The following is a 57,671-nucleotide window of genomic DNA, read 5'->3' on the forward strand; positions in this document are numbered from 1 at the left end:
GTTGTATTGCTGAAGGATTAACGGTAGTAGATTGTGTATATCATATTGATCGAGGATATGATCACATTGAAAAAAAATTAAAAAATATGGGAGCTCAGATTGAACGAGTCACCAGCAAATCATCTGATTACTGCAAGGTCTAATAATTTTTATTTTTTTAATTGGTTTTAGTGATATATATTAAAGATATGTTGTTGTATTAATCAGTTATATTAAACGATCATGATTAGTAATAATATATATATATTGAGATATAATGCATAATAACATTTGAAAATGTTAACTAAAATTATTTTTTTATGACCATGTGTAATAAATTTTCAATTTATTAAATATTAATTTTTTATTGAAATATTTTAATAATGTGGGTAATAAATTATTATTTTGGTAATCAGAGTTGCGCGGCTAAAATAGAACAAAAATTAACGAAGCAATAAAAATATACTTGTATCGCCCCGCATAATGTTCAGTGCTATGATGGATGGTTTTTCGTTCAAAATTTTACGTAATTGAGATAAATTGTATATTTTTGTACGATTTAGCCCGACGATTACATCGCCTTTTTGTAGACCAATAGAATAAGCGGGGGAGTCTTTTACCACGTCTTCAACTTGTACTCCCTTTGTACCGTCTTTTAAACATCCATTAATTAGAGAAGCTCCTTGTAATGCTGGAGTTAACATTTCTTCACTAGTACTTACAGAAGTACTATCATCCAGTAAAACTGATACTGTTTGTATTTTTCCATCTCGTAGTAATCCTAGTTTTATAATTTTTCCTGGCGTAGTAGTACCAATTTTAACTCTTAATTCTGCAAAATTTTTTATTGGTTTTCCTTCTATGGAAATGATAATATCTCCTGCTTTGATATTTGCTTTAGCAGCCGCAGTTCCTGGTAAAACCTCACTAACAAATGCGCCGCGTTGTGCATCTATATTTAGTGCTTTAGCGATATCAGCGGTTAATTCTGTTCCCTTGATTCCTAATTGCCCTCGTTTTACTTCTCCAAATTCGATTAATTGTTGACTTAAATTTTTGACAATATTGCTAGGAATAGCAAAACCAATACCAATATTCCCCCCCCCAGGCGCTAAAATAGCAGTGTTAATTCCAATTAATTCTCCATGTAAGTTAACCAGAGCTCCCCCGGAATTTCCTTTATTTATAGAAGCATCGGTTTGTATAAAATTTTCTAATCCTTCAAGATTGAGACCACTTCTTCCTAATGCTGATATAATACCAGAAGTTGCAGTTTGGCCTAATCCAAAGGGATTCCCAATTGCAATAGCAAAATCACCAACTTTTAAAATATCGGAGTCAGCTATTTTTATTTCAGAGAGGTTTTTGAATTTTGATAATTGAAGTAATGCCAAATCGGTTTGTTCATCGTGTCCCACTAATTTAGCGTTAAATTCTCGACCATCGTTCAGTTGCACCTTAATTTTATCCGCACCGTTGACAACATGGTTATTAGTAATAATGTAACCTTTGTTGGCGTTAATAATTACCCCTGATCCTAGCCCTTCGAATGGTCTAGATCCAAAATTACCTCCAGGAATATCTGGTCCAAAAAAATATTTAAATTCTTTAGGTAATGTAAGTCTTTTTGCAGGTTGCATACCTTCTACGTACACACTTACCACCGTTGGTAGTACTGTATCTAGCATGGGAGCTAAACTTGGCAATAATCTTGATGTCTCTGTAGAAAATGTTGCATGATTTACAGACGATTCAGAATGTGAAGCTCCTAATATAAATAATATACTTAATATGTTAAGTAAGTGTGTTATTTTCATAAATAATTAATTTAATTGGTTATATTTGTAAGCAAAAAATAATTTTTACTAAAATGTTGATGAAACCTTAACGATTCAATTATTTACATCTATATCTCTGTCTGAGCTAATTTGTAATCGCTTCAGGTTGGATAGATGAGATTCTGTAATGCATATGTTATGTATAATATGATATATTAAATAGTTAATATGAAATGGTACAATTTTTTTTGTATTATTTATTATCATGATTTTTTAGAGTTTTTTCTGTATTATTGGAATAATCTAATGGTGCTTCTATTGGTAATTGTTCATTTTTTATATTTGTTTTTTTTAGATTGAATATGTTCATATTATCTTGTATATGTATATTTGGTAAAAAAAAATTAGCACTTTTTTTAACATTATGATATAAACGGCGATAGTCATCTGCCATTTTGTTTAATAATTCTATTGTGTAGATAAAGTGATTACTTAGTTCTTTTTGGTATTCGTTTAGTTTGATTTTTTTATCTTGCAATTCGTTATATAAAGTTTTTTGATCATTTAATAAATAGCGTGCTTTGTAATACATTATAGTTGCTCCTATAATAATCCCAATTATTAAGCTTAAAAGCATAAACATCCATACCATAATAATACTCCTAAATTTGTTTTATTTGATGTATTTTTGTATGTTAATTGATTAGTGCGTAATTGCTTCCATATATTTGTGTGTTGCTGTATAAATAAGTTTAAAATGTAGATGAATATGATCATTGTTTAGTAAATATGTATATTATTTAATGCAATTTTATTCTACTTAATTTTCTTTATCAATAAGTATTCGTATGAATACTATGAAGTAAATAAATAGATGTAAGTGTAGTGATCGGTTTAAATAAATATTTGAGTGGTTTTAAGGAAAATTGAAAATAATGTTAAAAATATTTTTTTAGTTTATGAATTTGTTTTGATCAATCTGTGATATGTGGATTGAGAAATTTTATGGATCAAGTACTACAATACATCTATGTTAATTTTAAAAGATATTAGAGAAATTTTACTTTTTAAGAATAGTATGTGGTACTATCACATACCCTGATATTGTGTTTGTATTTAATCGTGTTTATTTAATTAATACAATGAATTTTTATATTGAGCTGGGTTTTATTTCTATGAAAACTTTTATGACAAAATCAAGTGTGGTTAATCGGACGTGGCATGTTATTGATGTTAAAAATAAAATACTTGGTCGTGTGTCTACTGTGATTGCTAGGCATTTAATTGGTAAACATAAAGTGGAATATACCCCTCACGTCGATATTGGAGATTATGTTGTTGTTTTAAACGCAAAAGAAGTGTCTGTAAGTGGCCATAAACGTGACTGTAAAATATATTATCATCACACTGGATATATCGGGGGTATTAAGCAATCTAATTTTAAAAGAATGATAAATAGACATCCTGAGAGGGTAATTGAGATTGCAGTAAAAGGCATGTTACCTAAAGGTCCTTTAGGTCGTATGATGTATTGTAGACTTAAAGTATATGCAGGGAATGTACATGTACATTTGGCGCAAGCGCCTCAATTTATAGATTATTAATGAAAAATGAGATGGAAACAAAGCATGAATCCTAATCAATATTATGGTACTGGTCGACGCAAAAGTGCATCTGCCCGGGTATTTATTAAGTCGGATATGAGTACTGGAAGAGTTGTGATAAATAAACGTAAATTAGATCAATATTTTCCCCAAAGCAATAAGCAATCAATCATTGTAAGGCCTTTAAAAGTTACTAATTTATTAGATAAATTAGATATATATATTACCGTAAAAGGTGGTGGTATATCTGGCCAGGCTGGCGCGATATGTCATGGAATGACACGTGCGTTGTTGCAGTATGATGAGAAATTACGTGGTGTGCTACGCTTAATGGGATTAGTTACACGAGATTCTAGAGAAGTAGAAAGAAAAAAAGTAGGCTTACGTAAGGCACGTAGGCGTCCTCAGTTTTCTAAGCGTTGATATTTATCATGCATGGTATGTGTTTGTATATTCTTTAACATTAAATATACAATTATGATCAATAATAAAGATCACGATAAGTATTAAATATCGTTCAAATAGTGTGGATGAATGAAATAATTGCAATAACACTGTTGTTGTTGTATTTTTATATAAATTTAGTGTGTTGAATAAGAATGGATTATAGCAAGTTGATATGTATTTTTTTAGGGAGAAATTGAATTTGTGTTTTTTTGAATTTTTATTTATTGTTTGTTAGATCTTAGTTTGAATTTAGAGCTGGTACAGTGTTTAAATTTATTTATTTGGATAAATTTTTAAATTTAGATGTTATTTTTAGTTTCTAACTATAGAAGAAATAATTAGTTATGGTAAAAATATTTAATTATTTGATTGATTATTTAAGAATAATTAAATGAAATTAGTAACAAACACATGCTTATTACAAAAAAATAAATTTTTTATACAATACCACATTGAATTGTTATTCAAATAATTGTTAAGCAGTTATGGTTAATTTTAACTAATTCTATGTGGTATTGTCATGTATATATAATAGATATTATGAATATTTATTAATTGGCGTACTGTGAGATGTAGTCATCATTTACAATGATATTATTGTAACGGTATATTATAGTTTTTAACTAAAATTAGAATTGGTTTAATAAAAAGCTTTCAATGTATTCTTATTAGAAATAAGATTAGAAGTGGTTTGTGAATAGTTTTGAACAATATTATTTGTAAATAGATTCTGATGTATTAAGTGTTTATATTATATAATTTTGGAAATATATGATATAATTGGTGGAATGTCCTGGTAACAAAAATTTTATAGTATTATTGATTTTTGTTTAACTAATTAGATAAATAAAATTTTATTTATGTAGATAGTTTATGTGTTAATTGTATAAGTAGATTCAATTTATAAATATGGATTACAAATTGTGTATGGATGGGAGTTATAATAATTTGGATTTATTATTTAATTATTATTATTTTATAAATTTTATAGGTGGTTAGTTTTTTCAGGAAATTATTTTAATGTATTAAGGATTTTTGTAGAATTGAGAAAGTTATTTTAAATATTGTTTATAGGTTTACTCAGAGAGTAAAATACAAAATTTGAAAAATTTGGTGATAGGTATTGATTTTTTTGTTCAAGATATATTTATAAGTGATATTTAAAATAAATATAAATTAATATATATTTATTTATCAATTCAATATATTGTGATAAATTTTTTAAATGTAGTGCGTTATATACCAACGGGATAGGGTGAAATACCCTATCCCGTTGGTATATCTGCATATAATGAATGTATTGTATTCGACAATAAAATAAAAGGTAGTTAAAAAAAATAATATTAAATTAATATTAACAATAATATGTAAGAGTAAATACTTGATATAATACTTGTAAGTGTTATCTTGATTTTAAGTGTGTAAACAAACTTCATAGAGCGATGGTATGTATTCACCGATTTGTATATATATTTATATATAAGAAAAAGCAGTGAATACATTTTTTACCCCGTCTATTGTATTTACAATTTTTTCAGCGTATTGACCTTCTTCATGTGTAACTTTTCCTAAAAGAAATACTTCTTTGTTTTCTGTAATTATTTTAATATTGGAATTGTTTATATTTTTTTTTGTAAGGAAATTTAAACGTATTTGACTGCTAATCCAAGTATCTATAAGAATAGACCGCACACATATCGGTTGACCTTGCCGAATGGCATTATAAATATTTTTTGTTCCACTTATTTTCATTACTATTTTTATAGCTTCTTCAGCGAAATAAATGGTAGGTGTTTGCCCAGTTAATAACACATCGCCTTGGTATACAGTGTTTTTTATTCTTGCGGATTTTTTAATATGTTTGCTTTTGTTAAGAGCACGAGCAATGTGAGCCTCTAAGATATTATCATCTAGCTGAGTGCCTATAGTACGAGGATCATTCCATGCAGTAGTTATAACTGCAGCAGTTCCAATAGTCAACATGCCCGAACAGCAAGATTGTAACGTTAACATAGACAATAAAATTAATAATATCTGAATTTTATGATATCTAATGTTCATTGATATGCATTCATGTGTTTGACAGCCTCAAAGATGTAAGATTAGTATTATTTTTTATTAACTTAGTGATAGTGAGTATCTCTTGAATATATTTATATATATAAATTAAATATAACATGATTATTAAGATGCAAATGAAGAGTGTAGCACATTTATAAAGAAATTGTTTCTTACTATTTAATTAGGTTCTCAATTTGTTTGAGAGCACATTGTTTTTAAATGGAAGATTGATTTTTTTGACTAGATTATTTTTTTGGTAAAAGATTTTTATTCTTTAATGTTATTTTATGAATAAAAAGTTCGCTTTTTAAGAGATATAAATTAAGAATATATTTTAATATTTTAAAAAATAATAAAGATATGTTAATTAATTTATTTACATTATTAGTTGTTGTATGTGGAGTGTAATTTGGTTACAATAAATGATGTAATTGGGTTTTATTTTCATAAGCATAATAAATTGGTGTATGGAATGTTTTGCATAAAGAATATACAATGTTTGCTGATTGTTTGACAAAAATGGTATTTATTGAAATAGAAGATGGTATCCAAATAATATAATATGCTATCGCCAATGTCCAACTGTGTTTCTGCGTTGTATATAGTTCCAACTCCTATTGGAAACTTACAAGATATTACATATCGAGCGTTATCAGTATTGCGTCAAGTAGACTGCATTGCTGTAGAGGATACACGCCGTACTCGTATATTATTAAATTTTTTTTCCATTCGTACATCTTTGTGTGTATTACATCAGTACAATGAATACAAGATAACACCAATGTTAATCTCAAAGTTACAAGCAGGATTAAATATTGCTTTAGTTTCTGATGCGGGTACTCCGTTAATTAATGATCCAGGATATTGTTTGGTGAAATCTTGCCAAGAATTAAGAATAAAAATTGTTCCGTTGCCTGGTCCATGCGCTGCTATTACCGCATTATCTGGATCTGGTCTACCGACAGATCGTTTTTGTTTTGAAGGGTTTTTACCACATAAACATAATTTACGTATAGATCGTTTACAAGCTTTATTAGAAGAATCACGTACATTAATTTTTTATGATGTAAAATATAGAGTAATAGATACTTTAAAAGATATGGCGAGTGTTTTTGGATTAGAGCGTTATGTTGTATTAGCCCGAGAATTAACTAAAATATGGGAATCTATTTATGGAGCTCCTATTGGTCATTTGTTATCTTGGTTGCAACAAGATAACTCTCGTATTCAAGGAGAAATAGTCTTAGTTGTATCAGGAAATTGCCTGAAAAAAAATGAATTGTCACCAAAAATATTTCATGTTATGAAATTATTAGCATCTGAGTTATCTGTAAAAAGAGCCGCAACTTTAGTAGCACAGATATATGGTGTGAAAAAGAATATACTTTATAAGAAGTATATAAGTGAAAAATTAAATAATATTAATGATGTGGTATTATTTGATTAAATAATATTTTATATAACAATAGTTACAATATTTCAAGGAGTTGGCTAGACAATCGCTGCTTCTTCGTATTTATAGTGATTTTAAATATAATCAGTGTAATTACAAAGGGAGGGGAGGAAAGTCCGGGCTCCATAGGGCGGGGTGCCAGGTAATACCTGGGAGATATGAATCTACGACAAGTGCAACAGAAAGAACACCGCCGATAATTATTTTCATAATAAATTATGATAATAGTATATGGGTAAGGGTGAAAAGGTGTGGTAAGAGCACACCATCCGAATTGGTAACAGTTCGTGTTATGTAAACTCCACTCGGAGCAAGGCTAAATAGAAGTTCTATAGTATGGCCCGTACTGAACTTGGGTAAGCTGCTGAAACTGATGTGTGAATGTTAGTTTAGATGAATGATTGTCCGAGACAGAACCCGGCTTAACGGCTGACTCCTTGCTAGAATAAATTAAATGATATATTTACCATATCATGAATACAATGGTTGAATGATAAAATTATTTGTAGCATTGTATGTTTGATTGAAACGATATTTCTGTATTGATTAATTATTAAAAAATTATATTAACGGTAGTGGTTAAAACTATATTGATAATTTATAAGTGGTTTAATAGGCGATGGTTTATTATAAAAATAATTGTTATCTGTTAGAATAAGTATGTTTGTGTATATTTTGGTTAATTTTTTGACATATTCCAATCGTTGGGATACATAGATTTTTGAACTAAAATTAATAATCGGTAAGATACTATTACTGTTAGCATTGAAGAGTGAATGTACGCATATGGTTATAAATGTAAATAGAAGTAATTTTTATATTATAAATAATAATATAATAAATTATAAAATTTGATGTTTTATAAAAATCTTTTAAAAAAAATTAGAACTATAATATCAAATTAGTAATTATTAATTCAACGTTGTAATTAGAGCATTATGTGAGTCTTAGAGAAATATTATATTTAAACTTTTTATAAAAAAGTGATTTAATGAAGTTGAATATATATAAATAAATTATATTTTTTGAATTAATTGCATATCTTGTGTGTTATGAACTTAATTAAAGTGATAAATATTTTGCAAGCATTGATTCAGTGTAATATGATGGTACGATTGTATATTATTTCTTAATATAGGAAGGATGTTAGTTGCTGATTCGTTAGTATTTTTTATTCTTTTTTGGGAATGCTATACTTTTAGTTATTTTTTTCTAGAGATAGTTTGTTAGTTATAATAGGAGTATTAATTGCAAAAGGTGTTTTTAATTTTACTGTTACTTTAGGAATTTTAACTATAGCTGCAGGCTTAGGGGATTGGATTAGTTTATTTGTATTGGTGTTTATATTGATTGTGTTAGGTTTTTTTTGAGACAATTGGAATGTATAATAGTTAATACAATAACTAAGGATTATTGATATGTCCTGTCCTATCTCTAAAAGATAGGAAGTGTTTTCTGGGTATTTTAGTATGTATTTTATTTATTGCACAAAAAATCTTTAGATATTTTGTTTTTCCTCACAAAAAATAAAAAAATTACTTCTTACATACATATATATATAAAGAGTAATGTGTGACCCCTGCTGGATTTGAACCAGCGACCAAGCGATTATGAGTCGCCTGCTCTAACCAATCTGAGCTAAGGGGCCGCAACCGTCTGAGCTATAACTATATAACAATCTATATCAGATTATTTTTATATATAGAATAATTTGTGTATTTTATCAAATAAAAAATATTGTATACCTCATATAAAATCTGTGTTAGTTCCATTGTATTTTGTTATATGATTTTTGTTGATTAATGTGCCTAATTATTGTAGTGTATATCATATTTCGTATTTTTTAAAAAAAATATTGTTTTTTTTTAATGTTATGTAATTTTACAATGTTTTATTAAAATTATTATGATAATCATCATATACTATATAATAAATCGGGTGATTGTGTTATTATAATTATATTCGTTTAATCGTCTAAAAAGCTTCGTAATATTTCAGATCGGCTAGGATGGCGTAATTTTCTTAAAGCTTTTGCTTCTATTTGACGAATCCGTTCACGGGTTACATCGAATTGTTTACCTACTTCTTCTAAAGTATGATCGGTATTCATATCAATACCAAATCGCATACGCAATACTTTAGCTTCTCTTGGAGTTAAGCCAGCAAGTACATCATGAGTGGCAGTACGTAAATTATCTGAAGTTGCGGAATCTAAAGGTAAGTCAAGATTAGTGTCTTCAATAAAATCTCCAAGATGAGAATCTTCGTCATCTCCTATAGGAGTTTCCATAGAAATAGGTTCTTTAGCAATTTTTAATACTTTTCTAATTTTATCTTCCGACATGAGCATACGTTCTGCTAGTTCTTCTGGTGTTGGTTCATGTCCTATTTCTTGCAACATTTGTCGAGAAACTCGGTTCAGTTTATTAATAGTTTCTATCATATGAACTGGAATTCGGATAGTGCGCGCTTGATCTGCAATTGATCTAGTAATTGCTTGACGAATCCACCAAGTAGCATAAGTGGAAAATTTATAACCACGGCGATACTCAAATTTATCTACAGCTTTCATTAAACCAATATTACCTTCTTGTATTAAATCTAAAAATTGTAATCCTCTATTTGTATATTTTTTGGCAATAGATATAACTAAACGAAGATTAGCTTCAACCATTTCTTTTTTAGCTCTTCGCGCTTTAGCCTCTCCAATAGACATGCGACGATTAATATCTTTCACTTTTTCTATTGTTAGTCCTGTTTCTTTTTCAATTTGATGTAGTTGTGATACACTATGTCGTACACCTTCATCAACTTTATGTAATTTTTCTGCCCATGATGTTTGCATAGATAAAGCTGTATCAAACCAATCTTGATTGGTTGCATTTCCTGCAAATAATTCTATGAAATTTTTTTTTGGCATTTTACTAATTTCAACACATAATTTCATAATTAAGCGTTCTTGTTTACGCACTCTGTTAATCATAGAGCGCATATTATTAACTAAATAATCAAATTGTTTTGGAACTAATCTAAATTGTTTAAATATTTCAGATAGTTTTAAAATTTCTGTTGATGTTTGAATATGATTTCGTCCATTATATTTGATTGTTTTCCGTGTTATTTCATATTGGTCACGTAGTGCTGTAAATTTTTTACGAGCTATTTCTGGATCAATGTTATTTTCATCGTTGTTTTCTTCTTCATCGTCATCAGATATTACCGCAGCAGTAATCTCAGAAGTGATGTGGGTTATGTTTGTATGTATTAATATATTTTCATCATCATCCATATCAGGATCAATAAAACCTGTAATTAAATCTGAAAGACGTGTTTCACCAGTTTCTACGCGTTTATATTGTTCTAAAAGATAAGTAATTGCTTCTGGATATTCAGCAACGGAACATTGTACTTTATTTATTCCATCTTCAATTCTTTTAGCAATATCTATTTCACCTTCTCGTGTTAATAATTCTACGGTACCCATTTCTCTCATATACATTCGTACTGGATCAGTTGTCCTACCTAATAATTCCGAATCAACGTTAGTTAATGCTTGCACAGCTGCTTCTGTTGCATCTTCTTCATCATTAGTAGAATTAGTATCTTCAATTAATAAAAACTCGTCGGAATTAGGAGCTTCTTCCATGACTTGAATGCCCATATCATTCATCATTTGGATTATATTTTCAATTTGACCAGAGTCCACAATATCTTCTGGTAAATGATCATTGACTTCAGAAAAAGTTAAATATCCTTGTTCTTTTCCGAGTGTAACGAGTAACTTAAGTTGCGATTGTGGGTTATGTTCCATAAAAAGACTCCCACGTTTTAAAGTAATGTTTATATTTAAAAATTTAATAGTGGTACAATGCCCAATCTATCGATTGATATATAAATGAAACTATTAAAAAATAATTCATTCGGGAGGTATTTTCATGATTATTTTCATTAGTAATATTAGAATCCAAAGAGTTTATATTTTATATTAATGGTTCGATAATGTTTTATTTAATAGCCATAATTCTTGACGTTCTTGAGTGGTCAGACCAGATGCGCGATCACGAGCAATAAGCATGTCCTGACGTTGTTCAAGTGTTAAATTATATAATTTGGTCAGCGCATCAATAAAAGTAGTCTTTATCATATCATTTGTAATCAAGTGGTTCCAATATGCCAGTGCTTCAAGTTTTGAAAAAAATTGATTTCCACGATAGTGTTCTAATAATTGCGCAGAAGTTAATATTGGATATTTTTTACATATTTTAATCAAATCAATAAAAATTACGATATTTTCCTGCCGAAATTGTTCTAATCCTTGTATACTTGGTACTAATTTAGCAAGTTGTGGATTTTGTATCAATAATCCTATTAATATGTGTTCTATATTATAATTGATACGATATTTTCTTACGTTGTTACTAGATATGATACTTTTCTTTGTAAGTAATTGGTTTAATTTATTATCATCTAGAATTCCTATTTTGTTGCCTAATTGTTGAAGCAAACATAGTCTTAGTGTTTGTCCTGGAATTTTGTTAAGTATAGGTAATATTAGGCTGCTTAATTTAACCCGGCCTGCTAGTGTTTGTAAATTTATCTTTTGTGATAGTGTTTCAAATAAAAAATTTGATAGATCTTGTGTTTGTGTTAACTTCTTTAAAAAATTGTCTTTTCCTATTTTGCGTATTAATGTGTCTGGGTCTTCTCCATGAGGTAAAAATACAAAATGTATTTGACGTTCATCAGTAAGGTATGGTAAAGAGGTATTTAATGTACGCCAGGCTGCTTGTTTACCAGCATAATCACCATCGTAACAACAAATAATTTGATTGGTAATACTATATAATAATCGAATATGACTAGCAGTAGTAGAAGTTCCTAAGGAAGCTACTGCGTAATTAATTCCAAATTGTGTTAATGTAATAACATCTATGTAACCTTCTACTAAAAGTATGCAAGAGAGATTTCTGTTCTGCATACGTGCTTCGTATAAGCCATATAAATGCTGGCTTTTTTTAAAAATTTCTGTATCTGGTGAATTGAGATACTTAGGTGTTTTTTTGTTTGTAATAACGCGACCCCCAAATGCTACAATTCTTCCTGCTGTATCTCGTATAGGGAACATGAGTCGATCACGAAATCGATCGTATTTATGTTTTTTGTTATTACTAATCAACATCCCTGATTGATCAAGTAATGTTTGGTCGTATAATGTAAAACTAAATTTTTGTATTATGTTATCCCATTTGGGCGGAGCAAATCCAATATTGAAGTGATCAATAGTTTTGGCGTTTAATCCCCGATTTTTTAAATATTTATAGACGTATAAATATTTTTTTTGGGTCAAAATATTTTTATAGTATGTGCACAATTTATTCATTAACTGATATAAATTATTAGTTTGATAATTATTATTTTTACAAATATCTACATTTCTTTCTATTGAGATTCCATGCATGATCGATAGTTCTTTGATTGATTCAATAAATGTTAGCCGATTATAATTCATTAAAAAATCTATTGCATTCCCATGTGATCCACAACTAAAGCAATAATAGAATTGTTTTTCGAGATTAACAGTAAATGATGGATGCTTTTCGGCATGAAATGGACAACAGGCAAAAAAATTTTTACCTTGTTTTTTTAAAGAGATGTATTGATTAATTAAATCAACAATGTTAGTGCGTGATATCAAATCATTGATTACTGAATTTGGGATGCGGGTAATTATATTTCCTCAATTTGGATTATTGAATAATAGATAACACTGAAATTATTATTATCATTTATGATCTAATATTGTGGATATAAAGATATATATATGTTCAATGCGGCTTTTTTATAATTAAAAACGAGTTTTTATCGTTTATTTTGTTATAGAAAATATATAAGGACTGTTTATATTTAATATAAGCGAATACGTTTTAAATTTTCTCGGGCTAACTTTTTTGTGTGACGTTTAATTGCTGATGCTTTAGCTCGTTTACGTTCTGTAGTTGGTTTTTCATAAAATTCTCTACGACGTACTTCAGATAAAATTCCTGATTTTTCACAAGATCTTTTAAAACGACGTAAAGCTACGTCAAATGATTCGTTTTCGCGTACTTTAATGATTGGCATATACTTGTCTCAATTGTTATTCAATCTTCTTGTTAAAGATTGTTGCGTTTAATGTGATAAAAACTATATTTTTAATGTTTTATAGTATAGCATTAAATGCTGTGACATGAAATATAAAATTAGTGTGAAGTATTTTGTAAGTATCAATCAAATATGGAGTACTATATGCGTGTTTTAGGTATTGAAACTTCATGTGATGAAACTGGTGTAGCAATTTATGATCAACATCAAGGATTATTAGTTAATAACGTATATAATCAAAATGAATTGCATGCTCATTATGGAGGAGTTGTGCCTGAATTGGCTGCTCGTGATCATATACGAAAAATAGTTCCTTTAATTTTATCTGCGTTAGATCAAGCTCATTTAAAACCAGGAGATATTGACGGAATAGCATATACTGCCGGACCTGGGTTAATTAGCGCTTTGTTGGTAGGAGCAACTGTTGCTAGGACACTTGCTTATGCTTGGAAAATACCCGCTGTTGATATCCATCATATGGAAGCTCACTTATTAGCGCCAATGTTAGAAAAAAGGGTTCCTACATTTCCATTTATAGCATTATTAGTATCCGGCGGGCATACACAACTTGTGTTTGCGAGTAATATAGGGAAATATAAAATATTGGGAGAATCTGTTGATGATGCTGTTGGGGAGGTGTTTGATAAGATTGCTATATTATTGGGATTTAAATATCCTGGAGGAGCTTTGTTATCACAAATGGCTAAACAAGGCATTTCGAATCGTTATACATTTCCGCGCCCCATGACTGATCGACCTGGATTAGATTTTAGTTTTTCTGGATTAAAGACTTTTGTGGTAAATACTATTATGTCCAGTTCTCATGATGCTCAAACTCATGCTGATATTGCGCGTGCATTTGAAGATGCAATTGTTGAAACATTAGCAATTAAGTGTCGTCGTGCATTAGATCAGACTGGATTAACATGTTTAGTAATATCCGGAGGTGTTAGTGCTAATCATGCTTTACGATCCTGTCTTTTAAAGATGATGTATATTTTAAAAGGAAGCTTATTTTATCCTAGATCAGAGTTTTGTACGGATAATGGCGCAATGGTAGCTTACATTGGATTAATTAGGTTACAGGCTGGATTGTTTAGTGATTTACCAATTTTAGTAAGACCGCGCTGGTCTTTAGAAACTCTGCCGAGAATCAAATAATCATTATAATAATATGTTCATATATTTTGATATTAATTGTGCCAAATGTGTTTCTCTTTTCGATGCCATAGTCGTTTAATATTGGCGGTATGTTTTGCTATAACTAAAGAAGATAGTATGATTGTTGTAAACAAATATTGGGATTGAAAATACCAAGCATAACAAGGTGTAATTAGTGCGGCGATAATGGATCCTAGTGAGGAATATCTAAAGGATAGTACGGTTAATATCCAAGTGCTTATCATAACAATAGAAAGATTAGAATCTATTGCTGTAAGCGATCCAAATGCAGTAGCTACACCTTTTCCTCCATAAAATTTGAAAAATATAGGATACATGTGCCCTAAGCAAGAAAAGATAGCCGTAATGCCTAAAAAGATAGGTGGAATTTTAAAATAAAATCCTAGATATACTGGGATCATGCCTTTTAGGAAATCAAATAATATTACACTGATTGCAATTTTATGACCCGCGACGCGAAAAATATTAGTAGCACCGGGATTTTTAGAGCCAAAATTTCTTGGATCTGGAAAATGTAATATTCTGCATATTAAAATAGCGCTAGATATTGATCCTAAAAAATAAGCAAATATCATCATTAGAATAGAAAAAAAAGTCATAAATTTGTTTTATTGAGATTCAATGGTAATTATTGTATATATTTTATATATATATGTGTGTATATTAAACAGTCAATATCATTTAAATAAATAATTGTTTATGTAATCGAATATAATATATGATGGACCTTTTATTTATTGAACGACTGACAGTAATGGCTCATATAGGTATATATGATTGGGAAAAAAAATGTTTGCAAAAATTAATTTTTGATTTGCAATTGTCATATGATGCCGAACTTTTTTCAGATAATAAAAGTATAGCGTCTTATATAGATTATACTCATGTAAGTCATACCATATTTAATTTAGTGAACCAGCAACATTTTTATTTAATAGAGGATGTCGCTAATTTAACAGCAAATACGTTACTAGGAAAGTTTTATATTTATTGGATTCGTGTAAAAGTGGGTAAACCTGGTGCAATTCATAATGCTTCTAATGTTGGTGTATGTATTGAAAGAAAAAATGAAACACTTTTTAAATCTTTAAAAAAGGGGTTAGTTTATTGAGTGATATGCGAACGTATTTATATATAAAAAAGACTTTTAAGCAAATGCAATTGCCCTTTATATTTTATAAGTGATGTTGTAGTGTATATGTTAATAATTTATGTTAGGTTAAGTATTATGATAATGTTATTTATTTTGGATCATTAATGTTAGATGTACATAGATTAATTATTTTATTGATTTTAGGGGTAGTAGAGGGTTTAACGGAATTTCTTCCTATTTCTTCAACAGGGCACATGATATTGGTAGAGCATATCCTAAGCTGCATGGATGATTCGGTTAAAGCTTGTACTGTAATTATTCAGTTGGGCGCTATCTTATCTATAACTAAAATTTTTTGGACCCGATTGTGTAGTATGAGTCTATTTTTTATAAAAAAAATATTACTTAAACAACGCGTTGATGACAGTTATTTATGTATTCGACACATATTGTTAGGAACATTACCTGGGATAGTGTTAGGTATGATTTTTTATGAAAAAATTGGATTGTTTTTTGATTTAACATATATCATGTATGGATTAATAATTGGAGGGTTATTTTTATTAGTTGGAGAATTATTTTTACCTAAATTATCGCGTGTATCAAATATTAATAATATAACTTATTTACAAGCTTTTTTAATCGGATGTTTCCAATGTTTAGCTTTTTGGCCAGGATTTTCTCGTGCTGGTGCTACTATTGGGGGTGGTCTATTAGTTGGATTAAATCGACGTATTTCATCAGAATTTTCATTTTTTTTAGCGATTCCTATTATATCTGGATCTGCAGTATTAACTTTTTATCATCATGGCTCCTTTATCAGCGCGACGGATGCTTTATTATTGATTGGGAGTAGTGTTTTAGCATTTATTGTAGCGTTATTTACTGTGAGATATTTTTTGAAAGTAGTGCAAAATATTTCTTTAATTCCTTTTATAATATATCGGTTTTTGTTGGCTGGAGGTATTTATTGGGGATTAATAGTATGAATAAAGTGGATGTTTTTAAATAAGATTTAATTTATTATATATATGTATGTATTGATTGATATATTTTTATCTTAAGTATTTAATAACAGGATTATTATTATGTGTACGGAACGACATAACTCTGGTTTATTCAGGAAATATTGTTTTTTCAAGTAAGTTTAATATCATTAAAAATAGCATATAAAGTATGTGCTGTATTATTTATTTCTGGTTTAGCATATTTATTCCAAATTATTTAATTATTTATAGTATGTTTTTTATATAAATATCTTCATATATTTATATTTCCATGCATTTAAAACATATAAACGTCTAGTATATAATTCTTTACTTATATTTACTCCAGTGAATCCGTCTTTAATGATATCTGAAATAGAAATTTTCTTAGTAATGGAAAAGGCTGTACGTAGAAAATTTTCCTGATTAAATGCATAATTTTTATAATTTACACATCTTAATATATCGGATTGACTGACTAAAGTAATTTGCTCTATTCTTTTTGGACGCCTCCAGCAATCAAAAACATGGAATAAGATCATTAACATTTCGGGTGTTAATATTTTAGCATTGTATAAATAGTCGTGATATTCTGAAATAATTTTTGCAAAATTACGAATGTCATGGGGTATTTTAAATCTATTACATAAACTATTAATTAAAGTAATTCCTGATTTTTTGTAACTGGGAAATTTGGAGGATTTTTTGTTCTTATTAAGGGTCATTCCTTTTCCTAAATCACGACATAAAATAGAAAAACGTACATTAAGATCATCTGTTAATCTGGCAGATCTGGCCAGTGTCATCATAGTATGATAGCCAGTATTAATTTTTGTATAACACTGTATTGGATCAGGGTTTTCAAATAATACATCTAATTCTGGAAATAAAATTTTTAAGGCCCCGCAATGGCGTAAGACTATAAAATATACTTGGGGGCTATCTGTGATTAAAGCTTTTTTTGTTTCTATCCATATACGTTCTGGAGACAGTAATAGTAATTCGTGAGTCATTTGTTTCATTAATATTAATGTTTCTGGGGCTATAGTAAAATTCATACGCGCGAATCGAGCAGCGAATCGAGCAACTCTTAATACTCGTAGGGGGTCTTCGTTAAATGCATAAGAAACGTGCCGTAATAGTCGTAATTGTATATCTCGTTGTCCATGATATGGATCTATGAGATTGCCATGTAAGTCATAAGCCATAGCATTAATAGTTAAATCTCTGCGATACAGATCTTCTTCAATAGTAACCGAGGGGGCTGTATGACATTCAAATCCAGTATATCCTTGACCAGATTTGCGCTCGGTACGTGCTAATGCATATTCTTCGTGACTTTCTGGGTGTAAGAATACTGGAAAATCTTTTCCGACTTGTTCATAACCTATATTTAACATTTCTTGAGGACTAGATCCTACTACTACCCAGTCTTTTTCTTGAATTGGTAGTTTTAATAATATATCTCGTACAGCACCACCTACTAAATATTTTTCCATTGTGTAATTCTCAGATAAATAATTTTTAATATCAAAATGATATTGATTTACCAAAAATCAAATTATTTAATATGAAATATAATTCTTTAAAGAAAATATAGTGATTTTTTTTAATTAATTAATTATATTAAATAGAAATTGTTGAATAGTTGTTTTAGTGATGATGAAAAGATCAATATATCAGGATATAGAAATGTATATATGGTATACATGTTTTTTCATGTGGTAATTTTAATGTAGGTCTCTTAATTTCATAGAAAATATTATTTCTTAATTTCAAAGCAATGTATAATTATAACTATATTGACAGCATAATATTATTAATCTATCAAGAGTTATTTGTATTATAGATTTTAGTTACTTACTAAATAATTTAATGTGTTATAATTGTTATTATTTTAATGTAGAATTAACTGTTTTTTATTTGTTTAGGATGTGTATCAGGTAAATTATGACTGTTATTTTTCCAAATTTTTCAAAATCTAGAGTATTAATTGTAGGAGATGTTATGTTAGACCGATATTGGTATGGGTCTGCCGATAAAATTTCTCCAGAGGCACCTGTGCCAATTGTTAAGATCAATAAAATTATAGATCGACCAGGTGGAGCAGCTAATGTTGCAATGAATATTGCTGCTTTAGGTGCTCAATCAAGATTGTTAGGATTAACTGGAGTTGATGAAACAGCTAAAATTTTAAAAAAAAAACTCAATGAAGCAAATATAAAATGGAATTTTATCCCGATTAAAACATGCCCTACTATACTTAAATTACGAGTTATGTCACACAATCAACAACTTATTAGATTAGATTTTGAGCAATATTTTAATAATGTTGATTCTACAAAGTTGCTTAAACAGGTTGAATTATATTTATCTAAATATAAGGTTCTAGTATTATCTGATTATGCTAAGGGTTCTTTAAATTGTATAGAAGAAATTATTAAATTAGCACGCTATGTTAATATACCAATTATAATAGATCCTAAAGGTATACGATTTTATCGTTATAAAGGAGCTACTTTGTTAACTCCTAATATATCAGAATTTGAATCGATAGTAGGACGTTGTCGTAATGAAAAGATTTTAATAAATCGTGCTCAAGAAATCATAATTGATTATGATTTATCAGCTTTATTGATTACGCGCTCTGAAAGGGGAATGACTTTATGCACACGCGATTCAGATCCTGTATATTTTACAACTCAGACAAAAGAAGTGCACGATGTAACCGGCGCTGGCGATACAGTAATTGGTGTACTGGCAGCAGCATTGTCTTCTGGTAAAAGTTTAGAGCAATCATGTTTTTTAGCAAATTTAGCCGCCAGCGCGGTAATAAGAAAACTTGGGACTTCTACTACTAATGTAACTGAAATTAAAAATATCATGAATAGGTATGTATATACTAATGTACCCTTCGGTATATTAGATGAAAAAAAATTGAAGCAGATAATATCTTTAGTTCGTAATAGAGGAGAAAAAATAGTAATGACCAATGGTGTGTTTGATATATTGCATGCTGGTCATGTGAGTTATTTAACTAATGCTAAAAAACTTGGAGATAGATTAGTTGTGGCTGTAAACAGTGATAGTTCAACGAGACGTTTAAAAGGGAAAGCGAGACCTATTAATACTTTAGAAAAACGTATGCTTATATTGGCTTCTTTAACAGTAGTGGATTGGGTAGTGCCTTTTCATGAGGATACACCTGCAAGATTAATTGCGGATTTATCTCCAGATTTTTTAGTAAAAGGTGGTGATTATCATATTTGCGATATTGAGGGGAGTCAGGAAGTATTTAATAATGGCGGGACAGTGCATGTATTAAATTTTCAAACTGGTTGCTCTAGCAGCAATATCATTGATGCTATTAAATATAAAAATTTGAAATAATCTGAGTTTCATTGGATATGTATTTTGATGTGATGTGAACACAAAATCAAGTGTTTAATTCATGAGATATTGTGTGTGATCATGATCAAATATAAATAAAAGGTAAATGTATTTCTTACTGCGGTAAGAATGTGATTATTTTATGTATTATAAAAATAGTTATATTTTATTTTGTCAAGTTTATGTGTATATTTTTTTTTACATTTTTAGTTTTTATAATTGTATTATTTTATTACGTTTTCAATAAAATTTATAGTTATATATAAACTATGTTTTGATTATTTATAATTTGCTTATTTATTTAATATTACGGTTTTTATTAAATGTTTCTGTCTAAATTATATATGAAATTTTGAATGATTTTAGAAATGAATTCATATACACAATGATCAAATTTTTATATTTTTTTAAGATTTGATATAATAAATGTTATTATCATTTTTCAATCATTGTAGTGTGTGACGTATACTGTATCAGTATAAATTTGTATCCTGATGTAATATGTATTTTTAGAGCGGTATAATATTTAATGTATCTTTAAAGTTAAATATATCATTGATATTAAGGATGGTTTAAATGTGTGTATAAATTACATTTTTTGTTATAAGAGCATGTAAAATACAGCATTGTTGGTTCGGCTGTATGAATGATAGATATTAGATACGATTAGGTATTGATGGCGATAGTTAGAATGAATGCAAAGCGTAAGATTTGCATTCATATGTATTTTTTTTAAATTATGTTTTTATTTGTAGTTAATTTTGATTTTATTTCGGTGAAATATGGTATTTAGTGGGGATTAAATTATCATGTATCGGCGGAGTTTTTTATCTAAATTTGGTACACCTATAGAGCGAGTCCAAAATGCGTTGGAAACGTTACGTAATGGTCGTGGTATTTTAGTAATGGATGATGAAAATCGAGAGAATGAAGGTGACATGATATTTGCTGCAGAAAATATGACAGTTGAGCAAATGGCATTAGCTATCCGTTATGGGAGCGGAATCGTTTGTTTATGTTTGACGGAAGATCGATGTAAGCAGTTAAATTTAACAATGATGGTAGAGAATAATAGCAATCGTTATAGAACTGCTTTTACTGTGACCATAGAAGCAGCAAAAGGTGTAACTACTGGAGTTTCGGCTGCAGATAGACTCACTACAATTAAAGCTTCTATAGAAGATAATGCAAAACCTTCTGACCTAAATCGTCCTGGACATGTTTTTCCTTTACGTGCTCAAAATGGTGGGGTATTAGCCCGTGTTGGTCATACAGAAGCAGCTGTTGATTTAACTTCATTAGCTGGGCTCAGACCATTTGGAGTATTGTGTGAGGTAATAAATGAAGATGGCAGCATGGCGCGTATATTAGAAATAATCGAATTTGCGCATAGACACGGAATGCCAGTTTTAACTATTTCAGACTTAATAACTTATCGTATTCATAGAACTTAACAACAATAACTGGCTATTAATTATAGTAATAGAATTTAATGATATTTTTAATATTTTTCATAAACAGAGTTTATGTTATTAGATATTATAAATAGTAATGTGTTTTATTCCAAAATTTTTCATATGTTTAATGATGTTATTTATGCGATAATATTTTATATCAATAAAACTTATATATTATGAATACGGGTAATTTTTTTGTAGAAACTGTCGTAGTTAATAATTATTGTGAGTAATATTAATTATGAGAAATGATGTAGTCTAATTAAATAAAAAATGCGATGATTACATAACTTTTTAATAAAAAGTGTTTAATGATACTTCTCAAGGAGAAGATATGCTTGCAATTATACGTGTTATTTTAGTGTTGATATTGTCAGTTAGCATTTGTATATTTGGTATTATTTATTGTTTATTAAGACCTCATCAATCATATCATACTGCTTTTTTTAGTCGTTTGTTTGGGAGCATGGCTCCTATTTTTGGTGTTCAAGTTAAAGTACGAAATTCTTCAAGTAATCAATTACTGAAGCATTGTATATATATTTCTAACCATCAAAATAATTATGATATGATCACAGTGTCTTGTGCTGTGCAACCGCGTACAATAATAGTAGGTAAAAAAAATTTATTATGGATTCCATTGTTTGGCCAACTGTTTTGGTTATGCGGAAATGTATTGGTCAATCGTAGTCAAACTACTCGATCTCATAATATCTTAATGAAGATGGTTAAATCTATTAAAACACATGATATATCTATCTGGATATTTCCAGAAGGCACACGTAGTGCTGGCAGAGGATTGTTACCGTTTAAAATTGGCGCTTTTCATGCTGCAATTTATGCTAAGGTTCCAATTATACCTGTTTGTGTATCTAATATTGCTAATCAAAAAATAAAATTAAATCGTTGGTCTAATGGTTTAGTAATTATTGAAATTATGCCTCCTATAGAAACTCAACAATATGAACCCAATAAAATACGTGATATGACTAAACATTGTTATGAAGTTATGAGAGTAAAAATTGATTCATTAAATCAAGAAGTAATAGAATATGAAGCACGGATAAATCGATCATTAAAAACACATTATACAAAATAATTTTAGAATATATTGAGTGAGAGCGCAGTATTTCTTGTTTAAGTATACATAAAAAGAATAAATACTTATTGTAGTTAATATACGTACAAACCATTAATTCTACATGATCAATATTGTTATTGCGGAATTAGAAATTAAAATATTTTGAGTGTAAAGTATATTGTTGTTCATCTATGATATTATCATACTATAGATTTATGCGGTTCAACCCATCTGATAAGTCATGAATCAGATCGTTAGGGTGTTCTAATCCTATGTGAACTCTGACTAACGTTCCTGTGAAGTCTAATGTACCTATAGGACGTATAGGGCGTAGCTCTTCTACTTGATTAACTAAAATTAAAGATTCAAATCCACCCCAGGAATATGCAATTTTAAAGTATTTTAAATGATCGATAAAATTAGACAATTGTAAGTTATTTAAACGTTTTTTAAGAATAAACGAAAATAATCCACTAGATCCACTAAAATCTCTTATAAAGTATTTATGTCCTTTGCAAGTAGTTAAAGCAGGATGATTTACTCGTTCTATTGCTGGATGTTGCGCTAACCAATGAGCGACATGTAGTCCATTTTCTTCATGTTGTTTTAATCTAACATGTAAAGTACGTAATCCACGTGATGCCATATAAGCAGTGTCAGCATCAATCATTTGACCCATTAAAGAAGATTGTTCTTGTAGTTGATCCCAACACCGCGCATTGGAGACCGCAGTTCCTATCATACCATCAGAATGACCTATGATATATTTAGTTCCTGATTGTAAAGAAATATCTACTCCCATGTCTAGTGCTTTAAAAAAAACCCCTGCTGACCAAGTATTATCTAGTAATATGACAATATCTGATTTTTTTTCACGTACTGTTTTAACAATATTAGGAATATTTTGTACTTCCATAGTTATTGATCCTGGTGATTCTAATATAACTAAGCGAGTGTTATGTTGAATTAAATGAGATAGATCATTTCCTATTAATGGATCGAAGCAGGTAGTGTGTATGTTCATTTTTTTTAACATATTACGGCAGAATTTTTGGGTTGGTTCATATGCTGATCCTGTCATTAATATATGGTCACCCGGCCGAACAAAAGAAAGTATTGTGTGAGTAATTGCTGCTGTACCACATGGGTATAGCGCACAACCCACACCATTTTCTAATTCAATCATTGATTGGCGCAGGGAAAAATGAGTAATAGTTCCATATCGACCATAGAATAATTTATCGGTTGTGTTTCTATTTTTAATAGCTTGTTTTTTTTGATTAATAGAATTAAATACTACCGAGGACGTTCGTTGGATAATAGGATTGATCCCGCCATATGTATATTTTTTTTCTCTGCCAGAGGCGATAAGTTCAGTTTCAAATTTCTTCATAATTATTGTGTTAAATAGATGAATTATAAAAATTATAATTAGATTTAACTATATAGTAATGTGATTTCACCTACAATCGTGATTGTAGGTGAAATCACATTGTGCTATGTTTTATTTACTATATGTATATATATTTTTTAATTAAAATTTAACGTAATAATAATTTCATATTCTTAATTTTAATAAATACATACAGCAATGTCTAGTACGCATATACTTTATAGTATGCTAATTTCAATTTTTATTTTTTATAATGAAAATTTTAAGATTAAGATTTATGTAACAGGTATTTTAATATTTAATACTGTATAGAATCAAATACAATCGATTTGTATTACAAGAAAAAATTCTGATTTTTTTGAAATTAAATTATTTGAGTGACGATCACTGATCATCAGGTGATTGTAATTGTGTTTATATGAGTATATATTTTTAAATTGAATTACATTATATTTATATGACATATAGAATTTAATAAAATAGAGAGTGTATTATTGCACAATAGTAGTTGTTGTGTTTTAAAAATGATTTATGTTTAATAGACTGTAATAATTGATAATTGATTAGTTATTTTGGCAAAATAAAGATAATTTGCATCAATATTTATACAGAGTAAATTTATTCATAAAAAATAATATTTTGAATGTCTTTGCGGTAATTATTAAGTGTTGAGTAGCATCAATTAAGTTATATTTGATAAAATTTAGAGCATTGATTTATATTTGTTATTTAATCATTATTAAGTGTAGTTACAAATTTAATTTTTTTAATGTGTTATTTTTAGGTTAAATTTTAGTTATTATTTTTTCATATATGTTACAAGTAGACATGATTCATATTAATCGTTTTAGTTAATTTATATGATAATGATATTGATATCATAATTTGAGTATTTAATGTTACTTTATAAATAGTTTTTGAGTAGTTATATAAAGACTATCTGTTGAAAATTATTTATTTGTTGGTTTTAAAATTGTTAATCATTGGATGAAAAGTATGGCTTGTGTTACTTAGTTTGGATATGAGTTTATATGTCTAAGGTGACAGGATAACGTAGAGCTATTTGATTTTTAAATTAGATACAAGTATTGTATATTAAGGACAGATTATTTATTTTTCATCTTATTATAAAGCGATAGTTTTATTTGTATTGTTGATGATTTTTTTATTTTTTTATTCATTAATGTGTTCTATATGTTTTTATTAATATTTGCTGAGTGAGTGCTAAGTCTTTATGCATTTTTTATGGAAGCATCTTATACAACGGGAAAGTCAGTAGTTGTAGATGACTGTATTGAAAATCTATTTGATATGCGATTGAATATTATTCTTCATGTCTAAGCTTAAAACCATAATTGATTTGTAATTTTAAGATATGCCCGGACTTGGAATTGAACCAAGGACACGAGGATCTTCAGTCCTCTGCTCTACCAACTGAGCTATCCGGGCTTGTTTGTATTTGTATAAGTCAAACTTAATCGTATTATCTTTATTCTTTTGATTTCGTCAATATATTTTATGTGTTAATAAAAATTTTTTCATTGTGTTGAGATAGAAAGTAGCTTTAGATAAGATACTCATTGTCATAACAATGTTTATGTTGTTATTTCTTCGAACCAGATTGAGTTGTGACTTTACATAAAAAATGTTATTTTTTTTGCTAATTTTTTTAAACATAATGATTGCGATAAAATTTAAAACATTAAGTTTGGCTTATATAATGTAAGTAATCGTAAGTACATTATTTATGTTACGATTATTACGATCGTATAACGCATCGTGCTATATCAATCATAATATTAATGTTTTTTTAATACAGATTGCATCCATGATAAATAATTTGGCTCCCCATCTATGATAGGGAGAACTAATAATTCTGGAACTTTATAAGGATGTAAGTGTTTTATGGCGTTCCACACTGGTTCTTTTAAAACACTGTGTGTTTTAATTAATAATTGTAGTTCAGTATGATCTTGAAGAGTGTTATGCCAATAATAAAACGAGCGTACTTCATGTAATAAAGTGATGCATGATGCTAGTTTATGATGTAATAGAGTTTTTGTTAAATTTAAAACAATAGACATGTCATTAGGTATAGTGCATATAATTATTATCATTGTTTTCTCTTTAAATAATTGAGTTAAATATCTATCGGTTTTATCTTCTATGGGAAGATGTTTATACTCTTTTTCTAGAATATTTTATCAATTATTTTATAATGTATGTTGATTTTTGATGACATTAGTCCTTATTATTTTTTACGTTCATTATACTAAACGATAATTATATGTGCAGTGCTGAATAAATAAATATTAATTTCTGTTGATGACAAAATAGCGTGATTATGAAGATTTAGATACATACATATATGTAAAAAATTTTTTATTCCCCCTTGAAGCAATCTTGAATGCCCCCATTTTAGATATTATCCTGAAGCGGTGAATATTGATGAAATTGCATCGAATGTCCAATGTAAGAACTTATTAATGTAGAATGCAAAAAGTTAGATAATATAATTTTAGGGAGCATTAAATGAAAATTCGTCCATTGCATGATCGTGTAATTGTTAAACGTAAAGAGGTTGAATCAAAATCTGCGGGAGGTATCGTGTTGACTGGATCAGCAGCAGGAAAATCTACACGTGGAGAAGTGTTGGCTGTGGGTCATGGTCGCGTTTTGGAAAACGGGGGGGTTAAAGCTTTAGATGTGCGTGTTGGTGATACTGTGATTTTTAATGACGGGTATGGTGTAAAAGTGGAGAAAATTGATAATGAAGAAGTTTTAATTATGTCAGAAAGCGATATCCTCGCTATCGTTGAGAAATAATTCACGACTAATTTATTAATTGAACTAAAAATTTTTAAGGAAAATGAAATGGCAGCTAAAGATGTGAAGTTTGGTAATGATGCTCGTGTTAAAATGTTACGCGGCGTGAATGTGTTGGCTGACGCGGTGAAAGTTACCCTTGGGCCTAAAGGTAGAAATGTGGTGTTAGATAAATCTTTTGGAGCTCCAGTTATAACTAAAGATGGAGTGTCTGTAGCAAGAGAAATTGAATTGGAAGATAAGTTTGAAAATATGGGAGCTCAAATGGTGAAGGAGGTTGCTTCTAAGGCAAATGATTCTGCGGGTGACGGAACTACTACTGCTACTGTGTTGGCTCAATCTATAGTTAATGAAGGACTGAAGGCTGTGGCTGCTGGAATGAATCCTATGGATTTAAAACGTGGGATTGATAAGGCAGTAGTTGCAGCAGTAGAAGAATTAAAAAAATTGTCTGTACCTTGTTCAGATCCTAAAGCTATTGCTCAGGTAGGTACTATTTCTGCCAATTCTGATGAAACTGTTGGCAAACTTATTGCTCAAGCAATGGATAAGGTAGGAAAAGAAGGGGTGATCACTGTAGAAGAGGGATCTGGATTGCAAGATGAATTAGATGTGGTAGAAGGAATGCAATTTGATCGTGGTTATCTTTCTCCTTATTTTGTCAATAAACCTGAAAGTGGTACGGTAGAATTGGAACATCCTTTTATTTTGTTGGCAGATAAAAAAATTTCTAATATTAGGGAAATGTTGCCTATACTAGAATCTGTAGCAAAAGCAGGCAAACCGTTACTTATTATTGCTGAAGATGTTGAAGGAGAAGCTTTGGCTACTTTGGTGGTAAATAATATGCGCGGCATAGTAAAAGTAACTGCTGTAAAGGCACCAGGTTTTGGTGATCGACGTAAAGCTATGTTACAGGATATAGCCATATTGACTGCGGGGACTGTGATTTCTGAAGAAATTGGATTGGAATTGGAAAAAGCAACATTAGAAGATATGGGACAAGCTAAACGTATAGTGATTACTAAAGATGCTACTACTATTATTGATGGGGTAGGTAATAAGTTTTCTATAAATAGTCGTGTAGCACAAATTAATCAACAGCGTGATGAAGCTACTTCTGATTATGATCGCGAGAAGCTGCAAGAACGTGTTGCTAAATTAGCTGGGGGAGTTGCAGTAATTAAAGTTGGAGCAGCTACTGAAGTAGAAATGAAGGAAAAGAAAGCACGTGTAGAAGATGCATTACATGCAACTCGCGCTGCTGTAGAAGAAGGTGTAGTTGCTGGTGGTGGTGTAGCTTTAATTCGTGTAGCTAATGCTATTAGAAATCTGTGTGGTGACAATGAGGACCAAAATGTTGGTATTAAGGTAGCTCGACGTGCAATGGAAGCTCCGTTACGCCAAATTATGGCCAATGCTGGAGAAGAGCCATCAGTCATTGCTAACAATGTCAGATCAGGAGAGGGAAATACTGGTTATAATGCTGCTACTGAAAAGTATGGTAATATGATCGAGTTAGGCATTTTAGATCCTACTAAAGTAACTCGTTCTGCTTTGCAATATGCGGCATCTATTGCAGGTTTAATGATTACTACTGAATGCATGGTTACTGAATCACCTAAAGAAGATAAACCAGATTTAGGAAATGCAGGAGCCGGTGGTAATATGGGCGGCATGATGTAGTTTGAGGTTTAACAAACAATTATACCGAAATAAACAACCCTAATCTATAAAAAAATAGATTAGGGTTGTTTATTTCGGTTGGTGTTGTGTTTTTAAAAATCGTTGATTAATCGGGTTTTATAGATTTTATTCAAAATAATTTGTTATGGTATTATACAATATTAATGAATTTAAAGTTGGATTGAAGATTATCCAAAATGGGGAACCGTGTATTATCATTGGTACTGAATCTATAAAACCTGGGAAAGGACAAGCTTTTAGTCGTGTAAGATTTAGACAAATAATATCTGGAAAAATTTTAGAAAAAACTTTTAAGTCTGGAGATTTTTTAGAATCTGCTAATATTGTAGATATGAGATTAGCTTATGTGTATCGTGATAGTGAATTTTGGTATTTCATGGATGAAAAAAATTTTGAGGAAATTGCTGTTTCTGAAAAAATAATAGGAGAGAACATCAGATGGATTACAACTCAATTAAATTATGTAGTAACATTGTGGAATGCAGTGCCAATTCTTATAACCCCTCCTGATTGTATAGAGTTAAAAATTATTAAGATTACTCCGATAAAAAAAAATAGTACTGGATCGCCTGGAATTAAATTAGCTACTGTAAGTACTGGTGCTGTAGTTAAAGTGCCATTTTTTATTAAATTAGGAGAATTAATTAAAATTAATACTCGTTTAGGAGTATATATATCTCGATCAAAGTAAGTTATGATCATACTTATTTTGTTGTATGATAATTTGTATTAGGATAATGAGAATCGAAATTATTAGTAAATAGTTGATTATTATAAGGATATATAGGTATATATGGTAGTGATAGATTATTATTTTGATAATATTCCACAATCAGCATATGTATTTGATGACATAAAGGCATGCGAAGTTTTAAGTCTGATATATGTATTCGTATTTCAAACATAGGTAATCCTTGTTGTAGATCTACTAAATACACTTCTGGGGGTGGGGTGTTTAATGCAAAAGAAGAATTCTGTACTATTTGTAATAAAACTTGCACTATCTTTTTCATATCTGTTTTAAATGGAGCAGGTACGTGTAGTACTACACGTGTCAATGTATCTGATAAGGACCAATTGATGAATTTTTTTGTAATAAATTCCTTATTTGGAATAATAATTTCTTTATGATTCCAATCAGTAATAATAGTTGCACGAGTATTGATTCGAGTAATATTGCCAGTGAGTTTGTTAATGGTTACAGTATCACCAATACGAATTGGTTTTTCAAAAAGTATCATTAATCCAGAAATGAGATTAGCAAATATTTCTTGTAGTCCGAAACCTAACCCCACACCTAATGCTGCAATTAACCATTGTATTTTGGTCCATTCTATCCCGATTAAAGAGCATCCTATTATTCCACCAAGGAACATCAATATGTATTTGGTTAGCGTGGTGATAGCGTATCCTGTTCCTGGTGCAAGATTTAAATGCTGTAAGAAAGTAAGCTCTAAAAATGCTGGTAAGTTTTTTACTATTTTTGTAGTGATGATAATCACGAATATAGCAATAAGAAATGAATTTAATGTTATGGGTTGAATATTATCTACCCCCTTTATAGTAGATGTAACATCCCATAATGTAATGTTTTCTAAAAAAGAAAATGCAAAACGCAATTCAGACCATAATAAAGTCATTAATAATAATGCAATAATAGTAACAATAGATCGTATTAATTGCAATGATTGCGTGCTAATAGTATCTAAATCTAAAATTTTTTTATTGTTTTCATTATTAGATGTTAATTTATTGGTGTGTAATTGAGAAGAATTTATTTCATTGTGTGCTCGTAGAGCTAATCGTGTAACTCGTTTTTGTTTTGCGCGTTCGAAAGCAATACGACGTCGTTGAATAGATGTCCATCTGCGAATCATATGGTATATTATTAATAATATAATCCAAATAAATAATGATTTTTCTAGTCGTGCTAATAATTCCTGAGAAGAAAATAAATAACCTAAAATACAAGAAATCGCCGCTATTGTTGGTGCGCATATCATTATATTCCATAAAAAATGATTGATGATATTGTTGGAAGAATCATATTTATTTAAATATAAAGGTAATCCAGAGCGTTTTAGATTGTTAGTAATAAAAGTTAAATAAATGCATAATAAAATAAAACATAAACGCCCTAAAGTATTAGAAAATTCTCTATCGTTGTAATTATTAAATATAGTTAGCATCATTATTAAAAAAACAATCGTGCCAACAGACCATTTGTAATGATCTGAAAAAACTTGTTGAATTCTTTTTTTTTGCCAACCGAAATGGGCAATAAATAATCCTTTTGAAGACGCGAAATAATGGCTGACTACACATATCCATAATATAAAAGTTGTAGCATTGATTCCGTCGCTAATTGCGACAGAAATAGGGTATAGCCAAGCGGCGTGACTTAAACTATAACCTATAACAGCCCATAACATCGGGATAGGTACAGCTATTAACATTGAGTACCATATATTATGGAAAGTGAGAAAAAAATTGTCTTGATTTACTTTGTTTATTTTTTTACTAGATCGTTCTAAAAATTCTTGATAATGACGACGTGTAATAAAATATAACCCAATTGATATAATAGTACATAAGATTATTAGTATCAGTGTTTTATGATTAGTAAAAATTATTTTGAATGAAGATATGATTTGGTAGCGAAATTCATTCATGGTGAATAGTTTGTATAAATCTTGATACATGTCTAACGGATAGGATACGGTAATTGGAGGAATATCAGCAACCCAAAATAAATGGCGATGTATAGCTTTTTGTATATCTTGTGATACCTCTTTGAGTTGCTCATAGGCAACTTTTAATTTTGTTAACTCAAGGATTTGAGTATCAAAACTATTTAATAATGAAGTAATAAGATCACGTTGCGTAATGAGCTGTGTTTCAAGAATATGTTTTTGGGATAATGTCAGAGGAGTGCCATCGTCTTGTTGTTGGCTACATGATAATAGCGAGGGTGTTGTTAGTTTATTCAATTGATGTTCGTATTGCAGACGTTTAGTTCTTAGTTGCTTCATATCGTGGTCTAGTTGTTGAAATTTAGGTATTTCTGGTAATTTAGCAACTTGAGAACGCAGTGTTTCTCCAAGAACTGGTGATTTATCTAGCCACTGTGCTTGTTCGAGTAAGTTATCGAAAGTTTGGCGTAATTGTGATATACATGATGTAACTTCTTGTTTCTTTAAAGCAATATTGTTCATGTAGTATTTTTGTTGATTTAGAATAATTGCAAGATCAATATTGGTTTGTAATTGTTTTTTAATAGATTTTGGTAATGTATTATGCTGTTCTGATGATATTTTTTTAGTGTATTCAATGGGTTGATTGGTTTCTTTTTTATATAGATGGTTCAACTGGTGTTTTAGTATGTATAGTTCATTATCTATGTAATTATATTTTTTTTTAATAAATGCCATGTGAAGTTGAGATAATTCCTTATGATTGCTGGTACTTAGTTGATCAAGTTTAAGTTTGATCATTTTCAATTGATTAATAATTTGTTTTGATTGTAGTCCAATAAATTTGGATTGTTCTATTGGAGTATTTATATTTGTATATAATATTTGTTGTTGTTTTAAATTATTTAATGTGTTGTTAGTTGCATCGTGTTGTTGTAGTAACAATGGCAACGATGCATTAATAGGTTTTTTATGATAATATTCTGGTTTTAATTGTTTTAATAAATCTGTTAATTGGTGATTAATTTGAAATAATTTTTGTTTTAGTGCATGATCTGAAAGATTTTTATAAAAATAAATATTTTGATAAGGTATATTGGTATTTTTATCAAGTAATTGAAGTGTCATATATAAAATATCATCCATAATTTTTTGATATTCCTTAATTTTAATATTAGAAAATTTTGTTTCTGAAATTAAATATAATACAGATTGCAGACTATCTATAATGATTTTTTGATGATCATCAATATATTCTTGTTGTTGTGCATATTGTAAAGATTTTGTGATTTGTTTTTTATCTGAAAAATTATAAGCAATTGTTGTTAGTGGAAATATAAATTCTACTATACATACTAATAAAAAAAAATATTTGAAAAATATAGTTTTCTTTTGGATAGTAATCATATATATATACAATATATGTATTGTATGGGTTTGTAAAATGTACAGTATGCGTGCGGTTATTTTTGTTGATTATGTCCTTGTGCTAGAGGCATTCCAATGCGAGCGATATCGTGCGGTTGTAGTAGATTATTTAAAGTAACTTTTTTGCCATCAAATAAATTAATAACAGTAGATCCTAGTTTAAATACTCCCATTTCATCTCCTTTTTGTAATACAATTGAATTATCATCAGTATGTGTATGGTTTTTTGATGATGGATAACGCCAATGTCTGACAACGCCTTCTCGTGGCGGAGTAACTGTGCCTAACCATGTGGTTTCAATACTCCCTACTACTATAGCCCCAATTAAAATTTGAGCCATATAACCAAAATCTGTTTCAAATACACAAATTACCCTTTCATTACGGGAAAGGATATTAGGTATGTTTTTAGTGATTTTTGGGTGTACTGAAAATAAATCACCAGGTATATATAAGACTTCCCGAAGCGTCCCCGTACAAGGCATGTAGATGCGATGACAATTTTGTGGGGGTATATAAATCACAACGCAACTTCCATTACTAAAATAGTCAATGATTTTGTCATGACCTGCTAATAATCCATCTAAATGGTAAGGAACGTTTTTTACGTGAAAGATATTTGTTTGGTTTATTTTACCTATTTGAGTGATGATCCCATCAGCTGGAATAATTAATGTAGATGAGTTGGTATCAATAGGTCGAGCATTTTTATGTAATTTTCGGGTAAAAAATGCATTAAATGTTGCATAATCGGTTAAATTAGGTTTATCGGATTCTTTCATGTTTACTTCATAGATACGAATGAATAACAGAATAGCATAACGTGTTATCCATCCACCTTTCCATGAGGCTACCAATCCTATCAAATAAGTAATCCAGTATTTTGGTAGTAAGTACTGTAGTAAAATCTGTATTTTTTCTAACATAATGCGTGCCTAATTTAGATTATTAATTTTAACTAATGATTATAGTGATTAAATTATGTATTTTATTATTAGTTTTTGTTGGAAATGCATATTTCTTTGGATATTAATATAACATATAATATGTTATTAATCGTGTAAAAGTATGTAAAAGTTATTTTGGTTCCACTTAGAAACACAGTTAAGTTTATTGTCGCAAAGAAATTATGAACAATAATGTTTGTTAATTATATATTTTTTTTGATTTTAAGGATATACGAAGTTTAATTGTTTATAACTGTGATTGTGTACTGAATTATTTGTAATTTATGAATTTATGTTAAATTGGAGACAAGAAGCAACTATTAGTAATTAAATACTATATGTTATAAACTATAGTTACAATTAGTTTGTGGTTGATTGATAATCAATTTTGTTGGTTTTTGTAAAATTATAGAAATGAAATTTGTAAGTAATAAATTGTGCAATTTTATTAAAATAATGCGTTGATTTGTTTATAATATTTGATGCGTGTTTATAGAATGTGCTAGCATCAGTCATACAATTTAAAAATTGTATGACTGATGCCTGTTGGTGATGTGTGCAAACGATGTGTGATAGGTTTTACTAAAATTTAGTTTAGAATTAGAACAATATCAATAAAAATGCAGGCATTATGATCATGTTGTTTGTTACAGTGAGATTCAATCATGTAGAGTAAGTGGGGTTGTATGCGTGATAATAATCTGATATGGGTGGATTTAGAGATGACTGGATTAAATCCAGAGAAAGATCGTATTTTAGAAATAGCTACTTTAGTTACCGATAACATATTGAATATCTTATCGGAGGGCCCTGTTATAGCAATACATCAATCTGAACATCAGTTATTATTAATGGATGATTGGAACATACGTGTTCATAGCGCTACTGGTTTATTAAATAAGGTAAGATCTAGTAAATTAGATGAGATTAGCGCATCTAATTTAACAATAAAATTTTTAAGAAATTGGGTTGATTTTAAAAAATCACCGATATGTGGAAATAGTATAGCTCAGGATCGTCGATTTCTATTTCGGTATATGCCAGAATTAGAGTCATATTTTAACCATCATTATTTAGATGTCAGTACTCTTAAAGAATTAATGATTCGTTGGAGACCGGATTTGATATCCGGGTTACGACTACATAAAACTCATTGTGCATTGGAGGATATTCGTGAATCTGTTGCAGAATTAATGTATTATCGTAAAAATTTTATACAGTTATAATATAGTATAATGTCTTAATATATATATTATTTTAAAATATAAAGGGATATTATTACAAATAAGGATGTTAGTATAAGTTTTAATTATTGAATATTGATGGAATAATATCTAGAACTACTCAGGATCGATGATGTTTCATTTTTATTTTTAGTAAGCGGGAATAGCTCAGTTGGGAGAGCACAACCTTGCCAAGGTTGGGGTCGCGAGTTCGAGTCTCGTTTCCCGCTCCATTTTAGTATTTAAGTTTTGATATTGTTGATGATTATATCATATATTTATTTTAATTTAGTTTAAAAGAGGCATGGCATTAATATGTTTAAGTGCGGTAAATTATATATAAATCATGAGTTGTGATATCATCAAATATGTAAATCGTGTTTATTAGTATGGAGATAAAATGAGTTGAGTAATTGATATAAATATAAATTATGAGTTATTGTCTGTTGATTTCATAAAAATACTGATAATATGTGTTTTTTTAATAAATTTGATTTGATATTTATTATTTTGTATAGATGTATTATATATCGATCTAAAAAAAAATCGATGCTTTGATGATATGGTTTATAGTAGTAAAAATTGATTTTTGAATATGTGCGTATTGTTATTGTTAATCTAATAGTAATTTGATTTAGTTTATATAGGTGTGTTGGTGTGTGTTGAATTGTTATATGAAATATAAAATTTATGTATATATAAAAATAATTCAATAATAAGCGATTATATTAAAAGTTTTTATTTTTTATTTATCAAATAAAATATTTATATCGTCTATAAGACGCTTTAATTATATTAATGATGAAGAAATATGTATTAGTATTATCTGATGAATCTCAAACCCTATTATTAGGCGCTAAATTCGCTTCTGTTTGCGTTCAAGGTTGTGTAATTTATTTAAATGGTTGTATCGGGTCAGGAAAAACCATTTTTTGTAAAGGATTTTTGCGTGAATTAGGACATGTTGACCATGTAAATAGCCCAACTTATACCTTAGTTGAATCTTATATTTTGGCACATTGGCGTGTGTGTCATTTCGATTTTTATCGATTAATTTATTCAGAAGAACTTGAGTGTATGGGTATCAGAGATTATTTTGACGGTCGTACTATATGCTTAATAGAGTGGCCGAAACGAGGAATGGGCATTTTACCAAAAGAAGATATTTCAGTGACGATAAATTATCATAAGCGTCAAGAATCCAGGCAAGTAATTATAGAATCTTTTAGTAATTTAGGTCACAAGATGCGAGATGCTTTATTAGCATATTGGAAAATAGATACATGAAGTTGAAATACGAAATAATTTTCGTAATAATATTTTTAAAATATTTGTGTGTTGAATCAGTTATAGCGTCAGCTCTTAGTTCAATTTCTATTACCAATGGTCTAAATCAAGCTACAGTGATATTAGACAGCACTGTTGTTCCTGTGTATATGGTGTTTTATTTACATAGCCCGGAAAGGATTGTAATAGATCTGCTAAATACATCTAAAGTTCAAAAAAATGTATTTCCAATAAATTTTAATGGCACTAATTTAGTGAGATGTATTCGTTCGAATACATCTGTTAATCATCATAGCGTACGTATAGTATTAGATTTAACTTGTCCTTCAAATATAGGAACAGTAACTCAAAAGAAAATAAAAGAAAATTATCGTATTATATTAGTAGTTTTGAAAAAAAAATCATTTGCTGCAACTGATGTAAATACTAGTAAGGTGCCGTCTATTACACATCATAAAATTCATGTTCATTCAAACCAAGTAATGAATAATCCAAAGAAAATAATAGATGCACAATTTATAAAAAATCAGAATCGCAGAAAGACATTATCTCCTATTATTGTAGCTATCGATGCCGGACATGGAGGACAAGACCCGGGGGCTACAGGGCGCCGAGGAATATACGAAAAAAATGTTACTATTAATATAGCTAAGAAATTGAAAATATTATTGGATTCAGATCCAAGATTTAATGCTATTATGATCCGTGATGGAGATTATTTTTTATCGGTTATGGAACGTTCTAATTTAGCTCGAAAAAGAGGGGCAAATGTATTAATTTCTATTCATGCAGATTCTGCTTTAAACACTAATGTTAGAGGGGCGTCAGTTTGGGTGTTATCGAATCGTCGCGCTAAAATTGAAATGATACATTGGTTGCAATGCAGTGAAAAACATTCAGAGTTATTGGGTGGATTAGGAGATATATTAACTAATTATCGTAGCGATCCGTATTTTAATCATTTAGTTTTAGATTTGCAATTTGGTTACGCTCAACGGGTTGGGTATGATATTGCAGCGCATGTATTATATCAATTAAAAAATATTACTTCTTTGCATAAGGAAGTGCCTGAGTATTCTAGTTTTGGGATATTACGATCTCCTGATATTCCGTCTATTTTAGTAGAAACTGGATTTATTAGTAATGCAAAGGAAGAGTTTCTGCTTGCTAGCAATGGATATCAAGAAAAAATCGCTAATGCTTTATACAAAGGTTTGCGTTCTTATTTTATAATAGCCCAAAAAAATTGTTAGATTATTGATGAGATCAAAAACCATGTGTTATTGAGAATTAATGAATCAGAAGAATACTATTCTTTCAAATAAATGATCACATTATACGAGGTTTTCATGCAATTATTTTAATATCAATTAAATGCATTTATATATAAGAGTTAACGTATTTCTTGAAATAATCGAAGTTTTTGATAAATTCTAGAAATGATTAAAATAATGATATTTTAATTTTTTTAAATCAGTTGAGAAAGAATAGTATTGAACATCGGCCATTAGCTATATTTTTAATGGGCCCTACGGCTTCTGGAAAAACAAGTTTAGCTATAGCTTTAAAAAAAATGAAATTAAAAATAGATATTGTTAGTGCTGATTCAGCTTTGGTGTATCGTGGTATGAATATCGGTACAGCTAAGCCTGTTGCTGAAGAATTAAAGCTAGCCCCACATAAATTGATAGATATTCGTGATCCAGTTGAATATTATTCAGTAGCAGATTTTTATTTAGATGCAAATAATGAGATGGAAAAAATTACAAAATCTGGATACACACCTTTGTTGGTTGGTGGAACAATGTTGTATTTTAAAACTTTATTAGAAGGATTGCTTTTTTTACCAGCAACTAATCAAAAAATTCGTGATGATTTAGAATATAAAGCACAAAAAATAGGATGGATCAATATGTACGATTTATTAAAACGTATCGATCCTATTTCGGCAAGTAAAATTCATGCAAATGATCACAGGAGAATAATTCGAGCATTAGAGATTTTTTTTATTTCTGGTAAAACACGGGCAGAATTAAAATTAATCACTACTCAAAAATTGAAATATCGATTTCATCAATTTGCTATTGTTCCTGCAAACCGTGATCTATTGAATAATCGAATTGAACAACGTTTCCATAGAATGTTAGATATTGGATTTGAAAATGAAGTTATCAAGTTATTTAATCGAGCTGATTTGCATACAAAAAAAGTAAAATCATCGATTTCCTGTGTTGGTTATCGTCAGATGTGGGAATATTTATCTGGTAATATCAATTATAATCAGATGATAACAAAAGGAGTTTGTGCTACGCGACAACTTGCGAAACGTCAATTAACTTGGTTACGTAAATGGCCGAATTTAAATTGGTTAGATAGTGATAGTTTATCTATGGCAATCGATAATATATCGAAGATATTAACTAAAAATGTATCTGATATATGAAATTGAAAAAATTAAATTGTAATTTATCTAATATTTTATATTATTGAAATAATAAAAAATTAATTTTTTTTAAGGAGGTTTAAAAATAAATATAGTTTAATTGTAGATAAGATCTATTGCGGCGCATTACACTGATGGGTGTGCTTGGTTTTTGTTTATTTAAAAAATGATATTAAATTTTGTAAGAAGGGATTGAGTCTATTGATAAATTTGTGGTGTTGCTTAAAAATACAGTGAATCAAATGATTTATATATATAACAATATCTATTATTGTACCGTCTCGTATTGTCACATATTATGTGAGTCACACTAGTAATAAAACTGAGTTCTGATCGTTTGTTTCATAAATTTTCATTTTTTACGTATGATTAGGTATTAAATTTAATCTTATCAAATATTATTAAGTATAGTATATTATAAAGTGTTTGATAATTTTATTATAGATAATTTGCGTATATGTATAATTTATTTGTGGAGTACTTTTAATTGTGTGATTTAGATGATTCTAGCGATCTATCTATTTTAGTTGATACTTTTTTTTCTAAAAAAAAAGAGGATAAAAATTTTAATTTACAGGAATTTTTATCTTTGGCATCTGCAGCAGGAATGCGGATTTTGGATAGACTGACCAGTCATTGTAAGACTTGTAATGTTAAATATTTCATTGGAAATGGAAAGGTATTAGAATTAAAACAAATGATTCAAAATCATTCTGTATCTGTTGTGTTGTTCAATTGTATTTTATCTCCTCGTCAAGAACGGAATCTTACGTGTTTATTGCAATGTAAGATAATTGACAGAAATCAGCTCATTCTAAATATTTTTGCACGACGTGCGCGTACATATGCGGGTAAATTACAAGTTAAATTAGCTCAATTACGGTATTTAAGTTCTCGTTTAGTGCATGAATGGAGTCATCTTGAACGTCAAAAAGGAGGCATTGGTTTACGGGGGGGGTCAGGAGAGATGCAATTAGAAAGCGATCGTCGTTTATTGCGTAAAGAGATGACCCAAATTTTATTGCGTTTAAAAAAAATAGAAAATCAGCGAAATCAGAGCAGGCGTCATCGTTTTAGAATTGGAGTGCCTACTGTTTCTTTAGTAGGATATACTAATGCTGGAAAATCTACTTTGTTTAACACAATGACCGCGTCACATGTTTATACAGCCAAAAAATTGTTTGCTACTCTTGACCCTACATGCAGACGTATTGTATATGAAGGGGCGCATAATATTTTATTAGTAGATACAGTTGGTTTTATTCAAAATTTACCGAAAAGTTTAATATCTTCTTTTCAGGCAACTTTACAAGAAACAATCCAAGCAACGTTATTATTACATGTTGTTGATGTTGCCGATGAAAGACTTGAAAAGAATATTAATACAGTACATTATATTTTGAGTAATATAAACGTTCATAAAATTCCAATGCTTTTGGTAATGAATAAAATAGATCAATTAAAGAAGTTAATACCACGTATTGATCGAGATGATGATGGATATCCAATACGAGTATGGATATCAGCTCAAAACAATTTAGGTATTTCTTTATTAATGAAATCTATTAATGAATTACTATCAAATGATATGGTTACTTATGAATTACGAATGCGTATAAATGACGATTTATGTCAGAAATTGTATAGATTACAAGTTGTGACACAATATTGGGTTGAAGATCATAATTATATTAGATTAAAAATACATTTATCTTCTGCAGATTGGTGTCGTTTATTAAAAAATAATAAATTATTGATAGATTATGTGGTTTAATTTTTTTAGAATGAGAAGAATAGTGTAGATGATTCATGTAATGTGCGAGGAAAATATGGTTTGTAATTATTTCAATAACTATAAGTATATCTATGATCCATGGGGGCATCATGATAAGAATGATGTAGATCGTTTTTCTTCTACAGATAAGAATAAATCTGAATTGAATATGTTAGATTCAAATAAATATTTAGATAAAATAACTGATAAGTTAAATATATTTAGCCATCAAAATAAAGATTCAAAAAAATTTAATAAAAATAAAAACTTATATATAATGTTAGCATTAATTGTTGTTGTTTTTACGTGGGTTATTAGCGGCTTATATACGATTAAAGAGGCAGAGCGTGGGGTGGTTTTGAGATTTGGAAAATATCATCATTTAGTGCAACCAGGATTAAATTGGAAACCTACTTTTTTTGATGTTGTTATTCCAGTAAATGTAGAATCAGTACGTGAATTAGCGGCTTCTGGGATGATGTTAACTTCAGATGAAAATGTAGTTCGAGTAGAAATGAATGTACAGTATCGTGTCACTGAACCAAAAAATTATTTGTTTAACGTCATTGATGCTGATGATAGCTTGCGGCAAGCTACTGATAGTGCTTTGCGTGGGGTTATTGGAAAATATAATATGGATCGTATTTTAACAGAAGGACGTACGGTGGTACGTAGTGATACCCGCAGAGTTTTAGAGAAAACGATATACCCTTATAATATGGGCATTACTTTATTAGATGTAAATTTTCAAACAGCTCGTCCTCCAGAAGAGGTAAAAGCGGCATTTGATGATGCTATTGCTGCTCGGGAAAATGAACAGCAATATATTCGTGAGGCTGAAGCTTATGCCAATGAGGTACAACCACGCGCTAATGGGCATGCTCAACGTATTTTAGAAGAAGGTCGTGCGTACAAAGCACGCACTATTTTGGAAGCACAAGGAGAGGTACAAAGATTTTCTAAAATTTTGCCAGAATATAAAGCAGCTCCTGAAATTACTCGTGAGCGACTATATATAAATTCTATGGAGCGTGTATTAAGTAATACTAGAAAAATATTTGTAAATTCAAAAAATACACAGAACGTATTGTTGTTGCCTTCGAATCAAATAAAACAGATTAAAGATAATAACAATAAAGTTGGCTATACTGATGATAACATTGACAATACTGATGATATTTTTAATATCAATCAAATATGTGATACTAATGATGCTAATGTTAATAACTCACAGTTAATATCGAAAAGTAGTCAACTGGCTCGCCGTAAAAATACTATGCCTAAAGAGAAAGTATTAGATCAAAGACAGGCCAATATACAACGTGTTGATATTGCGCGTAAAGGGAGAGAGTCGTAGATGATACGAAATGTTTTTTCATTTGTTATATGTATAGCAATAATGTTATTTTTTTCTTTATTTACTATAGAAGAGGGACATAAAGGTATTATATTGCGTTTTGGTAAAGTATTGCGTGACCCAGATAATAATCCATTAATTTATAATCCTGGATTGCATATAAAAATTCCATTTATTGAGACAATAAAAATTTTAGATTCACGTATTCAAACCATGGATAATCAAGCAGATCGATTTGTTACTATGGAAAAAAAGGATTTAATTATTGATTCTTATGTTAAATGGCGTATTAGCGATTTGAGTCGATATTACTTAGCAACAGGGGGGGGTGATATTGCTCAAGCAGAAGTATTGATAAAACGAAAATTTTCCGATCGTTTGCGTTCAGAATTAGGAAGATTAAATGTGCAAGGTATTGTGACAGATTCAAGAAATAAATTAATGACTGATGTACGTGCATCATTAAACAATGGTACCTCGGGGGAGGAAGTGCCGGAAGAATTGCGTTTCAATAACATTAAAAAATTTAATTTTTATTTAAAAAATAATGATATGTCAACACAAAAAAGACATTGTGTTTCTGATATAGTCCATCCGAATAGTATGGCCGCATTGGGTATTGAGATAGTAGATGTGCGAATTAAACAAATTAATTTGCCGACAGAAGTATCTGATGCAATTTATCAGCGTATGCGTGCGGAGCGTGATGCTGTCGCTAGGCGTCATAGATCTCAAGGACGAGAGGAGGCAGAGAAATTACGTGCCACAGCAGATTATGAGGTAACACGTACTCTAGCTGAGGCAAAACGTCAATCTTTAATTGTTCGAGGCGAAGCTGATGCAGAAACTGCTAAATTATACGCCACGACTTTTAATGAAGACCCATCATTTTATGCATTAGTACGTACTTTACGTGCATATGAAAATAGTTTTAAGAAAAACAATAATGATCTTATGGTGTTAAGCGAAGAAACCGACTTTTTACGTTTTATGAAATCATCGAAAAGTACCACCAGTATTCATCATTGATTATGTATTAAAGTTGTTTATATATTCTAAGTGGCTATCATTTACTGTGTTTGATGCAGTGGAATATATATCATTATATGATATTCGGAATAGAAAATATGTATTTAATCTATATTGAAATAGTTATTCAGATTAATAGGTGATATAAGAAATGGCTAGAAATGTTGTGGTGTTAGGAGCTCAATGGGGTGATGAAGGTAAAGGGAAAATAATTGATTGGTTAACTCCCCAAGCTCAATATGTAGTGAGATATCAGGGGGGGCACAACGCTGGCCATACTATAGTGGTAGATCAAAAAAAAGTTACTTTACATTTAATTCCATCTGGAATTTTGCACGATCATGTTACTACTATTATAGCTAACGGCGTTGTATTATCGCCAATGTCTTTAATAAAAGAAATCGAAATGTTACAATTGTCGGGTGTGTCTACACGTAAACGTATATTTATTTCCGCATCTTGTCCTTTGGTACTGTCTTATCATGTAGCAATGGATTTGGTGAGAGAGAGTAATCAGGTTTCTAAAGCTATTGGTACTACAGGGTGTGGTATTGGACCAGTTCATGAGGATAAAGTTGCGAGACGTGCGTTACGAGTGAGTGATTTATATGACTTAAAAAATTTTGAAAATAAACTAAAAGATGTAGTAAATTACTATAATTTTCAATTAGTTCATTATTATAAGACTCAGCCTATTAATTATCAGATGATTTTAGATGAGGTGATGTCAGTTTCTGATATATTACTAGATATGGTTGTTGATGTGCCTGAATTATTATATGATGCTTTAAAACGAGGCGATTCAGTTATATTTGAAGGCGCGCAGGGTAGTTTGTTGGATGTTGATCATGGAACATATCCTTATGTGACATCTGCTCATACTATTGCTGGAAGTGTAAGTATTGGCGTAGGGATTGGATTGAGTTATATTGATTGTGTTTTAGGTATTGTAAAAGCGTATTCTACTCGTGTTGGATTTGGCCCTTTTCCCACAGAATTGTCAAACGATATAGGTAAGCAGTTATGTATTAATGGAAATGAATATGGTTCTACTACTGGACGCCGTCGTCGCACTGGTTGGTTTGATGCGGTAGCAGTACGGTATTCTGTAAAGATTAACTCTTTCCTTTCATGTTGTTTAACAAAGATTGATGTTTTAGATGGTTTAGAAGAGGTAAAAATTTGTATCGCATATCGCAGGAGAAACGGACAAGTAATACATAATTTTCCATGTTTTTTGGAAGAATTAGAAAATTTAGAGCCTGTATATGAAACATTATCTGGATGGATGAAAAGCACTGCAGGTATCACGGTGTTTCAGAAACTTCCCAAGGAAGCACAGTATTATGTTAAGCGCATAGAAGAAATTATTGGAGTGCCTATAAATATTATCTCTACTGGTTCAGAGCGCTCCGCAATAATAGTATTGCATAATCCTTTTGATTCCTGATTAATATAAGGAAATTGATACCTTTTTATAAAAAAATACTATTTGTGCAATGATAAATTAAAAATATTAAAATTCATAGTTTTTGTAATGATTTTTTTGTAAATTACTGTTAAAATTAGTTCAATATTATATGAATAAATAATCATTTAATAAATGAGATGAGCGAATTAGCATATGGTATACATGCCGTACAATCTATTTTAGATCATTATTCAAATAGAATTTTATCTGTTCATATTGTTTGTAAATCTAAAGATTTGCGTTTAAAATTGCTAATTGATCAGATAAAACGATGTAACATTAGCATTAAAAAATGTAGTCGTAGACAGTTAGATATCCAATCTCAAGGTGCGCTACATCAAGGTATTGTAGCTAAAATAACTTCAAAATGTTGTCTGAAAGAAAATGATTTGCCGAATTTTTTAATGGAATGTAAAACTACACCATTATTATTGATATTAGATGGAGTTACTGATCCTCATAATTTAGGAGCATGTTTACGATCTGCAGATGCAGCTGGGGTGGATATAGTTATTGTGCCGTGCAATCGTTCGGCACGGTTAAATGGCACAGTTAGAAAAGTAGCTAGTGGATCCGTGGATAATATACCTTTTATGCAGGTAACTAATTTAACTAGGACATTGCGATTACTTCAAAAATATAATATTTGGATTATTGGTACTGTGATGCAATCAAAACGTCTTATTTTCAATAGTGAATTAATTAGGCCATTAGCTTTTGTAATGGGTTCTGAAGGAAATGGTATTCGTTACTTGACTAAGAAAAATTGTGATGAATTAGTTACTATCCCAATGTTAGGCAGTGCTACATCGCTTAATGTCTCAGTTGCTGCGGGGATATGTTTATTTGAAGCATTAAGACAACGTGAGAAATATAAATAGTGATAATCAATATTATATGATATGGTATTAATTATTTATCGTAGAAGGTTGATATTTTCAGAATTTACTTCAAATAAAGTTTATATAGAGGTAGAACGTATAAATAATATAAATATCTTATCATTTTTCAGAATGTTGTTAGTTTCAATAAAGTGAAAGATTTTAGTAATAAAAGGAATATAGTATGCGTTATTACGAAATAGTTTTTATGGTGCATCCTGATTTTAGTGAGCAAATATCTAGTGTAATTAATCATTATACAGAAATTGTGATGAGTGCTTGTGGTAAGGTTCATCGTGTAGAAAATTGGGGACGTCGTCAATTAGCATATCCGATTAAAAAATTATATAAAGCTTATTATGTCTTATTGAATATAGAAGTATCTCAAAGTACTATTAAAGAATTGAGTGATGATTTTCGTTTTAATAATACTATTATCCGCAGTATGATTATACGTACTAAATATGCAGAAACTAATCCATCTCCTATGATGCAAAAGAAAGAAGAGAACTAAGGGTGTTATGTAAGAAAAGGAGTACATAGTAGAAAACATATATGATATATATATGTGTGCTTAAGTAGAAAATGTATTGGTGGTTGATTTAAGTATATGTTCATAATGTGTTTGTTTAATTGAGTTATTTATGATTTTTTAGTTATGCGCGATGATTGAAAGTATAGGAATGTGTTGCTTTGCGTTTGACGGAAAAACGGCACATAGTAATTGTGATAAGTTAGTGAATTTTATATGCATATGTATAATAAATATGGAGTTAGCTATGGGTCGATTTGTACGTCAGCGTAAATTTTGTAGGTTTACAGCGGAAAAATGTATTTATATTGATTATAAGGATCTTGTTACAATACAGCATTCTATTATAGAAAGTGGAAAAATTATTCCAAGTAGAATTACTGGAACGAGAGCAAGATATCAAAGACAGTTAGCGCGTGCTATTAAGAGAGCGCGTTATTTATCTTTACTCCCGTATACTGATCATCATAAGTAATTATTTAAATTTTGTGGATTCATGTGTTTTTGCATATTATAACGGAAATCAAAAAATGAAGATTATTTTGCTGAATAATATTAATAAGCTTGGAAATATAGGATCAGAAGTTGCTGTACGGTCGGGTTATGCTCGTAATTTTTTAATACCAAAATCTAAAGCAATGTCCGCTACAAAAGAAAATATTAAAATATTTAAAGAACAACAACTTGAGTTGCATACTAAAGTTATAGAGGCTCAAACCAGGGCTAAATTTTGTGCTGATAAAATTAATAAATTAGGTAGTGTTACTATTAAGGCTAAATCAGGTGTTGAAGGAAAATTATTTGGGTCTATTGGTTCTCGTGATATAGCTACTGCTATTACAACAGCTTCTGGGTTAAAGATTTCTAAATCTCAGATTAGATTACCTAATCATGATGTATTGAAAACTATTGGTACATATAACATAAATATTCATATTTATAATGAGATTTTTGCTAATATAAACGTTATTATCCTTGGCGATATGCCTAATAATAAATAGTTATGAGTAATATAGTAAATAGTTTTATATATTTGTTGAAAAAAAATTTTATGGATCTTTATTGATTATAATTTAAAAGTGTGAGGCATATATATATTCGTGTATAGAGATACAAATAAAAATTTATGTCATTTATTTCAATTAATCATCATAGTATACATGACTGTTTAAAATCCAGTGTATCTTTTATCAATATATTACTTACGTGTTGTGTGTATGAATTTGTGTTATGTATCGCATAAAAATTTAGTAGGATATATATTATGATATTCCAGTATGGAATGATTAGAAAAATAAGTTGTATTGCTCGTAAAGCTGGATCAGAAATTATGAGGTTTTATAATGGGAGCGTGAGGTTAGATGCATACCAAAAGTTAGATAAGTCTCCTGTAACTAATGCTGATTTATATTCACACAGGATTATCGTGCATTCGTTGAAAAATTTGACACCTGATATTCCAATTTTATCCGAAGAGGATATTACTAAATGGCAGGAATGTAGAGATAGAATTTGTTTTTGGTTAATAGATCCCTTAGATGGAACTAGGGATTTTTTGTTGCACAATGGTGAATTTACTGTTAACATTGCTTTTATTGAATATGGCCAACCTATTATGGGGGTGGTGTATGTTCCTGCATATGATCTTTTATATGCGGCAGATAATGGACAAGTATGGAAAATTAATACTAAAGGAGAACGTATAAATATTGCAGTAAGTACATCTAGTTATCCAATCGTAGTAATGAGTCGTAGTAATATTTGTTGCAATCAACAAAACTTGTGCAGTTATTTAAAAAAATTACAGAACTATAAGCTTGTTAATATTGGATCATCATTTAAGTTTTGTTTAATAGCAGAAGGTATGGCTCAGTTTTATCCGAGATTTTCTTGTACTAAAATATGGGATACAGCTGCCGGGCATGTGATAGCTAGAACAGCCGGTGCTATTGTTAATGATTGGTATGGCAATCCTTTGCATTATAAAAATATCAATAAATCTTTTTTAAATCCAGGTTTTCAAGTCGCATCATATTGATGATCATATATATTATATTGTAATTATATATGTGATTCATATGAAATAATGATTTCAGTGTTTAAATTTTAATCTGTAGTATTATTTATACAAGTTATTACTAATATATCAATAATTTATATGAGAATATAGCGCAAAGCGTTTGATGTGTCATTTTGTAAAAGTATGGGTCGGTATAGATTTTATGTCATATATTATTCACATAATTATTAGTTATAAATTATTAACGTGGTATGGCCAGAAAGGTTGTATGTTATAAAAGTTAATAAATATGTATATTACATTAATAGATCTTAAAAAAAATGAAAGATTCTTGTGTAGGTTATTTCGATAAACATATTATATGAATGAATGATATATTGATATTGTTTTTATTAACACTTTAATATAGTCAAGGATTCGATATATGTTTAAGGATCTGCGAAAGTATATAGTAATGAGATTGTGTTTGGTTGTTTATTTCTGTGTGCCGCTAATATGTAATAGTGATATTAGTTTAAGAATAGAAGGATTAAATAATGAATTAGATTATAATGTACGTAAAAAATTGTTTGATACATGCTCTAATATAAGAGTTGTAGATTCAGATTTGAAAAAAAAAATAGATAACGCAGTTAGAGCTGGATTGCGCCCTTTAGGTTATTATGATCCTACGTTGATTTTTTTTCCTGTTAAGTTTTTAAACAAAGAATCTGATTTACTAGTTATTAAAGTTGAACCTGGAGCTCCAATTATAGTTACTGAGGTAAATGTTATCATACGGGGAGATGGTGGAAAAGACGTTGATTATCAACAAATAATAAAAGATAGCAAATCTTTTATCGGAAAAAGATTAAATCATAATGATTATGAACAGTTTAAAAATAAACTGTATAATTTGGCATTATTTAAAGGATATTTTGATGCTAAACTCCAAAGTAGTCAACTTATTGTTATACCTTCTCGTTGCCAAAGTATTTGGAATATAGATTTTTATAGCGGCCAACGCTACTTTTTTGAAAGCATTAAATTCCATGGTAGTCAAATTACGGAAAACTATTTAAAAAATATATCTAATATACGTTCAGGAGAGCGTTATAGTGCCACATCTGTTATAGAATTAAATCGTCGGCTTTCTTCTACTAATTGGTTTGAATCAATATCGATTTCTTCAGATTATATACGTTGTCAACAAAAAAAAAATTAACATTAGATGTTTTGCTGTATCCTTGTGCAAAAAATAATTTTGCAACAGGATCTGGTTATACTATTGACACAGGTCTAAGAACTAAAATAATTTGGAAAAAACCGTGGATTAACGCGCATGGGCATAGTTTAGAAAGTAATTTTAGTTTATCTACGTTAGAACAAATTATAGATTTAAGTTATAAAATTCCAATTTTTAATAATCCATTAGAACAATATTATTTATTACAAGGAGGGTTAATACATGAAGATATACATAATATTCAGTCTAGTGTTATGAGTATAAACATAGCTCGTTATTGGAATTGTTCCCGTAAGTGGCAACGTTCAATTAATCTGCACTGGCACTTTAATCATTATGATAATAATCATACTACTAAAAATATAATGTTAATTTATCCAGGAATAAGTATATATCGTATTCGTAAACGTGGTGAAATAATGCCATATTGGGGAGACAGTCAGCGTTATTCAATCAATGTATCTAATGATTACTGGAAATCAGATATCAATTTTATTGCTGTGCAAGCGCAAAATATTTGGATTCGAACATTATTAAAAAACCATCGTGTTTTAGTGCGTGGGAATGTAAGTTGGATAGGTATTAATAATTTTTCATCTATTGGTTTAATGTCACGATTTTTTTCCAGTGTAGATAATGGTATTCGTGGATATAAATATAAATCTTTATATCCTTATGATAATTTTGAATGTTTTACAGATATTGCCACTAAACTAATCACTACTACGTTTGAATATCAATATAATATGGTTAGTAAATGGTGGGGAGTTATTTTTTTAGACGCAGGAGAAGTTACTAATGATATTAGATGGAATAATTTTAAATCCGGTATAGGTATTGGAGTGCGTTGGCAATTACCAATAGGTCCGATCAAATTAGATGTAGCAACTCCGTTAATGCATAGAGGAAGGATAAATTGTCATTCTTTGTATCTGTATGTTAATTTAGGACCAGATTTATGATTTTTATAAAGAAAATCTGTGCTGTTTTATTGTTGTTGACATCAATGATATGTGGAGTTTTGATGTTTTTGTTAGGTACTAATATGGGAACATATTTAATTTTTACGGGAATTAGATATTGTATTCCTGGATTAACATTTGATTCTGTTTCTGGTAATTGGGGAAATTTTAATATAACTCATGTAGTATATGAAACGTCGATCGGTATAATTGATGTTGATGAATGTAATATTTTTTTAAATCTAAAATATATATGGAGTAAACAAATATATATTAATCATCTTTTTTTAGAAAATGTTTGCATAAAAATTAAAAAAAATGATACGACAAATAAAAGACATAAAAAATACAAAAGGATAAATATAGATAATATTTTTTTCCTTATGTTTCCTGTAACATTGAAAAATGTGGTATTACAGAATGTTCGTATTAATTTAAATAATAACGTGTTTAAATTAAAGGAATTGGATACTGGATTAACATTTCAAGATAATTTATTGACATTTTTACCCACAAATATTAAAGGAGCGGTTTTAAAGTTTTTCGATATTAATATATCAAATATCGAACCTAATATGATAGGCATGTATAGATATATTGATCAATGGAATATGAAGAATTTGTTAAAATTATTCTCCAATGAATTATCAATAACATTACCTACTTTCAATATTCCTATAAATATAAATTTAGAGAATGTCAAAGGAAATAATTTTTATATTTTTGATAATAATAATAATTATATTATCGATGATTTTTGCTTACAAGCATATTTATGTAATCAGTCCGCAAGTATAAAACTAAATGTTAAATTATCGGATGGTTATTTTAATGTAAGAGCTAATATAATGCTTAAAGAGTATTACCCAATCAATATAGTAGTTAATTATATTTGGTGTAATATTACTAATATTATCAGAAATTCTGTCAATATAGACAATAAGGATACAAGAAAGATACAATTAGTTATTTCAGGAGAATTATATAATGAGATATGTCTTTCTTTTGATTTTTTAGGTGTCATTTCTACAGTACATGTATTATTAAAAACTAAGATAATGAAATTTGGTACGCCCATAAATATGTCTGTGGTTGGTAGAAAAATACCACTTTATTTTTTAGGAAAGAATGACTATTTAGTGGAAGAAATTGATTTATGCTTAAATGGTGAAATAAGAAGTTATTGTATCCAAGTAACATCTCGATTGAGTAGTGCTAAATTTCCATTAGCGCGCGTAGTTATGAACGTTAATGGAGATATTGATGGTTGTTCTATTTCTAAATTAAGAGTAACTGTGTTAGATGAATATCTAGATATTCAGGGAGTTATTAATTGGAGGGACATGATTAGTTGGAATAGTATATGTGTATTAAATAAAATTAATTTTTCTCAAAAATGGTTAAAGCGTCCTATCAAATTATCGGGAAATATCACAATGCAGGGGCATGTATGTTCTAAGACTTGGGATATAACAGTGTCTGATTTAAATCTCAATGGGATTATAGGAGATCAGAATATCTCATGTATAGGAGCATTATATAGCAATTCAACTGGTACATGGAAAATACCCACGTTATTAATTAAATGGGGATCTAATATATTAGAAATAAAAGAAGAATTAAAAAAAGATTCTATTTTTAATATTACGCTGGTAGCGCCAGATTGCAACGTAATCGCATCTGGATTAACCGGTAGTGTATATGGAAAATTTAAATTATACGGACCTGTTAGATATCCTATTAGACCTAGGCTGCAGTTGAGTATTAATGCATGTTCTTTGTGCTGGCGCGATAGGAACTTGAATATTGATAAGATTATTGTAAATGGCGACATTTTTGGTGATTCTATTACACAAAGCAAAATTTTTATTCAAGCAGACAAGATAAGGTATGGAATTTTATCGTTTCATCAGTTGATTATGCAAGGACAAGGTAATATTAAAAAACATTATTTAAAATTCATGGCATACGGAGATATGTTATCCGGACAAGTAAAATTGTGTGGTAATTTGGATTTTTTTCATAAAACTTGGCATAGTAGGATTGATAAAACGAGTATTATTACTTCAACAGGAACGTGGAAATTAATGCAAGATATTGTTCTTACTTATCAATATTTGACACGAAAAATTATTGTAGATACACATTGTTGGGAAATCATTGATTGTGTTATTCCTGTTCCTAATATTTTAAAAAAAAATATTTTGAATAAAGTGAATGATTTGTTTAAGAGTTGTAATGTGGTTTCTTTAGGAATTTTATTGCCAGAATCAATAAATATACACAGTGCTCGTATATATTGTATGAATTGTCATTGGATATTAGGAACGTTATTACCAAGAGGTACAATTTCATTTATAGGAAAACAGATCAACATCAAGTCTGCTATTGCAGAATCAGGAGTTGCTCCTATTAATATAAATAATATAACTACGAAAATTATATTCACTCAAACTACTACATATTGTAAGTGGCTCATGAATATTGGAAATGATGATCACAATCATGGACTATTCAGAATAACTACATTACATAATACATCTAAAATAACAGGACATGTACAGATTCAAAATGTTCCGTTAGTGTCTTTTTGTAATTCATTGATTTCATTAAAAGAACCTTTAAATGGATTGTTAAATTTAAATATCCACTTTTATGCGCATAAACATCGTTTAAAAATTTATGGTATAGCTCAATTACAAAATTTTAATTGTAATAAACCTGATACACCATTTTTTTTTAAAAATGGTCAAGTATTTATGAGATTCTTTGGAGATCATGCTGTATTAAATGGAGCAATAGATACAGATAATGGATGTAAGTTATATTTAAATGGTAAAATTATTAATTTTGATTCTGTTAGTAGTATGCGTGCATTTTTTAAAATACGAGGGAATCAAGTTAATTTTTGTATATCTCCAGAGATAAAAATGAAAATATCTCCTGATATTACTTGTACGATTACTTCAGAAAAAATTCATATACACGGGAACGTAGTAATCCCTTGGGCTTACATTAAAGTGAAGGAACATTTAAAAAATATAGTAGGAATTTCCTCTGAGGAAATTCTGTTAGATGATAATTTTAAACCTATTTTAGATAGTTCTAAAAATTTATCTATTTCTGTTTCTTCTAATGTTAATGTATATCTTGGTAATGATGTGAATTTTAATGGATTGGGTTTATGTGCGAAATTAAGGGGTAATTTAGAAATTGGATATGATAAAAATCATTTGGTATTAACAGGGCATATTGGTATGCTCTCTGGGCATTTTCAAGTATATGGTCAAAATTTAATAGTAAAAAAAGGACAATTACTATTTTCTGGAGCAATAAATCAACCATATATTGATATTGAGGCTATTTGTGATCCGTCTGATATTAAAAATAGAGGCATGGCTGGCATGCGTATCACGGGTATTTTTGGTCAACTCAAAATAGAAACTTTTTCTAACTCGTCATCTCTTTCTCAGAACAAAGTAATATCATATGCATTGGGTGGAATTAGAAATATAATATTTTTTAATACAGATACGAACATAGTAACTTCTTTATTAATTGGAGCAAGCGTTAGGAATAGTGAAAAATTTATTAATAAAATAGGAAAGATATTCGGTGTTCAAGATTTGACATTAAATACTCAAGATATTATTGTTGCGCCGTTAGTTGCGTTAAGCGGATATATTGCCCCTGGTGTACAAATCAAATATGGAGTTAGTATTTTTGATTTATTGACAACAATAACTATACGTTGTTCTTTGTGTTCACAATTTTATTTAGAAGTGACATCTGGAAATAATCAAGCGATTGATGTGTTATATAAGTTTGATTTTTAATTGGTATAAAAACTAAATATTTTATAAATATGTGAAATTAATAAAAAATATAAACTACATATTTTTTTTAAAACGTTCAAAAGAGTTTAAAATTTCTGTTTTAGCAGCATCAACATTGCCCCAGTTTTTTATTTTTACCCATTTTTTAGCATCTAAATCTTTATAATTTTTAAAAAAATGATTGATTTGAGCGCGTATTAAACTTGGAAAATCACTTATATTTTTTATTAGAGCGTATTGTTCTGAAATTTTATTATGAGGTACCGCAATGATTTTAGCATCTTCTCCAGATTCATCGATCATATTCAGTATGCCTACAGGGCGGCAACTTATTACGCAACCTGAATTTAAAGGATATGGAGTAGGTACTAACACATCCACTGGATCTCCATCTAGTGCTAAGGTATTATTAATATAGCCATAATTGCAAGGGTAAAACATAGGTGTTAATAAGAAACGATCAACAAATATTATTCCGGTTTTTTTATCAATTTCATATTTAATTGGATCAGAGTTCGCTGAAATTTCAATAATAACATATATATCTTCTGGAATATTTTTTCCTGCCGGTACTTGGTTAAAAAGCATTTATATTTCCTGGTATGTGTTTATGATCATCTCTAAAACATGATTATATATCTTTTATGTTTTATTATCAATTCGTTCGTTAATATGGTGTATTATGTTTTTTATAATTATAAGAAAACATTTATATATTTTATGAGGATAAAGAGCATGATTTGTGTGTAATCATAATTACAATTTTCTATGTTTTATTTGTAAATGTTGGTGCTAAATATATTTACGTTTATAAGTACTAAAACTAATGGGTTCTTTGAATTATATAGGTTGCTAAACTTGCTAATGCTTTCCGGTAAGGAGAAGGGGGTAAAATATTGAGACAAGAAATAGCTTTGTTAATTTCTATCTCTGCGCATTGTCGAGTGTATTCTAATGATCCGTATTGATGCATGGTATCTAAAATTGTATTCAACAAATGACGACTGTAACCTTGTTTAATAGCGTGACGTATAAGTGAAGCTTGTTTTGGAGTGCTATGTTGAATAGCGTGTAATAAAGGAAGAGTAAGTTTTCCTTCATTTAAATCATTTCCAATATTTTTTCCAAATATTGTTTCTGATGCATTGTAGTCTAATAAATCATCAACTAATTGAAAAGCCATTCCTACATATCGTCCATAATTACGTAACGCTTTTTCTTGATAAACATTAGCATCGGCTAAAATAGCCGATGCTTGAGAGGCTACTTCAAATAAACAAGCGGTTTTACTATAAATAATCTTCATATAACTGTCGATAGTAATGGTTGGGTCATTGCAATTTGTTAATTGCAATATCTCTCCTTTTGCAATTATATTAACGGCATCTGCCATTAAAGATAATATTCGTAAGGATTCTAATTCGGTCATCATTTGAAAAGCTCGTGTATATATAAAATCTCCTACTAAAACACTGGCGGCGTTACCAAAAATTACATTAGTAGTTACTTTACCGCGTCTCATATGTGATTTATCCACTACGTCATCATGTAATAAAGTAGCAGTATGAATAAATTCTATTAATGTAGCAATAGTAACGTGTTGTGTTTTCTTGTAATGCAATGCTCTTGCAGTTAGCAACGTAATCATAGGTCTAATTCGTTTTCCTCCACTATTAACAATATATTGAACAAGTTTGTCGATTAAATTAATTTCAGATGCTAATCGTGTATAAATTTCTAAATTCACATCTTCCATATCTTGTTCAGTTAGTTTGGATATTTGATTAATGTTCATTGATATTATTACAATTATTAAATGTTAGATATAATTTATATAATTATTTATGTATGTGTAACGATTTGTGTATAGTGTATTTATATTTGTGAGTAATACATGTTAATTTTATTATTGTGTTGAGAAACATTTTTTTTTAATGTATAAGAATATCTATAGAAATAATATCAGATTATAAATGAGAGATGGATTATTATTTATGTACGCAGTTTTTCAAACTGGTGGCAAACAGTATCGTGTTGTCGCAGGACAAGTGATTCATGTGGAGCGGCTTGATATTAATGTTGGTAATCAAGTTGTATTTAATCAAATATTACTTATTAAATATGATGAAGACCTTCAGATAGGTAGTCCTTTTATAAAAGATGGACAGGTTATAGCAGAAATTGTAGCTCATAGTCTTGATCGAAAAATAGAGGTTATTAAATTTCGTCGTCGTAAACATTTTCGTAAATTTCAAGGACACCGTCAATGTTTTACAACAATAAAGATAACAAGTATTAGTAGTAGTCGCGATTCGAATAATTGAAAAATAGGAAATCAAAATGGCACATAAAAAAGCTGGAGGTTCTACTCGTAATGGTCGAGATTCACATAGTAAACGCTTGGGAGTTAAATGCTTTGGAGGCGCATTTGTATCTTCAGGTGCTATTATTGTGCGCCAACGTGGTAATACTTTTCATCCAGGAAAGCATGTAGGTTGCGGAAGGGACTATACTCTTTTTGCTTTAAAATCTGGAAGAGTTTTATTTGAAAAAAAGGGTGCATTTCACCGTAGATTTATTAGTATCATTTCTAATGGATAGTAAATCTAATGTGTTAATGTTACCGAGTCATTAGTTTTGCGTTTGTATAAGTAGGCAATAATTATACCAGAGTGTTTCAGTTACACTGAATGATGATCGGGAATGATTGTATTGGTATTTTTAACTACAAAATATATGCATATATTTTGTAGTTCTAAGAATTATTGCAAAAATAATTTTAATCATTTATGTAGTTTTTAGGGTAATGCAATTACCTATCTAGACATGATAACTGTGGATGTAGAAATAAAATGTTACTACATCATCATGTTGTGATATGAAATTAAAATTTATTTTTGAATAAATTTATACTAGATCGTTAAATGATAAGTTGTATATAACATAAAATGCAGACGATATATTAGAGATATATCATGAAATTTGTCGATATAACTAACATCACGGTTATTGCTGGTAATGGGGGAAATGGATATGTTAGTTTTAAAAAAACTGGAAGAAGAGCTGCTTTTCTACAAAAACCTAATAGTAGCAATGGAGGAAATGGGGGGGATGTTTGGTTGTTGGCGGATCCTAATATTAATACTTTAAGTTATTTTAATTCTAATCGTGTTTTTAAGGCTGGTCACGGACAATGTGGGCGTAGCCGCGGGTGTACTGGTAAACGAGGTAAAGATCTTATCATAAAAGTCCCTTGGGGAACTAGAGTGAGTTACCAAAAGACAAATAAATTATTGGGGGATATGGGTGATAATAGAAAGTGGTTAATGGTAGCGAAAGGAGGGCGGCGTGGCTTCGGCAATGGGCATTTAAAATCTTTTTTACGACGTCGTAAAGAATTTTGTGATACTCATGGGTTAGCGGGAGAATTCAGACATTTATCATTGGAATTGCTTCTAATAGCAAATGTTGGAATATTTGGATTGCCTAATTCTGGAAAATCTAGTTTTATTCGTGTAATATCATCAGCTAGACCAAAAGTAGCAGATTATCCATTTACTACATTAGTACCATATTTGGGTGTAGTCCAAATTAATGATCATGATAGGTTTGTTATTGCTGATATTCCTGGTATTATTAGAGGAGCTTCTAATGGTTTAGGTTTAGGAATGCGTTTTTTAAAACACCTAGAACATTGTCAAATATTATTACATTTTATTGACATTGCGCCTTTGGATAACTCTAATCCGTTAGAAAATATCATTACTATTAAACATGAGTTGAGTAACTACAATAAAAACTTAGTTTGTAAGCCTTGTTGGCTAATATTTAACAAAATAGATTTGTTGGACAGGCATGTGGCGGAAAAAAGAATTGAGCATATTATTAGTTCCTTGAAATGGAGAGGGCGTTATTACTCAATATCATCTAAATATAATACAAATGTATTATCGTTGTGTAATAGTATTATGGAGTTTATTGTTCA

The 57,671-nt window shown here is 29.5% G+C and carries 46 protein-coding genes, 3 tRNA genes, 1 other RNA gene and 2 pseudogenes (2 of these 52 cut by a window edge); 36 read left to right on the top strand and 16 right to left on the bottom strand.

From position 1 onward, the window contains the following. Positions 1 to 143, top strand: the final stretch of a protein-coding gene (murA, locus tag Bamer462_RS00235) for a UDP-N-acetylglucosamine 1-carboxyvinyltransferase (RefSeq protein WP_500838014.1). The gene continues 1,144 nt to the left of window position 1, outside the view; 143 of the gene's 1,287 nt are visible here — the last part of the coding sequence; its start codon lies off the left edge, out of view; its stop codon occupies positions 141 to 143. A gap of 279 nt (positions 144 to 422) precedes the next feature. Here murA and Bamer462_RS00240 read toward each other — a convergent pair whose 3' ends face one another. Together Bamer462_RS00240 and Bamer462_RS00245 are read right to left on the bottom strand one after the other, a co-directional pair. Beyond that, positions 423 to 1,796 carry a Do family serine endopeptidase gene (locus tag Bamer462_RS00240; RefSeq protein ID WP_500837720.1) on the bottom strand — a complete coding sequence of 458 codons (1,374 nt, stop codon included), beginning with the start codon at positions 1,794 to 1,796 and terminating at the stop codon, positions 423 to 425. A 214-nt stretch (positions 1,797 to 2,010) separates the two neighbouring features. Further along, the gene (locus Bamer462_RS00245; protein ID WP_500837721.1) at positions 2,011 to 2,409 is read right to left on the bottom strand and encodes a Z-ring associated ZapG family protein; all 399 of its coding nucleotides are present in this window, start codon (positions 2,407 to 2,409) and stop codon (positions 2,011 to 2,013) included. Between the two features lie 523 nt (positions 2,410 to 2,932). On the opposite strand from Bamer462_RS00245, the gene rplM reads away from it, so the two are divergent. Together rplM and rpsI are read left to right on the top strand one after the other, a co-directional pair. Beyond that, on the top strand, positions 2,933 to 3,361 hold the full coding sequence (gene rplM / locus Bamer462_RS00250) for a 50S ribosomal protein L13 (protein ID WP_500837722.1): 429 nt from the start codon (positions 2,933 to 2,935) through the stop codon (positions 3,359 to 3,361). Between the two features lie 24 nt (positions 3,362 to 3,385). After that, a complete protein-coding gene (rpsI, locus tag Bamer462_RS00255) occupies positions 3,386 to 3,784 on the top strand; it encodes a 30S ribosomal protein S9 (RefSeq protein ID WP_500838015.1) in 399 nt (132 codons plus the stop codon). A gap of 1,497 nt (positions 3,785 to 5,281) precedes the next feature. On the opposite strand, the gene dolP is transcribed toward rpsI, so the two are convergent. Next, on the bottom strand, positions 5,282 to 5,869 hold the full coding sequence (dolP, locus tag Bamer462_RS00260) for a division/outer membrane stress-associated lipid-binding lipoprotein (protein ID WP_500837723.1): 588 nt from the start codon (positions 5,867 to 5,869) through the stop codon (positions 5,282 to 5,284). A gap of 574 nt (positions 5,870 to 6,443) precedes the next feature. Between dolP and rsmI the strand changes: the two genes are divergently transcribed. The 3 genes and pseudogenes from rsmI to Bamer462_RS00275 all read left to right on the top strand — a co-directional run. Then, complete coding sequence (gene rsmI / locus Bamer462_RS00265; protein ID WP_500837724.1) at positions 6,444 to 7,316, top strand: 16S rRNA (cytidine(1402)-2'-O)-methyltransferase; 873 nt, start codon at positions 6,444 to 6,446, stop codon at positions 7,314 to 7,316. 36 nt (positions 7,317 to 7,352) lie between these two features. Beyond that, positions 7,353 to 7,763: RNase P RNA component class A (gene rnpB / locus Bamer462_RS00270), an RNA gene on the top strand. A 764-nt stretch (positions 7,764 to 8,527) separates the two neighbouring features. After that, a pseudogene (locus tag Bamer462_RS00275) lies at positions 8,528 to 8,647 on the top strand (DedA family protein); the annotation flags it as partial. Between the two features lie 248 nt (positions 8,648 to 8,895). On the opposite strand, the gene Bamer462_RS00280 reads toward Bamer462_RS00275, so the two are convergent. From Bamer462_RS00280 to rpsU, 4 genes are all read right to left on the bottom strand, one after another. Beyond that, positions 8,896 to 8,970 (bottom strand) — tRNA-Ile (locus Bamer462_RS00280). 318 nt (positions 8,971 to 9,288) lie between these two features. Then, the gene (rpoD, locus tag Bamer462_RS00285; protein WP_500837725.1) at positions 9,289 to 11,133 is read right to left on the bottom strand and encodes an RNA polymerase sigma factor RpoD; all 1,845 of its coding nucleotides are present in this window, start codon (positions 11,131 to 11,133) and stop codon (positions 9,289 to 9,291) included. A 174-nt stretch (positions 11,134 to 11,307) separates the two neighbouring features. Continuing rightward, positions 11,308 to 13,053, bottom strand: coding sequence for a DNA primase (gene dnaG, locus Bamer462_RS00290; protein WP_500837967.1), 1,746 nt, complete (start codon positions 13,051 to 13,053; stop codon positions 11,308 to 11,310). A gap of 173 nt (positions 13,054 to 13,226) precedes the next feature. After that, positions 13,227 to 13,442, bottom strand: coding sequence for a 30S ribosomal protein S21 (rpsU, locus tag Bamer462_RS00295; RefSeq protein WP_500837726.1), 216 nt, complete (start codon positions 13,440 to 13,442; stop codon positions 13,227 to 13,229). Positions 13,443 to 13,607: 165 nt separating this feature from the next. On the opposite strand from rpsU, the gene tsaD reads away from it, so the two are divergent. Continuing rightward, complete coding sequence (tsaD, locus tag Bamer462_RS00300; RefSeq protein ID WP_500837727.1) at positions 13,608 to 14,624, top strand: tRNA (adenosine(37)-N6)-threonylcarbamoyltransferase complex transferase subunit TsaD; 1,017 nt, start codon at positions 13,608 to 13,610, stop codon at positions 14,622 to 14,624. Between the two features lie 32 nt (positions 14,625 to 14,656). On the opposite strand, the gene plsY is transcribed toward tsaD, so the two are convergent. After that, positions 14,657 to 15,244: a glycerol-3-phosphate 1-O-acyltransferase PlsY gene (plsY, locus tag Bamer462_RS00305; protein WP_500837728.1), complete on the bottom strand. Its 588-nt coding sequence runs from the start codon at positions 15,242 to 15,244 to the stop codon at positions 14,657 to 14,659. Positions 15,245 to 15,363: 119 nt separating this feature from the next. Here plsY and folB point away from each other — a divergent pair, with 119 nt between their 5' ends. After that, positions 15,364 to 15,756, top strand: coding sequence for a dihydroneopterin aldolase (gene folB, locus Bamer462_RS00310; RefSeq protein ID WP_500837729.1), 393 nt, complete (start codon positions 15,364 to 15,366; stop codon positions 15,754 to 15,756). 146 nt (positions 15,757 to 15,902) lie between these two features. Next, a complete protein-coding gene (gene uppP, locus Bamer462_RS00315) occupies positions 15,903 to 16,727 on the top strand; it encodes an undecaprenyl-diphosphatase UppP (protein WP_500837730.1) in 825 nt (274 codons plus the stop codon). Between the two features lie 257 nt (positions 16,728 to 16,984). On the opposite strand, the gene Bamer462_RS00320 is transcribed toward uppP, so the two are convergent. Next, a complete protein-coding gene (locus Bamer462_RS00320; protein WP_500837731.1) occupies positions 16,985 to 18,223 on the bottom strand; it encodes a tRNA CCA-pyrophosphorylase in 1,239 nt (412 codons plus the stop codon). A 451-nt stretch (positions 18,224 to 18,674) separates the two neighbouring features. On the opposite strand from Bamer462_RS00320, the gene hldE reads away from it, so the two are divergent. From hldE to Bamer462_RS00335, 3 genes are all read left to right on the top strand, one after another. After that, positions 18,675 to 20,114: a bifunctional D-glycero-beta-D-manno-heptose-7-phosphate kinase/D-glycero-beta-D-manno-heptose 1-phosphate adenylyltransferase HldE gene (hldE, locus tag Bamer462_RS00325; protein ID WP_500837732.1), complete on the top strand. Its 1,440-nt coding sequence runs from the start codon at positions 18,675 to 18,677 to the stop codon at positions 20,112 to 20,114. Between the two features lie 809 nt (positions 20,115 to 20,923). Beyond that, complete coding sequence (gene ribB / locus Bamer462_RS00330; RefSeq protein ID WP_500837733.1) at positions 20,924 to 21,568, top strand: 3,4-dihydroxy-2-butanone-4-phosphate synthase; 645 nt, start codon at positions 20,924 to 20,926, stop codon at positions 21,566 to 21,568. A 337-nt stretch (positions 21,569 to 21,905) separates the two neighbouring features. Next, on the top strand, positions 21,906 to 22,670 hold the full coding sequence (locus Bamer462_RS00335) for a 1-acylglycerol-3-phosphate O-acyltransferase (RefSeq protein WP_500837968.1): 765 nt from the start codon (positions 21,906 to 21,908) through the stop codon (positions 22,668 to 22,670). A 187-nt stretch (positions 22,671 to 22,857) separates the two neighbouring features. Here Bamer462_RS00335 and metC read toward each other — a convergent pair whose 3' ends face one another. From metC to cutA, 3 genes are all read right to left on the bottom strand, one after another. Then, positions 22,858 to 24,045 (bottom strand): cystathionine beta-lyase, encoded by a 1,188-nt coding sequence (metC, locus tag Bamer462_RS00340; protein WP_500837734.1) that lies wholly within the window; start codon positions 24,043 to 24,045, stop codon positions 22,858 to 22,860. 1,376 nt (positions 24,046 to 25,421) lie between these two features. Continuing rightward, positions 25,422 to 25,494: transfer RNA gene (locus Bamer462_RS00345), tRNA-Phe, on the bottom strand. A gap of 350 nt (positions 25,495 to 25,844) precedes the next feature. Then, positions 25,845 to 26,162 carry a divalent-cation tolerance protein CutA gene (cutA, locus tag Bamer462_RS00350; RefSeq protein ID WP_500837735.1) on the bottom strand — a complete coding sequence of 106 codons (318 nt, stop codon included), beginning with the start codon at positions 26,160 to 26,162 and terminating at the stop codon, positions 25,845 to 25,847. A gap of 415 nt (positions 26,163 to 26,577) precedes the next feature. Here cutA and Bamer462_RS00355 point away from each other — a divergent pair, with 415 nt between their 5' ends. The 3 genes from Bamer462_RS00355 (at position 26,578) to efp (ending at position 29,269) form a co-directional block, all read left to right on the top strand. Next, positions 26,578 to 26,871 (top strand): co-chaperone GroES, encoded by a 294-nt coding sequence (locus Bamer462_RS00355; protein ID WP_250223288.1) that lies wholly within the window; start codon positions 26,578 to 26,580, stop codon positions 26,869 to 26,871. Positions 26,872 to 26,919: 48 nt separating this feature from the next. After that, positions 26,920 to 28,557: a chaperonin GroEL gene (groL, locus tag Bamer462_RS00360; RefSeq protein ID WP_500837736.1), complete on the top strand. Its 1,638-nt coding sequence runs from the start codon at positions 26,920 to 26,922 to the stop codon at positions 28,555 to 28,557. A gap of 145 nt (positions 28,558 to 28,702) precedes the next feature. After that, positions 28,703 to 29,269, top strand: a complete 567-nt coding sequence (efp, locus tag Bamer462_RS00365) for an elongation factor P (protein WP_500837737.1) — start codon at positions 28,703 to 28,705, stop codon at positions 29,267 to 29,269. 13 nt (positions 29,270 to 29,282) lie between these two features. Here the strand turns inward: efp and mscM are convergent, their stop codons facing one another. Continuing rightward, entirely contained in the window at positions 29,283 to 32,678 is a 3,396-nt protein-coding gene (mscM, locus tag Bamer462_RS00370; RefSeq protein WP_500837738.1) for a miniconductance mechanosensitive channel MscM, read from the bottom strand. Between the two features lie 56 nt (positions 32,679 to 32,734). Beyond that, positions 32,735 to 33,625, bottom strand: coding sequence for an archaetidylserine decarboxylase (gene asd, locus Bamer462_RS00375; protein ID WP_500837739.1), 891 nt, complete (start codon positions 33,623 to 33,625; stop codon positions 32,735 to 32,737). Positions 33,626 to 34,332: 707 nt separating this feature from the next. Here asd and orn point away from each other — a divergent pair. The 18 genes and pseudogenes from orn to tamB all read left to right on the top strand — a co-directional run bounded on the left by orn (position 34,333) and on the right by tamB (position 53,686). Further along, positions 34,333 to 34,872, top strand: coding sequence for an oligoribonuclease (orn, locus tag Bamer462_RS00380; RefSeq protein WP_500837740.1), 540 nt, complete (start codon positions 34,333 to 34,335; stop codon positions 34,870 to 34,872). A gap of 154 nt (positions 34,873 to 35,026) precedes the next feature. Then, a tRNA-Gly gene (locus Bamer462_RS00385) sits at positions 35,027 to 35,102 on the top strand. 565 nt (positions 35,103 to 35,667) lie between these two features. Further along, positions 35,668 to 36,156, top strand: a complete 489-nt coding sequence (tsaE, locus tag Bamer462_RS00390) for a tRNA (adenosine(37)-N6)-threonylcarbamoyltransferase complex ATPase subunit type 1 TsaE (protein WP_500837741.1) — start codon at positions 35,668 to 35,670, stop codon at positions 36,154 to 36,156. Further along, positions 36,153 to 37,409: an N-acetylmuramoyl-L-alanine amidase gene (locus tag Bamer462_RS00395; protein WP_500837742.1), complete on the top strand. Its 1,257-nt coding sequence runs from the start codon at positions 36,153 to 36,155 to the stop codon at positions 37,407 to 37,409. Before tsaE ends, Bamer462_RS00395 begins: the two co-directional genes overlap by 4 nt. A gap of 269 nt (positions 37,410 to 37,678) precedes the next feature. Further along, entirely contained in the window at positions 37,679 to 38,599 is a 921-nt protein-coding gene (gene miaA / locus Bamer462_RS00400) for a tRNA (adenosine(37)-N6)-dimethylallyltransferase MiaA (RefSeq protein WP_500837743.1), read from the top strand. A gap of 147 nt (positions 38,600 to 38,746) precedes the next feature. Beyond that, positions 38,747 to 38,932: pseudogene (locus Bamer462_RS00405) on the top strand (RNA chaperone Hfq); the annotation flags it as partial. 154 nt (positions 38,933 to 39,086) lie between these two features. Beyond that, positions 39,087 to 40,373, top strand: a complete 1,287-nt coding sequence (gene hflX, locus Bamer462_RS00410; RefSeq protein ID WP_500837744.1) for a ribosome rescue GTPase HflX — start codon at positions 39,087 to 39,089, stop codon at positions 40,371 to 40,373. A gap of 55 nt (positions 40,374 to 40,428) precedes the next feature. Further along, positions 40,429 to 41,730: an FtsH protease activity modulator HflK gene (gene hflK / locus Bamer462_RS00415; protein WP_500837969.1), complete on the top strand. Its 1,302-nt coding sequence runs from the start codon at positions 40,429 to 40,431 to the stop codon at positions 41,728 to 41,730. Continuing rightward, positions 41,731 to 42,759, top strand: a complete 1,029-nt coding sequence (hflC, locus tag Bamer462_RS00420) for a protease modulator HflC (protein ID WP_500837745.1) — start codon at positions 41,731 to 41,733, stop codon at positions 42,757 to 42,759. Positions 42,760 to 42,910: 151 nt separating this feature from the next. Next, complete coding sequence (locus Bamer462_RS00425) at positions 42,911 to 44,209, top strand: adenylosuccinate synthase (protein WP_500837746.1); 1,299 nt, start codon at positions 42,911 to 42,913, stop codon at positions 44,207 to 44,209. A 158-nt stretch (positions 44,210 to 44,367) separates the two neighbouring features. Next, positions 44,368 to 45,111: a 23S rRNA (guanosine(2251)-2'-O)-methyltransferase RlmB gene (gene rlmB, locus Bamer462_RS00430; RefSeq protein ID WP_500837747.1), complete on the top strand. Its 744-nt coding sequence runs from the start codon at positions 44,368 to 44,370 to the stop codon at positions 45,109 to 45,111. A gap of 184 nt (positions 45,112 to 45,295) precedes the next feature. Next, the gene (gene rpsF / locus Bamer462_RS00435; protein ID WP_500837748.1) at positions 45,296 to 45,625 is read left to right on the top strand and encodes a 30S ribosomal protein S6; all 330 of its coding nucleotides are present in this window, start codon (positions 45,296 to 45,298) and stop codon (positions 45,623 to 45,625) included. 265 nt (positions 45,626 to 45,890) lie between these two features. Next, on the top strand, positions 45,891 to 46,118 hold the full coding sequence (rpsR, locus tag Bamer462_RS00440) for a 30S ribosomal protein S18 (RefSeq protein ID WP_500837970.1): 228 nt from the start codon (positions 45,891 to 45,893) through the stop codon (positions 46,116 to 46,118). 55 nt (positions 46,119 to 46,173) lie between these two features. After that, positions 46,174 to 46,644 (top strand): 50S ribosomal protein L9, encoded by a 471-nt coding sequence (gene rplI, locus Bamer462_RS00445; protein ID WP_500837749.1) that lies wholly within the window; start codon positions 46,174 to 46,176, stop codon positions 46,642 to 46,644. A 281-nt stretch (positions 46,645 to 46,925) separates the two neighbouring features. Beyond that, entirely contained in the window at positions 46,926 to 47,681 is a 756-nt protein-coding gene (gene cysQ / locus Bamer462_RS00450) for a 3'(2'),5'-bisphosphate nucleotidase CysQ (protein ID WP_500837971.1), read from the top strand. A gap of 466 nt (positions 47,682 to 48,147) precedes the next feature. Further along, the gene (locus Bamer462_RS00455; protein ID WP_500837750.1) at positions 48,148 to 48,867 is read left to right on the top strand and encodes a POTRA domain-containing protein; all 720 of its coding nucleotides are present in this window, start codon (positions 48,148 to 48,150) and stop codon (positions 48,865 to 48,867) included. Beyond that, positions 48,846 to 49,850: an autotransporter assembly complex protein TamA gene (locus tag Bamer462_RS00460; RefSeq protein ID WP_500837751.1), complete on the top strand. Its 1,005-nt coding sequence runs from the start codon at positions 48,846 to 48,848 to the stop codon at positions 49,848 to 49,850. Before Bamer462_RS00455 ends, Bamer462_RS00460 begins: the two co-directional genes overlap by 22 nt. After that, positions 49,847 to 53,686: an autotransporter assembly complex protein TamB gene (gene tamB / locus Bamer462_RS00465; RefSeq protein WP_500837752.1), complete on the top strand. Its 3,840-nt coding sequence runs from the start codon at positions 49,847 to 49,849 to the stop codon at positions 53,684 to 53,686. Before Bamer462_RS00460 ends, tamB begins: the two co-directional genes overlap by 4 nt. A gap of 54 nt (positions 53,687 to 53,740) precedes the next feature. On the opposite strand, the gene ppa is transcribed toward tamB, so the two are convergent. Together ppa and ispB are read right to left on the bottom strand one after the other, a co-directional pair. Further along, positions 53,741 to 54,274: an inorganic diphosphatase gene (gene ppa, locus Bamer462_RS00470; protein ID WP_500837753.1), complete on the bottom strand. Its 534-nt coding sequence runs from the start codon at positions 54,272 to 54,274 to the stop codon at positions 53,741 to 53,743. 235 nt (positions 54,275 to 54,509) lie between these two features. Further along, complete coding sequence (gene ispB, locus Bamer462_RS00475) at positions 54,510 to 55,481, bottom strand: octaprenyl diphosphate synthase (RefSeq protein ID WP_500837754.1); 972 nt, start codon at positions 55,479 to 55,481, stop codon at positions 54,510 to 54,512. A 199-nt stretch (positions 55,482 to 55,680) separates the two neighbouring features. Here ispB and rplU point away from each other — a divergent pair, with 199 nt between their 5' ends. From rplU to obgE, 3 genes are all read left to right on the top strand, one after another. Further along, entirely contained in the window at positions 55,681 to 56,010 is a 330-nt protein-coding gene (gene rplU / locus Bamer462_RS00480) for a 50S ribosomal protein L21 (protein ID WP_500837755.1), read from the top strand. A gap of 16 nt (positions 56,011 to 56,026) precedes the next feature. Beyond that, positions 56,027 to 56,287, top strand: coding sequence for a 50S ribosomal protein L27 (gene rpmA / locus Bamer462_RS00485; RefSeq protein WP_500837756.1), 261 nt, complete (start codon positions 56,027 to 56,029; stop codon positions 56,285 to 56,287). A gap of 374 nt (positions 56,288 to 56,661) precedes the next feature. Beyond that, positions 56,662 to 57,671 carry the 5' portion of a GTPase ObgE gene (gene obgE / locus Bamer462_RS00490; RefSeq protein ID WP_500837757.1) on the top strand. Its footprint extends 58 nt past the window's final position, so only the first 1,010 of its 1,068 coding nucleotides appear in the window; its start codon is at positions 56,662 to 56,664; its stop codon lies off the right edge, out of view.

It is taken from the genome of Candidatus Blochmannia americanus (nom. nud.), from assembly GCF_059934915.1.

Coding starts and splice junctions, on each gene's coding strand:
- Bamer462_RS00245 (WP_500837721.1), bottom strand. CDS start 2,409: ATGGTATGGATGTTTATGCTTTTAAGCTTAATAATTGGGATTATTATA.
- mscM (WP_500837738.1), bottom strand. CDS start 32,678: ATGATTACTATCCAAAAGAAAACTATATTTTTCAAATATTTTTTTTTA.
- tsaD (WP_500837727.1), top strand. CDS start 13,608: ATGCGTGTTTTAGGTATTGAAACTTCATGTGATGAAACTGGTGTAGCA.
- ispB (WP_500837754.1), bottom strand. CDS start 55,481: ATGAACATTAATCAAATATCCAAACTAACTGAACAAGATATGGAAGAT.
- ppa (WP_500837753.1), bottom strand. CDS start 54,274: ATGCTTTTTAACCAAGTACCGGCAGGAAAAAATATTCCAGAAGATATA.
- Bamer462_RS00395 (WP_500837742.1), top strand. CDS start 36,153: ATGAAGTTGAAATACGAAATAATTTTCGTAATAATATTTTTAAAATAT.
- cysQ (WP_500837971.1), top strand. CDS start 46,926: ATGATTAGAAAAATAAGTTGTATTGCTCGTAAAGCTGGATCAGAAATT.
- rpoD (WP_500837725.1), bottom strand. CDS start 11,133: ATGGAACATAACCCACAATCGCAACTTAAGTTACTCGTTACACTCGGA.
- rlmB (WP_500837747.1), top strand. CDS start 44,368: ATGAGCGAATTAGCATATGGTATACATGCCGTACAATCTATTTTAGAT.
- hldE (WP_500837732.1), top strand. CDS start 18,675: ATGACTGTTATTTTTCCAAATTTTTCAAAATCTAGAGTATTAATTGTA.
- rpsR (WP_500837970.1), top strand. CDS start 45,891: ATGGGTCGATTTGTACGTCAGCGTAAATTTTGTAGGTTTACAGCGGAA.
- rplI (WP_500837749.1), top strand. CDS start 46,174: ATGAAGATTATTTTGCTGAATAATATTAATAAGCTTGGAAATATAGGA.
- Bamer462_RS00425 (WP_500837746.1), top strand. CDS start 42,911: ATGGCTAGAAATGTTGTGGTGTTAGGAGCTCAATGGGGTGATGAAGGT.
- tsaE (WP_500837741.1), top strand. CDS start 35,668: ATGATGAAGAAATATGTATTAGTATTATCTGATGAATCTCAAACCCTA.
- dolP (WP_500837723.1), bottom strand. CDS start 5,869: ATGAACATTAGATATCATAAAATTCAGATATTATTAATTTTATTGTCT.
- ribB (WP_500837733.1), top strand. CDS start 20,924: ATGTATCGGCGGAGTTTTTTATCTAAATTTGGTACACCTATAGAGCGA.
- rpsI (WP_500838015.1), top strand. CDS start 3,386: ATGAATCCTAATCAATATTATGGTACTGGTCGACGCAAAAGTGCATCT.
- folB (WP_500837729.1), top strand. CDS start 15,364: ATGATGGACCTTTTATTTATTGAACGACTGACAGTAATGGCTCATATA.
- Bamer462_RS00355 (WP_250223288.1), top strand. CDS start 26,578: ATGAAAATTCGTCCATTGCATGATCGTGTAATTGTTAAACGTAAAGAG.
- hflK (WP_500837969.1), top strand. CDS start 40,429: ATGGTTTGTAATTATTTCAATAACTATAAGTATATCTATGATCCATGG.
- rplM (WP_500837722.1), top strand. CDS start 2,933: ATGAAAACTTTTATGACAAAATCAAGTGTGGTTAATCGGACGTGGCAT.
- rsmI (WP_500837724.1), top strand. CDS start 6,444: ATGTCCAACTGTGTTTCTGCGTTGTATATAGTTCCAACTCCTATTGGA.
- rpsF (WP_500837748.1), top strand. CDS start 45,296: ATGCGTTATTACGAAATAGTTTTTATGGTGCATCCTGATTTTAGTGAG.
- rplU (WP_500837755.1), top strand. CDS start 55,681: ATGTACGCAGTTTTTCAAACTGGTGGCAAACAGTATCGTGTTGTCGCA.
- miaA (WP_500837743.1), top strand. CDS start 37,679: ATGGGCCCTACGGCTTCTGGAAAAACAAGTTTAGCTATAGCTTTAAAA.
- hflC (WP_500837745.1), top strand. CDS start 41,731: ATGATACGAAATGTTTTTTCATTTGTTATATGTATAGCAATAATGTTA.
- efp (WP_500837737.1), top strand. CDS start 28,703: ATGGTATTATACAATATTAATGAATTTAAAGTTGGATTGAAGATTATC.
- Bamer462_RS00320 (WP_500837731.1), bottom strand. CDS start 18,223: ATGGAAAAATATTTAGTAGGTGGTGCTGTACGAGATATATTATTAAAA.
- Bamer462_RS00240 (WP_500837720.1), bottom strand. CDS start 1,796: ATGAAAATAACACACTTACTTAACATATTAAGTATATTATTTATATTA.
- metC (WP_500837734.1), bottom strand. CDS start 24,045: ATGAAGAAATTTGAAACTGAACTTATCGCCTCTGGCAGAGAAAAAAAA.
- plsY (WP_500837728.1), bottom strand. CDS start 15,244: ATGACTTTTTTTTCTATTCTAATGATGATATTTGCTTATTTTTTAGGA.
- rpmA (WP_500837756.1), top strand. CDS start 56,027: ATGGCACATAAAAAAGCTGGAGGTTCTACTCGTAATGGTCGAGATTCA.
- tamB (WP_500837752.1), top strand. CDS start 49,847: ATGATTTTTATAAAGAAAATCTGTGCTGTTTTATTGTTGTTGACATCA.
- rpsU (WP_500837726.1), bottom strand. CDS start 13,442: ATGCCAATCATTAAAGTACGCGAAAACGAATCATTTGACGTAGCTTTA.
- orn (WP_500837740.1), top strand. CDS start 34,333: ATGCGTGATAATAATCTGATATGGGTGGATTTAGAGATGACTGGATTA.
- cutA (WP_500837735.1), bottom strand. CDS start 26,162: ATGATAATAATTATATGCACTATACCTAATGACATGTCTATTGTTTTA.
- Bamer462_RS00335 (WP_500837968.1), top strand. CDS start 21,906: ATGCTTGCAATTATACGTGTTATTTTAGTGTTGATATTGTCAGTTAGC.
- uppP (WP_500837730.1), top strand. CDS start 15,903: ATGTTAGATGTACATAGATTAATTATTTTATTGATTTTAGGGGTAGTA.
- groL (WP_500837736.1), top strand. CDS start 26,920: ATGGCAGCTAAAGATGTGAAGTTTGGTAATGATGCTCGTGTTAAAATG.
- asd (WP_500837739.1), bottom strand. CDS start 33,625: ATGTTAGAAAAAATACAGATTTTACTACAGTACTTACTACCAAAATAC.